Raw genomic sequence first — 57,671 nt, forward strand, 5'->3', positions numbered from 1 at the left:
GTCAATCTTAGATAAAATCGATACAATGTTTATAACCAATTCATCTAGTGAAATCAACGATGACCTATTCAATCGACTTTCGCAAACAAGTATTACGAAGCATTAAAGACGGCATGACCATTCGAGAAGCTGCTAACTTTTATCAGCTTAGCACAAGCTCGATTCACAGCTGGCAGCAGAGCTTAGTTCCTAAAACAACTAGAAATAAAGCACCGACTAAAATATCAAATGAAGCCTTATTGAAAGATGTTGAACAGCATCCAGACGATTATATGTACGAGAGAGCACAGCGTTTAGATTGCAGCAAGTCAGGCATTGAATCGGCTTTAAAACGTCTTAGCATCAGTCAAAAAAAAGACCTTAGAGCATCCAAAAGCGTGTCCAATAAAAAGAGCGATATATCAAGATAAGATTGATAGCTTTACGCAGCAAGGCTATCCCATTATTTATATGGATGAGAGCGGCTTTGAGGCTGAAACTATGAGACCTTACGGCTATGCACCGATAGGCAAACCCTGTATCGACAGCTACAACTGGCAAGCAAAAAAGCGAACCAACATCATCGGTGCTCTGTATGAAAAGATGCTGTTTGCACTTTATTACTTTGATAAAAATATTAATGGCGATATATTCTATGGCTGGTGCAAGTACACATTAATTCCAAGCCTTAAGACTAAATGCGTGATTGTCTTGGATAATGCCAGCTTTCACAAACGCGTTCAAAGATTGCTTAATAGGCATGGTCACCGTCTGTTATTTCTACCACCCTATAGCCCTGATCTAAATCCTATCGAAAAGAAATGGGCTCAAGCAAAGTTTCTACGCCAAGGGTGGATGGAGAATAATCTACCTAAACTATTTTATAATATGGGCTGTTCCAGTTTTATTGTGGATTGACTATAGCCTAGCATTAGGCTATGAGCGCATTTTTTAATACAACAGATGCGCTACGGTAGTAATGACCACCAAACTGATGAGCGTACGCAGAATAAAAATCATAAACAGCTCTAACACATTAAGCTTAATGTTTGATTTTAAAATCAGCGCACCGACTTCAGACATATAGATAATCTGAGTGATAGAAGCAGCACCGACGATAAACCTTGTCATCTCACTCTCAATACTCTTACCAACCAGCGCTGGCAAATACATATCAGCAAAGCCCATAATCATCGCTGGAGCCGCTTCAGCAGCCTCTGGAATTTGTAGCAGTTCAAGCACTGGTACAAGCGGTGCCGATAACCAGTTAAATACCGGCGTGTATTCTGCTAAGCCAAGACCGATAGTACCAATAGCAAAAATCACCGGAATCAAGCCAAAATAGATATCAAATAGATTTTTTAGGCTATGCTTAAACACATTACCCAAACTTGGCATAGAATGTGCGCGCGTGATGGCACGGTTGACCGCCCATTGATAGGTGGTGTACTGAGTCGGAATCTCTTCATCAAGCATGCTCTTACCTGAATGATAGGTATCAGGCTTCAAAGACAATGGCGGTAGGCGCGGCATAATAATGGCAGCGATGAACCCTGTTAAAGCAACAGTCAGATAAAAATATACAAAGTTATTGTCCACACCGATGGTTTTGGCAACCACATAGGTAAAGGCGATGGAGGTGACCGAAAAAGTCGTTGCGATAATGGCTGCTTCACGCTGACTGTAGTAGCTTTTATCATACTCTTGCATGGTCACGAGCAAACCAATGGAGGCTGCACCAAACCAAGATGACATGGCATCGACCGCTGAGCGCCCCGGTAACCTGAACAGTTTGACAAATACCTTGCTGGATAACGTACCTAAAAATTCCATCAAACCAAAATCGGTCAAAAACGGCAATGATAAAATGGCAAAGAAGAACAAAGGAATCAAAATCGGTATCAAATCTTCAAAAATGACGCCGCCGGTATTACGGTTAATGATAAACTCAGGACCGATTTGTAGGTAAATCATCCAAACAAATAACGCGCCTAAAAAACGCGCAGCAAGCCAAAACCAATCGACATCAAACAGCTTGGCGCGCATAGAGTCAGCTGGTAGGTTAGGCTTCAAAACTTTGACCGCCAGCGCTCCGATAAAAGAAACCGTAACAATGGCTAATGCGGCGTAAACAACATAACCTCCAATCAACGCTTGCAAGGTATCGGTCAGCACGCCCAATAAAATAGTAACCTTGCCGTCCCATTGAAACGGAATAATAAACAACGCAATACCCAATGCTGAAAATAATAAGAACTTCCACATTGCGGCACGCCAATGCGCGCCTTGCGGGGTCTCTGACGCGTTAACATGATTGCCTAATATGGGCTGCTGCGATTGATCAATAACATTTGACATCTGATTCCTCCTTGATAGGCGACGATCGCCAATTTTTCCCTTTGGCGGTCTGACCAATACCCGAATTGAGCGAATTGGTCGGATCTAATTTTATTAATTATTTTTAATACAAATCAATATTCAGCTAAAGCAGCGAAAAGTTTTACCCATTTCAGTCAAGAACTCATCAGCTTCATCCACTTCATAAATAACTGGTTTAGTACCTATGATGTCTTCCTTTAATGCATCAAGCAGCTGCTGTTTGGCGGTTATTCTACGATAGCCTGCACCGAATCCTGCAGCTAATGGTTCAAAGTTCGGGGTCTTGATATTAACCCCTATTAACGGTAAGCCGCCCTCTTCCATATAGCGGCGAATCTCACCATAACCTTGGTTATTCCATAACAGCACAATCAATGGCAGCTCAAGCTCAGCAGCGCAGATTAACTCGGCAATGGTAAACTGAATGCCGCCATCACCAATCAAGCTAATGACCGGCGCTTTTGAGCCAATCATGGCACCAATAGCAGCGGGCAAACCATAACCCAAGGTGCCAAACCCTGTTGACGAGTTAAACCATCGACGCGTGGCCAACGCCTCAAAGCCAAGATTGCCGCTATAGACAGGCTGGGTCGAGTCACCAACGAAAATAACGCCTTCTACCTCATCTCGAATCAGCTGCAACAGTGCATTTTGACCAGCAAAGTCTGCTGTCATTTCTTCTATCAGCGCCTGTTTTGCAGTGGCGACACGTGCAAGTGCTTGATGGTTCAGCGGCTGACTCTCTAAGCGCTCGCACAGACCGCTGATCGCCATTTGCGCATCAGACAATAGCGCAATATCTGCTCTAAAAGGACGCTGCAATTGCTGAGCATCGCAGTCGATACGAATCAGCGTGCCATTGATTTTAAACTTACCATTAAAGAAGACATCGTAATCAGTTTCGCCAAGCTCAGTTCCTATCGCCAACACCACATCTGCCTCAGCAATCGCGGCGCGTGCTGCAGCTAATGACTGATTGCTACCCAAACTCAATGCATGAGCAGGCGGCAATAAACCTTTGGCATTAATGGTCAAAAAGGTCGGCGCGTCTATCAGCTCTGCCAGTTTTTGCGCGTCATGATTAACATCAACGCAGCCACCACCATAGAGCAATACTGGATTCTTTGCTGCTTTTAAAGTTTCAACAATCAAATCCAATTGCGCAGGATGAGGTAACGGTCTTGTTACTTTTGGTTGCACCAAACGATGATAATCAGCCTGATTATTTTTAGGATTACTTAGTTTAGGCGGCTTGCCGACATGGCTGGCATCAGCGGTAATCACATCAATAGGTAGCTGAATATGTACCGGTCCCGGACGCGCACCATTAAATAAAGCAAAAGCTTCAGCGATGACTTTGGGTAAAGACTCAGGCTGCCAGATGGTTTTGCTCATGAGCGCCACTTTACTGACCATCCCTTGCTGATCGTGTAATTCGTGCAAATGCCCTTCACCACTGCCGGTATGCTGTACTTTATTGACACTAGATATCACAAGCATCGGGATAGAATCTGCCAATGCTTGCGCCATTGAGGTCATGATATTGGTCATACCGGGACCGGTTATAATAAAACAAACCCCTACTTTGCCAGAGGCACGATAGTAGCCATCAGCCATAAAACCAGCGCCTTGCTCATGACGTGGCGTGACGTGGCGAATATCAGTATTCGGCAGACCACGGTATAGTTCGACCGTATGTACACCCGGAATACCAAAGACCGTCTCAACCCCATAATATTCTAACCATTGTACGAGCAGCTCGCCGCAGGTCAGCGATGAAGTAACTGGAGAGGTCATTGGCGAAGTATTTGTCAATAAGGAAGGCGTTTGTAGAGAGTACGTCATGAGTCATTCATCCTAAAAAATTCAATCGCAAGTAAATAAGTCGTTCAGTGTCAAATCTAAACTGCCCTTTAATTCCTTATAAAGAGCAGTTTTTTAGTATAAATTATGCTTAATAAATCGCTTTGACCTTATCGTCATAACGCACACCAGGTAAGATACATAGCATTTCAAACAGCAAGTTTGCCGCCAGTACTGAGGTGTTGCCAAATGGGTCATACGGCGGTGATACTTCTACCAAGTCGCCACCAACTACATCAAGTCCGCGCATACCGCGAATAATTTCAATCGCTTGCGTTGACGTCAAGCCACCGATTTCAGCCGTGCCCGTACCTGGTGCAAACGCAGGATCAATGCCATCGATATCAAAACTTAAATAAACTGGACCATCACCTAACTTTTCGCGCACTTCTGCCATCAGCGGCGTCAATGATTTATACCAACATTCTTCAGCAGGCACTACTCGAAAGCCTTGCTGGGTTGACCAATCAAACTCTTCAGCGCTATAACCTGTACCACGTAAGCCAATCTGTACCACACGATTACCATCGATAAGGTTTTCCTCTACTGCTCGGCGGAATGGCGTACCATGGGCGATTTTTTCACCAAACATCTCATCATTGATATCAGCATGCGCATCGATATGCACCATCCCAACAGGACCGTGTTTTTTGGCAAGTGCACGTAAGATAGGCAAAGCAATAGTATGGTCACCGCCCAACGTCAGTGGAATGGCACCATGTTTGACGATTTTTTCTGAATAGAATTTTTCGATGATATCAATGCTTTTTAACAGGTTAAAGGTATTAATAGGGACGTCGCCGATATCAGCAACTTGTAAGGATTCAAATGGGGCGGCGCGCGTGGCGACATTATAGGGGCGAATCATGCGTGATTCATCGCGAATCTGGCGTGGTCCTAGTCTAGCACCACTACGGTTAGAGGCACCGATATCTAAAGGTACACCAACGAATGCGACATCTAACCCTTCTGCATCTGATTGAGTTGGCAGGCGCATCATAGACGCAAAGCCGCCAAATCTTGGCATATCGTTGCCGCTTAATGGTTGATTGAATTCCATCATTCACATCCTTGTTTTATTGTTACATTTATCAAAGTAGACAAGTTTCCTATGCCTTTGACAATACCTAGATATGTCAGTGCAGACCATGGTAAAATTTAGAAGTAAACTTCTGGTTTTTCGTAGTAAGTGAGATTTATACAGAATTCTTAGAAGTTTAAAATTAAACTAAAACTTATATGCTCGATAAATACTTAGGTTTGATAAATACTTAAGCTTAATAAATACTTAGGCAGCACTCTTCATGCTAGATGAACTGATAAAAATAGACATTAAAACCTTGCGTAGTTTTATGGCGATTGTCGAGTGTCAAGGCGTGACGGCAGCGCAGTCACGCTTAAATGTGACCCCTTCCGTTATTAGTGGTCATCTGACCCATTTAGAAGACCGCTTGGGCATGACTTTATGTCATCGTGGCAGAGCAGGCTTTAGCCTTACAGAAGACGGTGCCGCGGTTTATGAGGCTTGTTTAAGCTTTAATGAAGCAGTAGCTAGCTTCCAGCATCAGTTACATTATATTCGTCAATTAGATTCGGTTCGCGGTGGTCATATTCGCCTATGTTTAACGGATCAGATGCCGACGTTTTTTTATGACGCTTTGCAGCAGTGCTTGGCTATCAGTTATCGTGATAATCCTCTTATCCATTTTTCAATCGATGTGCAAAGTCCTGAGAGCATGTTAGATAAGCTGCTTAGCAACGAAAGCGATATTGGCGTTGGTTATTTTGGTAGCTTTCCGCCGCTACTCAGCTTTAAACCTGCTTTTATTGAAAAGCAGGTGGTCTGCTGCGGGAGGGCGCATCCTTTATTCGATAGCTCAAAAGATTTAAGCTTTGAGGAGTTAGAACAACACTATCCTTGGATAAAGCGCGGCTATGTGGTCGATCATAATATTAACCATATTCGCCCCAAAGCCTTAAGCGCCACCACCTATCATATGGATGCAACCGCACAGCTGATTCTTGCTGGTCATCACGTCGGCTACTTGCCGAATGATTTTGCCAAGCGCTATGAAGAAACAGGTCTGATGAAAATTTTGTTACCTGAGACCGCAAGTTATGAGGTCAAACATCATTGGGCATATCGTGAAAACCTGCATAAGCATGTCGCTGAGTTTTTAAATCGAATGATGGACCTATTACGAAAAAACCCCTTTTAGAGAATAAATATTCTTTAAAAGGGGTTTTTCTTTATCAGTCACGATATTTAAAGGTTGCTATTAAAAACAATGATTAAAACAGATATAAGATACTGAGCAACGGTTTATATACGTTTACTGACAGCTAACAAAATTAATTTAACTATACCTTTAAGACTATGCTTTTAAGGTAGCTAGCTGTGCTTTATTATGCTGACGGACATTAGAGCCATCTTTACGCGTAATCGTTATCCCTGTGAAGCCAAATAAGATTGTCAGTAACAGTGATAAATAACAGAAGAAAGCATACGGAAGATAATCAAGCACGGGTACGCCTAACGCCTGACTGATAAATACGCCACACACACTCCACGGTACCAATGGATTGATAACGGTACCAGCATCTTCAATGGTGCGCGATAGGTTTTTTGGATGTAGGTTCAAGCGCTCAAAGGTCGGACGGAATGCCGTACCTGACAATAGAATACTTAAATACTGCTCACCGATTAGGACATTGATACTTAAGGCTGCCATAGCAGCAGCAAAGATGGCGCGACCTGAATTGGTCAGCATATCTCTGATACCTAGTAGTAGCGCTGGTAAAATACCCAGTGCGCGTAACAAACCGCCTAGACTTAAAGCCAATATCACAATGGTCTGCGTAAAGAACATACTTTGCATACCACCACGTGAAATCATACCGCCTACTTCGCCTAACTCCAAGTTTTCAGCAGGCGTATAACCAGCGAACATATAACTGCCTAATTGTTCAATGCTAGGTGTACTGTGCAAATAAGTAATGATTAAAGCGCTAGCAATCGTGTAAATGATGGTATAGATAGCATTCACTCGGCATAACGCTAACACGACCAACACGATAAAGGGTAGTACTGAATAACCATGTACTAAGCCGCTATCGACCAATTGCGACTGTAACAGGATAACTTGATCTAAATTGCCGCTACCTGCCTGCCCAGAGAAGAACCAAAACAGTCCTGCTGTAATAAGCCAAGCTGGCACAGTGGTATACATCATGTTGCGAATATGCTCGAATAAATCGATACCCACAACAGAAGAAGCAAGCGTACAAGTATCTGAGAGTGGCGACATTTTATCAGCAAAAAATGCGCCTGAAACTATGGCACCTGCAGCGATAGCCACGTTGGCATCAAAGGCATTACTCATCCCAATAAACGCCACGCCTATCGTCGCAGCCGTGGTCAAGCTACTGCCCAACGCAACCCCGATAATTGAAGTCAAAACAAAGGCAGAGATATAATAATACTGCGGTGAGATGAGGTCAAAACCATAATACATAATGGTAGGGATAGCGCCCGACATCATAAGAGCAGCAACTAACAACCCGATAAAGAATAATAAATAGATTGCACCGATACCACTGACGACGCCTGAAGACATCTGTTCCTGCATCTTCTCAAAGCTTAAGCCCTTAAACATCCCTAGGGCGAGCAAAATAGCAATAGCAAGCATTAATGAGAGGTGAGGCACCCAGCCAAAGCCGATCATGGTGACACCCATAATCGCGATGACCACGCTAGCAACAAAAAAAGCTACCTTAGGAGATAATTCTGTAAGTACTTGTGGCGGCATAACACATCCTTATGTTGCCTGTTTTTCTTAAATCTCTAAAATAGAGTTTTAAATAATTAAAAACGAATGGCTAAAGACTAATAGTAAATGAAATTTTTTAGATAAAAATTATTGGTGAACTAGCTTATTGATTTAGCAAAGCATCGGTCTTAGCAGCCATCACAAAGTCATTGTTATGTAGACCCTTGATGCTGTGTGACCACCAAGTAACAGTAACCTTGCCCCACTCAACCAGCATCCCAGGATGATGCCCTTCCGCTTCGGCAACCTCTGCAAGTTGATTTGCAAACTCCATCGCTTTCACAAAGTTTTTAAACTTATATTGGCGCTTTAATTGCTGAATATCATCCACTTCAATTAATGACCACTCAGGGATTTGCTTCATGAGTTCTTGAGCCTCTGACTCGGTAACTTTTGGCACGCCGATACGGCAGACTTCACAGCTGGCTTGTGTTAATGCGGACATAATAATCTCCTTTTTTTATTTTTGCTCTATTGATAATTTCTTTGAGGGTTAATTGTTTTCAAGCGTACTTTCTTTAATATCTATTGACGTTTATGGCTGAAACCTATAGTAATCACGACTACTTACAAACTATTTCTTAGCATAAGTCGGCGCAAATAAACCCAAACCCATCGCCTTTTTCACAGCGCCCATAATATCGCTATTCACGATATCAAATAACGTATCCAAATCGTCGATTGCGTAATAGATAGGCTGGATTTGGTCAATACGGTAAGGGGTGCGCAAGACGTCGATTAAATCAAACGCGCGACAATCTGGTTCATCGCTTAGAGCATAAACCGTTTCAGACGGTGAGCTTAAGATACCGCCGCCATAAATCTTGCGATTTTCTTTGGTCGCGCCCATTAGACCGAATTCAATAGTGAACCAATATAGGCGCGCTAAATAAAGACGCTCTTGCTTAGTTGCATTGAGACCAAGCTTGCCATAGGTTTCATTAAATGCCGCAAAGGCTGGATGGGTAAGCAAAGGACAATGGCCAACGATTTCATGGAAAATATCAGGCTCTTCGATATAGTCCATGTCATCAAAACGACGAATAAAGGTTGCGACTGGAAAGCGTTTATCCGCTAACAGTTTAAAGAATTTACCAAAGCTAATGAGCGCCGGTACTGCCGCAGTCTGCCAGCCAGTCGTCGCTTGCAATACGTCGTCGATATCTTGTAATTGCGGAATATACGTAGGCGATAGCTTGAGTTTCTCTAAACCCTCAAGATAAGCTGAACAGGCACGATTAGGTATTTGCTGAGCTTGACGTTCAAGCAACGCTTGCCACATCGCATTTTCATCGTCACTATAATGAATATGACCATGACTGTCTGGCTGACGCGATACGTAAGGTTGCTTCTTTTGATTTGAATGATGAGTAGACGCTTCAGTGCTTGTTAATTCAGCATTGAGTGCTTCATTGTTAAGCGAATTAACGCTGACAAGCTTTGTATGAGCAGTTATCTGTTGACGGCTTTCCATGCCTAGTTTCCTTATATTGCAATCAATCCGATACCTTAGTATCAGTCATTTGCTTTATTCACTTTGTCTGCCTAGTTTTTGGCTTTTTATGATTAAATAGCAGGATAACAAAGGTAATAAGGACAAGATAAAACCCTTTCATCTTGCCCTTTCAATACTTATTCTAAGAGTACTTTTGCTTACTGTTATGGCGCTTCAGTCTCTGTTTGACCAATGGCACCGCGGCGTACTTGATCGCGCTCTATTGATTCAAACAATGCTTTAAAGTTACCTTCACCAAAGCCTTCTTCGTAATCGCCTTTTCGTTGGATAAACTCGAAAAATACAGGGCTACCCAAAATGGTCTCAGAGAAAATTTGTAGCAGCAGACGCGGAACATCGCCTTCAGTCGTACCATCTAACAAGATACCGCGCATCTGTAGCTCAGAGATATTCTCGCCGTGCCCTGGTAAACGCTCATCAAGCATTTTATAATAAGTCTCATTTGGCGCTGTCATGAGCGGGATACCCATGTCTCTTAATTTATCGATACTAGATAGTAAGTCGTCACTCAATAGCGCAATATGCTGGATACCTTCGCCATTAAATTGCATCAAGTACTCTTCGATCTGACCACCACCCTGCTTTGACTCTTCGTTCAATGGGATGCGAATTTTGCCATCAGGAGCAGTCATCGCTTTACTGGTTAGGCCAGTGTACTCACCTTTGATATCGAAATAGCGAATTTCACGGAAGTTAAAGATACGCTCGTAGAAATCTGCCCAATATGACATACGACCACGGTAAACGTTATGCGTTAGATGGTCGATAACCTTAAAGCCAAAGCCTTTTGGATGCTTATCGACATCAGGTAAGTATTCAAAATCGATGTCATAAATAGAGTTGCCATCAGTAAAGCGGTCGATAAGATAAATGAGCGAGCCGCCGATGCCTTTAATAGCTGGCAGACGTAATTCCATTACCCCTGTTTTGACATCGACTGGCTCAGCACCGTTTTCGATAGCTAGCTCATAAGCTTGCTGAGCATTTTTTACACGGAAACCCATGCTACAAGCGCCAGCACCATGCTCACTTAAAAAGTAGCTGCCATGGCTTTTTGGCTCACGGTTTAATATGAGGTTGATGTCTCCTTGACGAAACAAGGCAACATCCTTTGAGCGGTGATTGGCGATATGGGTAAAGCCAAGGTTGCGGAATAATTCTTCGACAAGCTCAGGCTCTTGTGAGACAAACTCAACGAAGTCAAAACCTTGTAGTCCCATAGGGTTGTCAAATAAATCTGCCATTGTCATCATCCTTAATTGCAATTGGTGGTATAAAGCGCTAAAAATTAGCAAAAAATAAGTTTCATCAATCATTCCTATTGACGATTCAATTATATTAGATTAGCTTGATTTATAAGACTAATCGTATTTTTTGATTTATTTATCAGGTTTACTTATGAATATCAGCATTCGCCAACTCACCGCTTTTATCAAAGTCGCTGACAACGGCAGTTTTACTCGTGCCAGCGATCAGATGCATTTGACCCAATCTGCAGTCAGTGGATTGATTAAAGAATTAGAATCTAGCTTAGGTATCGTGTTATTTGATCGCACCACGCGCCAACTCTCTTTGTCAGTGGTAGGCCATCATTTGTTACCGCAAGCTCGGCGTATTTTGAACGAGATGCTATTGTTTGAAAATGAAGCAAGCAGTTTGACAAACTTAGCGCAAGGTCAGGTACGATTGGCAGTATCGCAGTTTGCTGCCTCCTCGATGCCGGCGGTCATTGCACAGTTTGCTAAAGAATATCCAGATATCAGCGTGTCGTTATTAGATTGCTCTGCTGAAAACTTACTTGAACATATTCAAAATATTGAAGTGGATTTGGGTGTCGGTACCGAACTTGGCTTTATGGAAACCGAAGATGAGATCAGTGCCGATTTACTCTATGAGCTGCCATTTTGCGTGGTGATGCCTGATAGCCATGCGCTAGCAAAAAAACGTGAAATTATCTGGAAGGATTTGATAGATATTCCACTCATTACTTTGCAAGGTCCTTTTTTGGAACAAGTCACCGCTGAGCTCGATGAGCGTATCGCAAACCATGTTCAGCAGGCTATTTACAAAGTGAACTTTATGTCGACGGCACTTGAGATGACGCGCCAAGGCTTTGGTATTACTTTGTGTCTGCCCTACATGCCAGAGGTGATAGACTGGGTGAGCGCCAATGGGCTACAGATGCGACCTCTGGCACAACCTGTTAAAATGCGCCGATTTTTTATTTACCAACGCTCCTCTCGAGCACTTTCACCAGCTAGCATTGCTTTTAAGCGTTTTTTACAGCGCTATTTTGCTAGCCATTTTGATGATTTACAGAGCTTTTAAAGTTTCTTAGCTCTCATCTTGATAATCACTTGATACTGATGAGCATAGTCACTATTAAATCGTGTTCACTATCAAATCGCAGTCACTATCAAGCTGAGAGACATTTCAAAAGTTTGTAGCTAAGAAAAAAATGTGTTAATTAATTAGCATTACGGAATCTAACGTTGAGTTAATCATAAAACTGGTTTATGCTTTTTAGCGCCTCAACTCATATCTCTTGTAAGGAAAACAAATGTTTGAACGTATCGATTATTATGCCGGTGACCCAATCTTAGGATTGGTAGAAAAATTTGCAGCAGATAACAATCCTGATAAAGTCAATCTAGGCATTGGCATTTATTATGATGAAAATGGCGTCATGCCTGTACTCGACTGTGTAAAAATAGCTGAGCAGCGTATTGCTGACCCTATTTCTCCGCGTCCGTATTTACCAATGGCAGGTCTTCCAGGACATCGTAAAGGCTGCCAAGCGTTGCTATTTGGTACAGACGCCCAGATTTTAAAAGACGGCTTGGTTGCGACCATCGCCACTATTGGTGGTTCTGGCGCGCTAAAAGTTGGTGCAGAATTTATCCATGAATGGTTCCCGCAGTCTAAGTGCTATGTGAGCGACCCGACGTGGGGCAATCATATTGCCATCTTTGAAGGCTCTGATGTCGGAGTAGGTAAATACCCGTACTATAATAAAGCCGATGGCAGCATCAGATTTGATGAGATGATTCAGTTTTTTGAAACTTTAAACAAGAATGATGTGATCTTGCTGCATCCTTGCTGCCACAATCCAACTGGTCTAGATTTGACCCGCGAACAGTGGGATCAAGTGCTTAACGTCATTCAAGCACGTGAGCTGATTCCATTTATGGATATCGCTTACCAAGGCTTTGGCGAAGATATGGACAGCGATGCTTACGCGATTCGTAAAGCGGTCGATATGGGTCTGCCATTATTTGTTAGCAACTCATTCTCTAAGAACTTATCACTATACGGTGAGCGTGTCGGTGGTCTATCGGTGGTTTGCCCGACAGTTGATGAGACTGAGCGCGTCTTCGGTCAGTTGAACTCGATCGTGCGCCGTATCTACTCAAGCCCGCCATCACATGGTGGTCGTGTGGTCGATATCGTCATGAACGATGAAGTATTACATACGCAATGGGTTGGCGAAGTTTATGCGATGCGTGACCGTATCAAATCCATGCGTACCAAGCTCAAGTCTGTGTTAGAGGCCAAAATCCCTAACCGTAACTTTGACTATATTACCCGTCAAAACGGCATGTTTAGCTTTACAGGTCTGACGCCTGAGCAAGTTGCACGCTTACAAAGTGATTTTGGTATTTACATGATCTCTGACTCGCGCATGTGTGTGGCCGGATTGAACAACAGTAATATCGATTACGTTGCCAATGCGATGGCAGACGTCTTAAAAGACTAAGCTAGCTTATTTTACTAAAACTATCTTAACAAAAAGGCTGAGCATAATTGCTCAGCCTTTTTTTATGCGTGGCGTTTTTGCAGTGATAGCCGTATTGAATAATAACAGCAATCAAATCGCCTTATTATCAACCAAGATCGGAATGCTTTCATAAAACGACCGCATAAAAAGCCTTGCAATCTATACTCCGATAAATTACATTATACGTAAGTAGTTAATTATATCGTAATTTATTCTATACTTTTAGCAAGGAGCAGCCCATGTCAACGATTGACAAAAACCTCACCTCTTTTATCAATATCGCAACCGATTCTGACTTTTCAATCCATAATCTGCCTTATGGCATTTTCAGCGAAAGCACTGATGGTAAGCGTCGCGCTGGTGTTGCCATTGGCGAGCACGTATTGGATTTGGCGGTTCTCGAAGCAGAGGGTTTACTGAGCTTGGATAACGGCTCATATTTCGACCAACCTACTTTAAATGCCTTTATCGATTCTGGTCGCGACAACTGGACCAAAGCACGTAAAATCATTCAAACACTACTATCAAGTGATAGCGATACCCTGCGTGACGATCAAGACTTGCAGAAAAAAGCATTCTTTAAGCAAGCAGATGTCACTATGCACCTGCCCGTTCAAGTACCAGGTTTTACCGATTTTTATTCCTCTAAAGAGCACGCAACCAACGTCGGTACTATGTTCCGTGATCCAAGCAATGCTCTACTACCTAACTGGACTGAGATGCCTGTTGGTTATAACGGACGCGCCAGCACCGTCATCGTCAGTGGCATGGATGTGATACGCCCATCTGGTCAGCTAAAACCCAATGCCGATGACCGTCCTATTTTCTCGCCTTGTAAGCGCCTTGATTTTGAACTTGAAACTGCGTTTGTCGTCGGTAAAGGTAATAGCATCGGTCAACCGATTGCGGTAGATAATGCTAACGACCATATCTTTGGCATGGTATTGCTCAACGACTGGTCAGCCCGCGACATCCAAAAATGGGAATACGTACCTTTAGGTCCATTTAATGCTAAAACGTTTGCTTCTGAGGTATCCCCTTGGATTGTAACCATGGACGCGTTAGCACCTTTTAAAATACCATGCCCGACTCAAGAGCCAAAACCACTGGCTTATCTAGCCGAAAAAGACAGCAACAATAGCTACGATATCACTCTATCAGTAGAGATACTTCCTGAAAATGCCGATAGTGCTACCGTCGTTTGCGAGACCAATTTTAAATATATGTACTGGTCAATTGCACAGCAGCTGACCCACCACACTATTACCGGCTGTAAAGTAGAAGTTGGCGACATGATGGGTTCAGGTACGATTTCAGGTTCTACGCCCGACTCTTATGGCTCAATGTTAGAAATTGCTTGGAATGCCACCAAACCAGTCACGCTAAAAGGTGGTGAAACGCGCAGTTTTATTGAAGATGGCGATACGGTCATTATGAAAGGTTATAGCGAAAAAAATGGCGTCCGTGTCGGCTTTGGTGAAGTACGCGGTAAAGTACTGCCTGCGCTCAGCTTTGATTTCGACGAATAGTCTGACTATATAAAGTATTAGCATATAAAACAGGCGTAACAATTAACTCAGGCTGTCAGATAATGACTCATAAACGAATTGCCTGACAGCCCATTAATGACACGCCTTATCAAAAGGAATTTGATATGACCTTTAAAATTGAAAAAATTCATCATGTGGCCTATCGCTGCAAAGATGCTAAAGAAACCGTCGAATGGTATAAAAAACATCTAAACATGGATTTCATCTTGGCATTTGCTGAAGATCATGTGCCTTCAACCAAAGCCTTTGACCCTTACATGCATGTTTTTTTAGATGCTGGTAATGGCAATGTGTTGGCCTTCTTTGAAGTGCCTAATCAACCCGAAATGGGCTTTGACCCGAATACCCCAAATTGGGTACAGCATCTAGCAATGAAGGTAAAAGACCGTGATGCGTTAATGGTGGCTAAAAAGCATTTGGAAGAAGGTGGTATTGATGTTATCGGCGTGACCAATCATGGTATCTTCCATTCTATTTATTTCTTTGATCCTAATGGTCATCGCATGGAACTTACCTACGATGATATTACCTCAGAAGAAAAAGTCTCGATGATTACGGAAGAGATGAAGTATGACATGCTAGAAGAATGGTCACGTACCAAACGTGCTCCAGCGCATACGCAATTTCTGCATGCAGAAGAGTTGGCTGAGGCAAGAGAAGTCGCCCCAGCAGGTGAGTAAAACTGACTTTATTAAGTGATTGAATTAAGCAACGACAAGTATAAATATGGTGCTAGCTAGGCGATTTTATAACGCTGCGCTATCGCCAATATTTTCTCAATCACATTATCCTGCTCGCTTATCGGTAGCTGCTCTGTAGTTCCTATAATAGTAATGGCATACTCTAATGACAACTTTTCAACAGATGAGTTGTCATTACTATTGGGCTGAGTAGCGGTAAGATCTGGCAATATAACAGGGATCGTAATGGCATTAATGCCCATCAACATATCACCAGTCACTGTCGCATAACCTTGGGTACGAATTTTGGTTTGTAGCTGTTTAAAGTGCTGCCATTTTTCCACTATTAATGCCTTTTCTTTTGTATCCCATTCAGCAATGACTAACGGCTTAATAAAAGCATCAGGCTGATAACTGGCAAATAACTGACCTGTTGCCGACGTTGTCAGAGGCATACGTGAACCCATGCGAGTAATAATGCTAATGGCACTGTCTGGTTCCACAGATTGGATAATGATAGGACCCTCATTAAACCACTTAGCGATTTGCACGGTACAACTTAGCGTATCTTTAATCTCATTAGCAGCGTGCGTCAGCCGTTCTACGATATTGTTTTGATTGAACCCAGTATGTCCGATCGCATTGACCCTGTCGCCTAATCCATAACGCCCATCGTTAAGTTGCTGTGCATAATTTTTACGAATAAGACTGACTAAGTAACGATGACACTTTGCTGGATGCATTTGCATTGCTTGAGCAATATCTTTTAGCATCATAGGAGAGCTACGATCGATAAGGATATCTAATATCGACAATCCAATCTCAAGTGACTGCACACCATTTTTATTGGCTTTGGTGACATTCTCTACAAGGTTTTCATCTGCTGGCATATTTTGCTCAATTAAATTTAATATCAATATGGCTTAATAGTATTTATCTTTGATTATATAACATAAAAATAGTACCACTAATTATAACCATTTATCTCACACACCACATACCATAATAAAAGGAATTGATAATGATGACACTTTATGGCTACTTTCGTAGTAGTACCTCTTATCGTACGCGGATCGCCATGAATCTAAAAGGTCTAGATTATGACTATATCGCCGTCAATTTGGCACAAGATGAGCAGTTAGAAAGCGTATTTAAAGCTATCAACCCACAAGGATTGGTACCTGTCGTAAAAGCCGATGATTTATTGTTGTATCAAAGCGCCGCTATTTTAGAATGGTTAGAGGAAGTCTATCCTGAGCATGCTTTATTGCCCAAAGACGCTGCTGGGCGCATGCAGGTACGCGCCATTAGCGCCATGATTGGCTGTGACATCCACCCAATTAATAACCGACGTATCTTACAGTATTTACGTAATGAGTTAGCGGTAGATGAAACTGAAGTCATGGCGTGGTGCAATCGCTGGATGAGTGAAGGTTTTGCCGCTTTAGAAAAGCGCTTAGCTCAAGATAAAAATCGTGGGAAATTCTGCTACGGAGACAGTCCTACTTTTGCAGATTGTTATTTGATTCCGCAGGTTTCTTCTGCTCGCCGCTTTAAAGTAGATCTAAGTCTTTACCCCAATATCGTCGAGATTGATACACACTGCCGCACATTAAAAGCATTTGCTGATGCCGATCCTATGCTGCAGCCTGACGCACCTAGCTTTTAGTTTTATCAGCAGTAAAAATTAAAGCCTCCAAATTTAGGAGGCTTTATTATATTGGTAATTATATATTTGTATACTATCTTTAGTACTCAAAGCTTAGCTTCGTGCTGAGTAACAGCGACTATCTTTATCGGCACGGCAAATGACCATTCTGAACCACCACTACAATAAAAACAGCCATTTTTAAATGAGACGATACAAGCCGTGAAATCATTACCACAGTGATCCATCATTGCTTGCTCATCGCTATCATCATCGACTGCACACCATATTTGTTTATCACCGCGTGCGAGCATCGCACGTGTTAAATCGCTTCCTTTTAATTCGTTACTCATACCCAGCTCCTTAACTGCTTTTAAATAGTTTGAGCTACTTCTCATTAAATATAGGCTGGTTGATAATCTTGTAATCACTACTTAATCAATGAACTCAAATAAGTCATGCAAATCCATTTGCCGCCAATCTGCGCTAGTAAGCAATTACCCATATACCTAACAGTGACTTACTACATTTTAACCACTGTCTACCTTGTTACTCTTTTATATATCTATATTGTATCTTAGATGTTCAATTGTAAAGATATATAAGCAAAACCTGGCAGGTATTTATAGCATTTCCGATAAATGGTCAATATAGGAATGTGAACGGTCAGTACAACTGCAAATGCTATTAAAGAATATACAAATTCTCAGTATTAGTATTTATAAGACAAAATTATCTTATAAATACTAGCGGTTGCTGATTGCTGATTGCTATTGCTATTGCTATTGCTATTGCTATTGCTATTGCTATTGCTATTGATCTTAAATCTATTTGTGTGAGTGACCAACACTAAAATAGAGGTATAAAATCAGGTAAAATAGTGTCTATGACAACACACTTGACAACCGTAAGCACAACTATCATCAGCCAACCAAACTTGCGTAAAATTATTCATATCGATATGGATGCTTTTTATGCCAGCGTAGAACAGCGCGACTTTCCAGAGCTACGCGGCAAGCCATTAGTGGTTGGCGGCGATCCCAATGGTCGCGGCGTGGTAGCAGCTGCAAGTTATGAGGTGCGTAAATTTGGCGTACGCTCTGCCATGTCATGCTATGAAGCCAGAAAACGCTGTCCTAATGTGATATTTGTACCACCACGTTTTGATGTTTACCGTGCTGTCAGTACTGAGATACGTCGTATCATGTACAGCTTAACGCCACACGTTGAGCCATTATCCTTAGATGAAGCTTATCTTGATGTTACCGGATTAGCAGTTCATCAAGGCTCAGCGACGCTAATGGCAAATTGGTTACGAGCACAGATTTTAGAACAAACAAGTCTGAACGCCTCTGCCGGTGTGTCTTTCAACAAAATGCTGGCAAAAATCGCCTCTGATATCAATAAGCCCAATGGCACAGCGGTTATCACACCAGCGGATGCCGAAGCCTTTATTAGTACCCTACCTATCGAGCGCTTTCATGGTATCGGCAAGGCAACCGCCAAACGTCTGCATGCGATGGGTATCAGTCATGGTGCTGACCTTCGTCGCATGCCAGCTGCCATATTGATCAATGAGTTTGGTAAGCGTGGACAGTTTTATCATGATATCGCTCACGGTTGCGACGAGCGTGCAGTCAAGTCTGAGCGTATTCACAAGTCCGTTGGTTCTGAGACTACTTTTAGAGACAATCTAACGGATAATAACAAACTGCGCCTACAGATTTATGAGCAAAATGCGGACGCCTTTAGTCAGCTGCATAATAAGCAGCTGCTCGCCTACACTATTACGCTAAAAGTAAAATACGCAGATTTCACTCAAGTAACGCGCTCTCATACTTTATCAACGGCATTTGACAGTGCAAAATCTGCTCATTTTTGGCTAGATAAGTTGTTTTTGGACATTCCGCGAGCCCTCCCTATTCGGCTGGTCGGTGTGACGTTTTCCTCATTGATACCTGCCACAGAGGTCACGCTACAATTGAGTTTGTTTGAGTAAATTTTTAGATCAACTTTATATTTTTTACTTAGGCTATTTTATTTATATTTAGTATTAGATAAATAATTGCCACTTACGAAAACGTTCTTTCATATCCTCATTTCTGCTATAATTGCGCCAAAATTTCTCTCTATTAAAAGATGCTTTATGACTGCTTCTCAACCTCAAAATTTAGATAGCCACTCCCATGATAATGCCAATGAGAACGACGATGTTTTAGATTACCTGAGCGTTGATGATTATGATTATGAGCTGCCGGATGAGCTGATCGCCCGTTATCCATTGGCGCAGCGCTCCGCATCCAAGCTGCTTTATGTACCAACTAACAATGAAGACAAAAACAATGTCAGTCAGATTGAAGATAAGTTATTTTCAGAGTTGCCTGAGCTGCTAAATACAGGTGACTTAATTGTCTTTAATGATACTAAGGTGATGAAAGCGCGTTTATTTGGTCAAAAAGATACGGGCGGAAAAATTGAAGTCTTGATTGAACGCTTGGTCACGCTTGAAGACCTAAATGCCGCGACATCGAATTTGAGTGATATAGATAAAACGCTGATAGCAAAAAAGCATCTCGCGCTTTGTCATATTAAAGCCAGTAAAGCACTAAAGCTTGGGCAAGCGTTTGTACTTGCTGATGGTCAGATGAATGGCGTGATGATTGGGCGTCAAGAGAATTTGTTTATCGTAGCGTTTGATGCCCCCATCTTGCCTGATTTAGAGCGTTATGGTGAACTGCCTATTCCGCCATACTTTGAGCGTCATGCCGATGCTACTGATAATACGCGCTATCAGACTGTCTTTCATGACCCTGCCAAGCTTGCTAGTGTCGCAGCGCCAACAGCAAGTTTGCATTTTGACGAACTTGTATTAGAGAAGCTGGCTGCAAAAGGCATTCAGACTGCCTTTGTGACTCTGCATGTTGGTGCAGGTACTTTTGCTCCTGTAAAAACCGACAATCTGCTTAATCATACGATGCACAGCGAATATGCGCACTTACCTCAGACTACCGCAGATCTTATCAATCAAACCCATGCTAACGGCAAGCAAGTGATTGCTATTGGCACTACTGTCACACGAGTTCTTGAGAGTGCCTATCAGCAAACAGCCGTCAATGGACAAGTACTGTCTGGTTGGTCGGGTGATACCGATATCTTTATCTACCCAGGTTTCAAGTTCGGCGTCGTGGATAAACTACTGACCAATTTTCACTTACCAAAATCTACTTTGCTAATGCTGGTCTCCGCTTTTTCTACTAAAAAAGCCATCGAGCAAGCTTACCAACATGCTATTAGATCAGAATATCGATTTTTCAGTTACGGTGATGCCATGCTACTTGATAGACAAATTGACTGATGCGCTTCAACATTAAGCAAACAATTCAGCTATTGGTGACAACAGCAGTGAAATAAACTGGTAAACTAAACGCTATTTTGTTATAACAACATAGATAACTTTTACTCCAAAGGGCTGCATATGTCTGGTCATTTATCTCATCGCTTGACTCGCATACATCGTGCGGTATCGATGGCTTTACTTTATTCAGTGAGTTATGCAGCCCTAGTATCTAGTGCACAAGCAGCAACGATAGGCAAGACGGTTGTTACCTCAGCTCAGCACGAACCTCTCGCTGCTACTATTTTGGTCACTGACATCAAAACTGCTGATTTTTCAGCGGGACTAGCGAACTCTGCCATTTATCAGCAAATGGGCTTAACTCCTACTGATTCAATGACAGTACGCTTTCAGCCAACATCTGCTACTAGCGGTCAGGTTTTTATTACCACCACCAAACCGGTATCTAAACCTTTTGCGGATGTGGTGTTAGCGATTAATGATGGCAATCAGCGCAATGTGATTCCAAAGACATTACTAATGCCGCTCAGTGACAGCGTACCGCTTGCTAGCTCTAAAAATATCGTTTCAGCTGAAAAGAAGCCCAACTTACCCATGGTTTCTAGCACTAACGCACAGCCCCTGACTGTTAGAAAAGGCGCACCGCCACCTTTGTTACTATCATATAATGCATCAAAACCTGCGTTAAACGCCACAAAGCTATCTGAGAGCACTATTCAAACGCCGAGTATTCAAGCACCTATTACTCAAATACCAAGCATGCAAGCTTCAAGTGCTCAAACAACGAATGCATCTTCTGACTTACCGACAGCAGTGGCGACGAATCAAAGCAATACCACAACCTATGCACCTAGTCGCTTAGAAAATGGACGCTTAAATAGTCCTGTCGATGTTAATAACAGCGTTCTAATGACGAATGCAAATAATAACAATGCAGGTGTAAGCGCCTCAGCAAATAGTATGCCTTCTGCTGCTGACGCCAATGACAAACAGTTTGATATCTTAAACATCCAAGTCACTCGTCAGATACAACCTAAAGACAAAACTATTAACTCAAACAATAGCAATAACACGGCGTTAAATGACATTGCTGTTAATAGCATGCCTTCTAATCCAGCCGCTTTACAACAAGAGGCAACACGCAAACTTTCTAGTTCTAGTGCAGACTCAACTAAGTTAGCCAGTACTGAGATAAACTATACAGTACAGCGTAACGACAACTTATGGGTTATTGCTCAGCAAATAGCAGATAAAAACAATATCGATGTGCAAACTGTGATGAAAGAGATTCAGACACAAAACCCTGATGCCTTTATCAATAAAAATGCCAATCAATTAAAAAAAGATGCACAGTTAAGCTTGCCCAATTATGACGTGTTGCCATCACAGCAGAAGCTTGAAGCTGCCATCAACGCACAAAGACAATATAGAGCAGCCAATACGCCTGCTGCAAAAAAACCAGTTACGCCAAAAGCAACACCTAAATCTGAGTCTGTACAAACCGCTAAGCGCGCTGCAAAACCGGTGACAACTAAGACCCAAGCGTTACCAAAAGCGCAGTTCTCTGTTCTTGCTCCCGGTCATGAAGGTAGCGCAGATGGCACTAAAACTAAAGCGGGCGTGACAGCAGGTAATGGACTGAGTACCGACGTATTAACCCTGCTTAAATCATCTAGGAAAAGCACGGCTTCACAGGCTCAGCAGTTATCAAAAACCAGCGGCACGCTTGATAGCTATACTCGTAAATTACAATTACAAAACCAAAAACTGGCTGAGCTGCAAGCTCGTCTCAAAAAATTACGCAATCAATAATTGCCTAACCGATCTATGCAAGCAGCTGTGATCGCAGGCGTGGAGTAACTATGGACAATATGCTATATATCATCGCCGGATTGGTGGTCATTTTACTCATCGTGGTTTTGGTCATGCGCAAAAACAAAGCGCAAAAGCCATCAGAGCAGTCAGGTCTACAAAGCCGTAAAACCGAGACTTTATCGACACAATCTGGCTCTAAAAGCACGCCTACTCAAACAGCGACCAATCATGAGAAGAAGTTTGATCACATCGATATCGCTCAGCGTTTTATGGATCAGCAGCGCTATGACAAAGCGATTGAAACCCTCAATCGCGGTCTTATTGAAAAACCAAATGACAGCCAAATGTCGCTTAAGCTACTTGCTGTCTATGCGACAATAGATGAGTCTGACAGTTTTAATAAAGTCTATAATGCCATCAAAGCAAATAACGATGAGCAAAGTATCGCACAAGCTGACGAGCTAAAAGCCTTACTGACGGCCGAGCAAAAACAAGTTGCTAAGCATACCTTACCACCAGATAACAGCCAAAGCACTGAATTTGAAAGTCTGGACTTCGACTTACCAACTGATAAAGCGGCGTATAATAATAGTCCTGTTGTTGATACGGCTGCCGAAAAGGCGCTATATCAAAATGACTTATTAGAATCTACTTATCAGCCTAACGCTGCTTCTGATACTTTTGATAACAGTCAGCGTGATAGTAATAACTTTGAGGATATTGAGCAAGCATTTGATCTTAGCTTAAGTGATTTAGAAGATAGCGCTAATGAGTCTGCTTATATGGCTGATGTTAGCGCAGCACCGCTCACCACGATTAATTTATCAAATAATAATAATATCTTAGTATCTGCAGCTTCAGTGATAGAAAACGACATTGTTATTGATAGTAATAATATCGATGCCGACTTTGACTTTGATTGGGCTGAGAAAAGTTCTGTTTCTACCGAATCTTCAGTTCAGGTTACTTCTACTCAGGATAACGTTAACAATCCGTCGAATGAGCTAAGCTTAGATGATGAGTTCGTTTTAGATTTAGATGACTCACATATTGATACTGATAGCACTATCAATAATGAAGTTAACTCAGCAGACATAGCCTATGACAGTCTGTCCTTATCTTTAGACAATAATGATGTGTCAGATGAAACGTCAAATCAAACAGAGATTCAGCAGTCTTCTGCTGTAGATAATTTCGATGATTTTAGTTTTGAAGACATCAGTATTGAAGACGCGAATATCAAAGATTTGAGCATTGAAGAAACGGGCATCATAAAAAATAAGTCTGAAGCTCCTAGCATTGCCCCTACTACTTTGATGTTCGATGACAATACTGTCATAGACGATGATTTCGATTTTGATAATATAGCAGAGCTTGCCACGACTAGCATGCCAGTTGCAAGCGAGCCATTTGGTCATATTGATAATGCTATTGCACCTGTAGCTGAGATTACTAGTGCTGAGGACTTCTCGGCTCAGTTTGCAGCAGATTTTGACTTTGTCAAAACGTTGGATAGCAATCAAGTCACATTAGATTTAGCGGGTCAATACCTACAACTTGGCGAATACGATAGTGCCAAGCGCTTACTTAATGAAGTCATCGCTCAAGGTAATAGTGAACAGCAGCAGCAAGCACAACAATTACTTGAGCGCACCACTTAAATCATTCTTAAACAATTAAGCTGAATAATTAAGACAACAACGAGTATTCTATCCCTTTAGAATACTCGCTTAATTTCATTACGCTCTACTTCTTATTATTTCTATTATTCCTCTGCAAATCATTTCTTTCCCTCATCATTCTGCTTTATAGTATGTCTAATCAAAAATAATACAGCGCTCTTCTCTATGACAAATATAATACCTGCACCTGTTCAACTTATCTATGCTGGTGGTACTTTTGGTAGCTATGGTCGTCCGTTAGCACCCTTGTCAGCAGAGGTGTTTTTACCGACCCTACAGCAACTACTGTCTGAACAAGACAATACAAGTAACCTACCTCAGATATCATGGCTTGATAACGCCTTGATTAAAGACAGCAGTCAGTTTACACCTAGTGATTTTGTGCATTTTTATCAGCTGCTGCTGTGCGCTTATCAGCAAGGCGGTAGACGTTTTGTATTAATCACAGGCACGGATACCCTCAGCTATTTGGGCGCATTTTTAGCAGAAGCTTTTGCGGGTAGTGATATTTGCGTGGTTGTCACCGGTAGTATGCGTCCGTTGCTAGATAGTGAAGAGCTACATACTTATAAAGTCGATGCCCAAAGCGATGCTTGGAATAACCTTACTGATGCGTTAAAACTGGCGGCCGCCGGTGAATCAGGCGTAAAGACTGCCTTTGGCGGCGAGTCGTGGCCAGCGCAAACGGTACAAAAAATACACAGCCATGATTTTATGGCGTTTACTGGTCACTCTAGAGCGGCATACCCTGCCAACAGTTATATCAAAACCTTGCCAGAAACACGTCGTCAGCATTGGCTTGATGACCAACAGGATCTTAGCGCTGATATTGTAGTTCGTGCTGAACATGCTGGCCTCCATGCTTTATACTGTATGCCCAATGATACTGATGTACTAAACCAACAGCTAAGAGCGTTATTAACACAGCCGCCTTGTGGCATTATTTTATTAGGCTACGGTGCTGGCAATGTCCCTTATTCAGAAGAGTTAGCAGAAGCACTACAACTCGCTTATGAAAAAGGTCATATGGTCGTATGTGCCAGCCAATCACCGTTTGGCGGCGTGAGCGACACCTATGCGGCAGGCAGTTGGCAATACGATTATCAAGTGATTGCCGGTGGGCGCTTGACCATTCCGGCTATTTATGCACGCCTACTTTGGTTATTGCTGCGCTATGATAGTCCAGCACGGCGGCGTCAACGCTGGTTAAATAACGTCCAGCAAACGGCCACCAGTATTAAAAAACGCTAAGCCTTTATCTATAAATTCTGTATAAGCTTTAACATGACCATACCTATGACTGTAAACATCGAAGCAAACCGCCCAACTTATACCTTAGCGATTGCTATTGAATTCTTGGGTACCAATTATCATGGATGGCAACGCCAAAGAGAAGTACTGGGCGTACAGCAAGCGTTAGAGAACGCTATTAGCACTGTCGCTAATGAGGCAGTAGAAGTGATTGCCGCAGGACGCACCGATTCAAGCGTTCATGCCAGCAATATGATTGCCCATTTTGTCACTCATGCTTATAGGCCTACGCACAATTGGCTGCGCGGTGTGAATAGCCTGCTGCCTGATGATATCGCCTTGCGCTGGGTTCAGCCAATGCCTGCTGACTTTCATGCGCGTTTTGCCGCTATTGCCCGTCGTTATCGTTACGTTACCCTCAATCAAACCCAGCGTCCTGCCATTCTGAACCATCAAGTAACGCATATTCATGAGCCGCTTGATCTAAAAGCCATGCAGCTCGCAGCAGCTGATATCGTCGGTACACACGATTTTAGTAGCTACCGTGCTGCTGCCTGTCAATCCAATCAGCCTGTACGCAACATTAGCCATGCCAATCTTTTTGCTCATGGTCAATTTATCGTATTCGATATTCAAGCTGATGGATTTTTGCATCATATGGTGCGAAACTTGATGGGTACGCTCTACGCTATCGGTAGACACGAATTAGAGCCAGCGGACTTTTTAAATATTTTGGCTAAAAAGGATCGCACGATAGCACCGCCTACCGCTTCGGGTGATGGACTATATTTTATTAACGCCTATTATCCTGAGCATTTTCAAACCTTGTTACCCAATGCGCCGCTCACCCCTATTTGGCTAAACCTTCCCGACTAGATTAGTATGAACTGATATACATATCACTTACAGGCTGTCAAGTAAAAATCAGGTTCTGTATTGCTTTAACCTGCTAACTTACGTATAATATGGGCTTATTTTAAATTGATTGATGACACAAATTATGGCAAAAGACGAGATTATTGAATTTGAAGGCGAAGTTATTGATACCCTTCCGAACACTTTGTTTAAAGTTCGTTTAGAAAACGGACACGAAATCATTGCGCATATTTCAGGTAAGATGCGTAAGCATTACATTCGCATTTTAACTGGTGATAAAGTTAAGGTTGAGATGACACCTTACGACTTGTCTAAAGGTCGCATCACTTATCGTGGTAAGAACTAAGTCTTTATCTACTAAAATGGTTATAAGAGCATGATTATAATGCTTGAGTGGTTTAACTGATAATAATAATGATACTGCTAACCTACTCATTATTGCCTATCATATTTTAGTAAGTTAATATTAATATTGACATCGATTTTGCTTTTATCATAAAAATACCGCTACCTATCAGCGGTATTTTTTTTGTCTAAAATTTATTGATTATTTAAATTCAACGGTTGCCCCATTTTGTATCACGCCTAATAGAGCTAGTGAATCCCAGTTGGTTAAACGTATACAACCTGCCGATGCTTGACGGCTGATACGAGCAGGGTCAGGTGAGCCATGAATGCCGTATGATGGCTTACTGAGACCTATCCATACTAATCCTACTGGATTATTGGGACCCGGCGGCAAAATAGACTTGCTGCCATTTTCTGCTGTATAAGTATAATTAGGCTCGTGTACCTTTACTTCGACTTTATGTATGCCAGTCGGTGATGGCGTAGCCGTACTCCCTACTGTGGTCGGATAGCTAGCGACCAAGCTGCCCTCATCATCATAAGCATATAATGTCTCGGTGGTCTTGTCAGCAACCACTCGACTAACGGGCTTGGTGTTAGGATTACCAGGATTATAAACCGTAATGGTTTCGCCTACCGCGAATTTAGCGTTTGGATTAAGTGTTTTAAGATAGTTTTCACTGATATGAAACTTTTCTGCCAAACCTTCAATGACAGTTTCATAATACATCCCTTCAAGTTTAGATTTGGCTTCTGCACCTGCTGGAATCGTTGTGGTTTTGATATTAACATCTGCATCAGTAAGCTGATAGCTCACTAACACTGGTTGCTGCATCAATTTATCGTTTTTGGTTAATGCCTGCCAGGTCTCAGTATTTAATGTATCAGTCACTGCCAACCCATTTGCCATTTGAAAAGCTTGCATCGCTTTACGAGAATTCTTTCCCCAAGACCCATCAACTGCACCAACGCCGTTTTGCTGCCAGTTTAGTAGCGCTTGCAGCTTGGTAGTAGTATCACGATCTCTCTTCATACCTTGTTTCCAAGTAGCACTATTTACCTTTTGCGCCACCGCTGGCAAATTGTCGGTTGTATATTTAATAGTCGGTAAAAACTTATTTAAAGACACAGCTGTTTTGCTTTTACCAGCAACCTGTTGACTCACACCATTAGTTACTGGACTTACATCAGTGGTACTGCTAGCTGTAGTTTTATTGGCGACATTTGGGTTGTTAGTCGCAGCAATACTTTGATTCATAAACAAAACTGTTGATAAACCAATCGCTGCTATTGCCGCACTGATTTTCGTTAATCGATACATGTAACACTCCTAATTTCTAAATGATATTTTTATTACTCTTAAATTTTTATAATTTTCGAAAACCTTATTTACTCAAATGACTACTTTTACAGGTCGATATTTAGATGAATATAAATGCCTATCTATCTTTAATTTAGCTAGGTTATTCATCTCAATTACAAGTGACCTATGTTGCCACACGCTTTTGTAGGCTTATAACGGCATTGTGTTAATAAGCGTCTTAGAATGCAGCATCTGTGTTAAAACAAAGGTCTTTATACAGCTTTATAGTGAAATGCGTTAACACTGGCAAACAATAATTTTGTATAACAGCAATATGCATAATAAAGAGCGCATAAAGAACCCATAAATTGCTTGGCAACTTATGGGTTTTTAACGGTAGGTTTACTATTGTCAATATTTAATAAGGCAGCTCATATTAAGGCGATATCAATTAAATCAATTTTGCCAATACAGCTTGTCCCATTTCTTGACAGCCAACTTGTTTAAGTCCGGCTTCGCTACGATCTAAGATATCAACCGTACGTAAGCCATCGTCGAGCACTTCACTGACTGCTTGCTCAATCGCTTGTGCAGCCTCTTCTTGCTTAAAAGTATAACGCAGCATCATCGCGACAGATAAGATAGTCGCTAGCGGATTGGCTTTGTCTTGTCCAGCGATATCAGGGGCTGAGCCATGACAAGGCTCGTACATACCCTTGCCAGCCTCATCAAGGCTTGCTGATGGCAGCATCCCGATAGAGCCTGTCAGCATTGCTGCTTCATCAGATAAGATATCACCAAACAGATTGCCGGTTACCATGACATCAAACTGTTTTGGGTCTTTAATCAGCTGCATACAGGCATTGTCAGCATACATATGCGATAACGCGACATCGCCATAGTCCACTTGCTGCAGCTCAATCATCGTCTGCTTCCAAAGCTCAGTCACTTCTAAAACATTGGCTTTGTCTATTGAGCAAACTTTGGCTGCTGTGCCAGCGGCTTGTGCTCGGGTTTTCGCTAATTCAAAAGCAACCTTGCCAATACGAGTGATTTCGCTCGTGCTATATACCATAGTATTGTAGCCTTGCTGCTCGCCATTCTCTAACGTGCGAATGCCGCGCGGCTCACCAAAATAAATACCGCCTGTTAGCTCACGCACGATTAGCAAATCTAAGCCCGAAATAATCTCAGGTTTGATACTTGATGCATTTACCAGCTGCGGATAAAGTTTTGCGACGCGTAGATTGGCAAACAAGCCAAGCTCACTACGAATTTTAAGCAGACCACGCTCAGGACGCTTGCTACGCTCAATACTATCCCATTTAGGACCACCAACCGCACCTAATAACACTGCATCTGCTGCACGCGCGCGCTGTAACGTTTCTTCTGGCAAAGGCTCACCCGTTGCATCAAATGCTACGCCGCCGATCAATCCAGACTCAAGGGTCAAACCTAGCGCAAACTTATTATTGACAGCATTGAGCACATCAATAGCTTGGGTCATGATTTCAGGACCGATGCCATCGCCTGCTAGTGTTAAAATCGTTGCCATACTGATCCTTGTGGGTAAGTAAGTGTTGTTTATAATCTTGCTCTCATGTAGTGAGAGGATTTTAAAAAATGACTTCTTGTACAATTAATTGTGCAAGAAGTCGTATATTTTATTGTTTTTTTAAAAATTTAATTTTAAACGATAAAAATCCATATTTAAAAATAAGCTGGCTTGCCTGTCAAACTTTGACTATTAAAATTTGGCTCTTAAATTCTGATTATCACACCTTGGTCTTTACTTTCACTTTTGATTGTACTGGTGTCGCTTTCACAACGCGAGCTTCTACAAACTCCCCTTGATGCTCACCTATCTCTTTACAGAAACGGCGCTCTACTGTCTTTCCTTGATATAGCTCAACGCATAACGGCTCAGGCGATGCGGTATCTAACAAGCTACCCGAGCTTTGAGTGGATTTCTTTTGATAAGCACGCAGCTGATAAGTTCCAGGAGTCGCAAAATCATGAATCATGGCAAAACGCTCGACATAACCTAAGTTATTTTCTGGATAGAAATTGACTTGCACTTCACGTTTGGCAGGTTTTAATCGGGCATAATAATTGGTGAGCCCAGCGATACCAGACGCCGACAAAGGTACAATCTTCACCTCGTTTTTGTGAACGAGCGGTGTCATATCCATAGTCATTGAAGCCTTACTATGTCTATTGTTAATGCGATTTTTACTGTTTGCATTCACGTTTTTCATCGCGACCAACATAGCAGGACTAATAGGTTCATGCGTATCACTACCTATAATGCGGTTATTATCAATGCTAGCAATCTCACAGTGATAAGTACCGACACAGGCAATATTTACTTCACCAGCGATAGGCTTGATATTACCCGTCCAAGTTTTTGCGTTTTCTGCTTGCTCTATCTGTTGATAGCCTGTCAACGATTGACAGCCAGATAACCCTAAGCTTGCGGCAATCACCGCGCTTGTCCAGATAGCAAAACATATTTTATTCATAATGGCGGCTACTATTTATAAAGTGAGAAATATAATAAAGGAAAAATAGATTACCTGTCATTTTAGCCACTTACTCACCATAACTCAACGCTGTATTAGCGCTGGGCTATTTTTTATGATGACTTATCATTTGCTTGATTTAGTTACGTTTGCTGTTTGATTTTTGCCATTACTAATTTTTCAATTTATAACATTGCCAGTATGAATGACTATGCTTTAACGTCATTAAATATCCACGGCGTTTTTTGCAGCATTTTTTGCTCATAGTCTTTGATCCCATCGCTTTGCTGTAAGGTCAGTCCAATATCATCAAGACCATTTAGCAGACAGTGTTTACGAAAGTCATCAACCTCAAACGCATATTCTTCGCCCGTTGGGGTAACGACTACCTGACGCTCAAGATCAGCCGTCAATTCATAACCTTCGTTGGCAAACGTCGCTTTCATTAAGCTATCAACGATTTCTTCATCTAATACTATTGGTAGCATGCCATTTTTAAAGCAGTTGTTATAAAAGATATCAGCAAAGCTTGGTGCGATGACCGTACGAAAGCCATATTCTGAAAGCGCCCAAGGGGCATGTTCACGGCTAGAGCCACAGCCAAAGTTACGGCGCGCTAACAAAATACTAGCGCCTTGATAACGCGGCTGATTTAAAATAAAGTCAGGGTTGATAACGCGAGTGCTATTGTCTTGACCCGGATAGCCTTCGTCAAGATAACGCCAATCATCAAATAGATTGACGCCAAAACCGGTACGTTTAATAGACTTTAAAAACTGTTTGGCAATAATCTGGTCGGTATCGACGTTTGCGCGATCCAGTGGGCAAACGATACCGGTTTGAGTGTTATAAGCTTGCATAGTATTTCCTATCGATATTGTGCTTATTATTAAATAGCGCGTAATAACTAAAACGTCCGCACATCCACAAAGTGACCTGCTAATGCTGCTGCTGCTGCCATCGCTGGACTGACTAAATGAGTGCGACCACCATTACCTTGACGACCTTCAAAGTTACGGTTAGAAGTTGAAGCACAATGCTCTTGTGGCTCAAGTTTATCAGCGTTCATCGCTAAACACATAGAACAGCCCGGCTCACGCCATTCAAAACCAGCATCAGTAAACAAGATATCCAAACCTTCTGCTTCTGCTTGTAACTTCACTTGCCCAGAGCCCGCTACCACGATGGCTTCTTTGATAGTATCAGCCACTTTACGACCTTTAATTACCGCGGCGGCATCACGCAAATCTTCGATACGTGAGTTGGTACACGAACCGATAAAGATACGGTCAAGCTGGATGTCGGTAATTTTTTGACCGGCTTCTAAACCCATATAGGTATAAGCGCGTAACCAACCCTCCTCTTGCGCTTCATCAATCGCTTGATCTGGCGTTGGCACAGACTGGGTGATATCAACAACCATCTCAGGTGAGGTGCCCCAAGATACTTGTGGCGCAATTTGACTACCATCAATCTCAATCACGCTATCAAATACGGCATCATCATCTGAATAAAAGGTGCGCCAATACGTTTCTGCTTGTTGCCACTGCTCAGCGGTTGGCGCATAAGGACGACCTTTTACGTAATTAATTGTCGTATCATCGACGGCAACCATGCCTACGCGCGCACCTGCTTCAATCGCCATGTTACAGACAGTCATACGACCTTCCATCGTCATGTCTTCAAAGACTTGACCGGCAAACTCAATAGCATATCCTGTGCCGCCAGCGGTACCGATTTTTGCAATGATAGCCAGCACGATGTCTTTTGAGGTCACGCCAGCGCCAAGCTCACCGCTGACACGAATTTGCATATTTTTTGATTTCTTTTGAATCAAGCATTGGGTTGCCAACACGTGCTCAACTTCAGAGGTACCAATACCATGTGCTAAGCAACCAAGTGCGCCGTGCGTGGCAGTATGCGAATCACCACAAACGACGGTCATACCTGGCAACACCAAGCCTTGCTCAGGACCGACAACATGCAAAATACCTTGACGGGCGTCGTTAATGGTAAATTCAGCGATATCAAACTTGGCACAGTTTTCATCCAATGTCAGGACTTGTAAGCGTGATACTTTATCTTTAATACCTGCCACGCCTTCTGAGCGCTCTTTGGTGACTGTAGGCACGTTATGATCCGGACTGGCGATATTGGCTGACAAACGCCAAGGCGCTCTATTCGCCAACTCCAAACCCTCAAATGCTTGCGGACTAGTGACTTCATGCAGCAAATGGCGGTCAATATAAATCAGGCTCGAACCATCATCACGCTTGGTGACTTCGTGAGCATTCCAAAGTTTGTCATATAACGTTTGACCGGCCATGTTGCTATCCTTTTTAGTGGCTAATGACTTCATTTTTCGTTTACCTAGCGTTTGCCCAGATTAAGGCGAGCCAGGTTTTTATTTAAAATAAAAGAGTGACTGCTATAATTGGCACCTAAAATAAGAGTTATGGCGCCAATTATCAAGTAAATACAATAAATATGTCAGAATACGTCTTGATGTCTTGTGATTATAGCAGGCTAATCCTATAATAATAATTGATGATTTTTGTATGGTTGCAAACTTTTATTTCTAATACATTATGATTGGGTTAGCCAACTTTTATTTATAGCTTAATATTTAGCTAAGGAATTCGGTGTGAATACTACGAACTTAACGACATTCGTGACTGTGATGAATACAGGCAGTATTTCAGGTGCAGCAGAAAAGCTGTTTATTACTCAGCCTGCGGTCAGTAAACGCATCAAAAACTTGGAAGATGAGTTCAATATTACCTTATTTGACACAGTAGGTCGCGGCATCGTGCCGACTCAAGCCGCTAGTGAGATGCTGCCACACGCCAAACGCTGGCTTGAAGACTATGAAAACTTCAAAATTAACTTGCAGCATTCTAAGCATATTGTCTCTGGCAAGCTTGTTATTGGTACCAGTCATCACATAGGCTTGCATCATTTAGCGCCTGTGCTGAAACACTTTATCCAAGCCTATCCTGCCGTACAGTTAGAGGTGCATTTTGTCGATTCAGAGACCGCTCATAAAGCAGTCCTTGATGGTGATTTGTCTTTAGCCTTTCTGACGCTGCCGCCTGTTTATGATAAACGCCTGACCTATCATACTTTATGGTCAGATCCACTCTACTTTATGACTGGCACCTTATCACCGTTAGCCACAAAATCTAACGTCACGCTTGAGCAATTAGCACGCTACCCTGCTATTTTGCCCTCTGCCAATACCTTTACCACTCAGATTACCTTGGCTGAATTTGCTAAACACAACCTAAAGCCTTATGCCACTATGAGTACCAATCCACTTGAATCTATTCGAATGTTGGTGTCTGTGGGACTTGGTTGGTCGGTATTGCCGCAAACCATGATTAGCCAAGACTTAGAGCGTATTGATATGGCAGACAATATCGAGTTGCAGCGTTATTTGGGCGTGGTTATTAATCCAAAACTGACCCAATCGAGCAGCGTGACGGCATTATTAGATTTACTAGCGCCTATTGAGTAAAGAGTAAGAAAAATCTTTAAAAAACTGAACTAAGAAAGGCGCCTTATTGAGAGAAGTAGCCCATTCGCATTTGTAGCATTCATACGTTATAATACGTCTGACGTTGTTTAGATAACATAAATTTACCTCAATCGTACTGATAGTCATATATTGAAGCGTTCTAGTAATATATGATGGTAAGCAGTAGGTTTAATGGTTTTAAATGATTGGTTATATAAACGATTGATACTTATATATAATGAGCTAATGCGAGCAATGAGAATGTAAAGCGATCGATAAATTTGCCGTTTTAGATCAACCAGGATGCTATAAATATCAGTCTTAGAACAGCATCAATCATATAAAACTAACAGAAGATTGTGAATAAAAGCCATTATGTCCTACTTAATGGCTTTTTTCGTCTTTAGATTTTTCTCTCAAGGTATTGTTTTTGAGCAGCGTCTTGTAAGACTTAATTTTTCTTGTTAAAAATAATAACCGCCAACCTTGTTGGTTAAGGATAGTTTATATGAACGGAGTTTCTAGTGGCGTGCTGATATCACTTGGCGCCTATTTCTTAGTGATGATCGGTATTGGGGTCTACGCTTATTTTAAGCAAGCTAATGACACTGAAGGGTACATGCTTGGCGGCCGGAGTTTAGGTCCCGCTGTTACTGCACTGTCAGCAGGTGCTTCAGACATGTCCGGTTGGTTACTACTTGGTCTACCAGGTTATATGTATGCCGATGGTGTTGTGAGTATTTGGATTGCGCTTGGTTTAACGATGGGTGCCTTCTTAAACTATATTATCGTCGCACCACGTTTACGGGTTTATACCGAGATTGCAGACAACGCAATCACGCTACCCGATTACTTTGCTAACCGCTTTGAAGATAAATCACATATGCTGCGCGTGTTCTCAGCAGTGGTTATTATCTTATTCTTTACTGTCTATACCGCAGCCAGCTTAGTTGGTGGTGGTAAACTTTTCGAAAGCTCACTTAACCTACCTTACAGCACTGGTCTTTGGGTCACAGCTGGTGTGGTCGTCGCTTATACTTTGTTCGGCGGTTTCTTAGCGGTATCAATGACTGACTTCGTACAGGGCGTTATCATGCTATTTGCGATGGTCATCGTACCAGTCGTCGCCTTTACTGACTTAGGCGGTATATCAGCCACAACTGAAGCAGTTCGAAACATTGATCCAAACCTGCTTAATATTACCAGTGGTATGACCATCATGGGTATTATTTCCTTATTAGCCTGGGGCTTGGGGTACTTTGGTCAGCCACATATTATCGTACGCTTTATGGCAATTCGCTCAGTTAAAGATATACCAACGGCACGTAACATTGGTATGAGCTGGATGATTGTGAGTTTAGTTGGTGCATTGATGACTGGTTTCGCTGGTCGCGCTTATGTACAAAAAACAGCGATGACGTTAGAAGATCCTGAAACGATATTTTTAGTCTTCACTCAATTCTTATTTACACCATTAGTTTCTGGTTTCTTATTAGCTGCTATTTTAGCTGCGATCATGAGTACGATCTCATCACAACTATTGGTCGTATCAAGCTCATTAACCAAAGATGTCTATAAGCTGTTTTTCGATAGAGATGCCCCAGAAGCACGCCAAGTAATGGTTGGTCGTCTTTCGGTTATTGTGGTTGCAGTCATTGCCATCTTACTAGCTTCTAATCCTGAAAGCTCTGTACTAAGCTTGGTCTCTAACGCTTGGGCAGGATTTGGCGCCGCATTTGGTCCGCTAGTTATCTTTAGTCTTATTTGGCGTGGTATGAATAGAAATGGTGCGGTTGCTGGTATGGTCGTTGGTGCATTAACCGTTATCTTATGGATCTATGGTCCTTTCCAGATGAACGGTATGGCGCTTAACAGCTGGTTATATGCGATTGTTCCAGGCTTTGTATTAAGCACTATCGCTATCTTTGCTGTTAGTATCATGACGGGCGGTCCACAAGCGTCCATCACAGCGAAATTTAAAGAGATGGAAATGAACTTAGATAAATAAGCATCTTTCAACTGCTATTGTTAAATTAGAAAACCTCGCTATGATGGCGAGGTTTTTTATTGTCTTATTAAATATTATCAGGTTTTCTCAATATTAACTTACGCTAGCTAACCTTATATCATCAATTAACGTAAGAAAGTATGAAAGTAAGTGCCTCTCTACAGCTTACAATCTGGCAGTGACTATCTACTAATTTTAAAGTACCTGCAGTGTTATTATGGTTATATTTGCAGCTTCTATCTGGATGACATACTGCAAGCAGCATTTGAACATCAAAGTATCGATGTTATTGAGTTTAATCCATACCCTTTAGATTTATATCGATGAAGACAATAAAAAAGCGACCCATAATTAATGTATCGCTTTTTTATTTATAATTTAGTCATTTAAAATAAAGTTTTACTTTCCTTGATAAGACAGTTTCATACCTAGGATATAGCCGTCATTGTCTTGGAAATCACCAACGATTTGTTTGGTTGGTAATTGACCTTTAGCATCACCGAACCATAAGTATTTACCCCCAGCTGATACTGCCCATTCAGGAGTAACGTTGTATTTAGCACCTAAGCCAACACTGTAGTAGCCATCGATAGGACCTAGTGAAGTCGTTGGATCGCCAGCACCGCTATCCCAACCAACCGTACCACTAACTGCTAATGCTGGGGCTAGACGCTTGGCAACACCAAGTTCTACCTGCCACTGATCATCGCCATATTCAACCAGTGCTAGGCCATCAGGACCGTATGCAGGGTTATTCTTACTAACTGCATTATATAATGGTGGCGTAATATTAAAGTCACCCCATGGTACCCAACGTACTTTTGCAGTTGCTAAAGTTGTAGGATTAACACCTGTCTGGAAATCAAAGTTTACGGATTTTGGTGTTGTAATTTCCATAGCATTATTTTGAGTCGCGGCTGCTGGATTGCCTGCTAGAAGACCTGCCAATGGATATGTTTCATTAATGTTCATGCTGTGGTCAATCTCTGAACGATAGGTCAGTGCCGCTTTCAAAGCAATTTCAGGTTTACTATAAGAAGCGCCTAATATATAACCATAGTCCTGATCTGGGCTAATATGCGAGGTGTAACCTGTGGCAGGGCCATACGCACTACCGCGCAATTTTACATCAGCCTGAACGCGCTGAGCGACTGGACCACCATAAATTTGGAAGTTTTTATCCGCGCCAAGCTTCATACCCATAATAGCAGTAATGCTTTCAGTACGTACTTCAACGTTGGTACCCTCAGTATTAGCAAGCTGGCCAGCAGCGTAACCATTTAGCCCTACCAGAGGAGCCAATTGCGCTTCACCAGCTGCAATTTGTGCTTTACCGCCAACGATCTGAGGGCGTAAAACAGATTCAAGCGTAGGATTTGCTGCAAGGGCTGCTTCCGCTTGTCTGACTTGCTGTCTACCTGCTTCTAATTGTTGCTGAGCACCTTTAACGTATGCATTTAAGCCTTGAGCACTCGTAATATTTTGCCCTGGAACTTTTCCATTTAATTGTTGAGCAATAAGCCCATCAATTGCTGCAGTTGGAGCACCTGTAAAGTTGCTATCTCCAGTGTAAGCGGCAGCAGCGCCGAATGGCTCGTCATACAGGATACCAATGCTAAAAGTGTCGTTAATATCTGTTTTTACGCCATAGCGAAAGAAGTCGTAAGACTCGGCAATATCACCTGTACTCTTACCTTGAACATAGCCTGCGTCATCAGTAGCAACACGTGCGTTATCAAAACCACTAACGTCGGCATCGATATAAGTATATACCGCTTCAGCGTAAGTGCCATCTTGTAAGAATGCAGTGATATCTTGACCTGAACGATCAAGACCTGCAGCATTGGTCATACTGGCTACAGAAAGAGTAGCTATCGCTACAGCAAGAGTTTTTAAATGAAAAGTAGCGCGCATTGGGTATCTCCAAACATCCTCATTGTTTAACCGCCTGCATAATTAATATTCAGTATTGTTACTTGAAATATAAGATTATGTAAACGACGTCCTAAATGAATAGTAATCACTTTTTGACACTAAAACAACACTTAAAACACTTTATTTCTCAATAATGACTCTTCAGTACAGTTATTAAAGTTCGCAATGAACGAACAACAGTTTATTAAAGATACTTTAAATGCCTTATGAACTCAAATTTTAACAAACTTAAATCTAATAACTATTAATTCTAGAATTTTAATATATAAAAAAACGACCCATTAAGGATCGTTTTTGAAGTTATTGAGAGTGTCTGATCTAGATTTAAGCCACAAGCGCTTAGTTAAAATTTTGCTTCGCTTGGTAAGACAGTTTCACACCAAGAGCAAAACCATCGTTGTCTTCAAAGTTACTAACAACATTCTTTGTTGGTATTTGACCTTTTGCATCACCAAACCATAGGTATTTACCACCAGCAGAAATAGCCCAGTTGTCAGTCAAATTATACTTTGCACCAAGACCTGCACTGTAATAACCTTCGATAGGACCTAAAGAAGTGACTGGATTACCAGCACCACTATCCCAGCCGATATTACCAGTAACAGCTAAGGCAGGCGTTAAACGTTTTGCCAAGCCTAGCTCTACCTGCCATTGATCCTCGTCATAGCTCACTAAAGATAAACCTTCAGGGTACTGTGCTTTACTTACCTCTGTATAAACAGGAGGTACAATCGCAAAATCACTCCATGGTACCCAGCGTACTTTTGCTGTGGCTAAAGTCGTTGGATTGATACCTGTTTGAAAATCAAAGTTTACAGATTTTGGAGTAGTGATATCTATTTCACCAGCTTTTTCAATACTAGCGACAGGATAGCTTTCAAATATTGGTAGGGTATGATCGATTTCTGAGCGATAAGTCAGTGCAGCCTGCAGAGCAATTTCAGGCTTACTATAAGATACACCTGCTAGCCATCCATAATCCTGATCTGAGCTGATATGAGCTGTATAACCAGTCGCAGCGCTATATGCTAGTCCGCGTAGTTTTACGTCTGCTTGCACTTGTTGAGCAACCGGACCGCCATAAACTTGGAAGTTTTTATTTTCGCCAAATTTCATACCAAGAATTGCTGTGATATTTTCAGTACGAACTTCAACGTTAGTTCCTTCGCCTTTAGTATTAAACTCTGCTTGTGCAGCAGCCACAGCTGGTCCAAATGCTTTGTACTGTGCTTGCTCTGTAGGCGTTAATTCGATTTTATTATCAATTTTATACTTAATTTCACCTACTGTTTTAGCCGCAGATGCAAAATCTTTAATTTTACCACCCGATATAGCATTGATAGTAGCATTACGATCACCTTGAGCGACAAAGTTGTTGTCACCACTATAGTCAGCCGCTGCGCCAAAAGGCTCATCATATAAAATACCAACACTGAATGTGTCATTGATATCTGCTTTTACCCCATAACGGAAAAAATCATAAGACTCCGCGATGTCACCAATTTTGTTACCTTGCTGGTAAGCATTTTTATCATCACCAACATAAGCGTTGTCATAACCACTAACATCAGCATCTAGATAAGTATAAACCGCTTCAGCATATACACCGTCTTGCAAAAATGCGGTGATATCTTGACCTGAACGATCAAGACCCGCTGCGCTTGCAACGCTAGCAACAGAAAAAGCAGCGATAGCCACTGTAAGAGTTTTAAGGTTAAAGTTTGCGCCCATTGTGTGTCTCCAAACATCCACATTGTTTTACCACGATACCGACCTTGGTCAGGTAGACGGTACATAAGGGAAAGGATACTAATGTTTTTTTTACACTAAAACAATAATATTTCCCTAATATGACTGGATAGTCACTGGAGAGTATATTTATTCAAAAACAAACATGTAATTCATCAAATAATAATTTTATTTGTTTGCTGATTAGAAATAGTAATTAATAAGACTAATAATGAGGCGGTCTATCAGCTATTACATCAAATGGCGCTATTCCACTATCACTATCTTGGCTCTCAACTTGCTTATATATAAATTGCAATTGCCGTTGTAGGGTTTGGATATGTTTATCTTGGCGAGTAATCACCTCATCCAATCTCTCTACGGTAAGCTCAAGATGAGACATATTCATCTGCAATTCAACTAACTGTGATTCTACATTAGCTTGTGTAGATAGATGATGAGTTTGAATATTGGATACATTTTTACTTTCTGGATTTGTCTCATTCATATTTTTCTCGATTCGATATTAAAATAATAAAGCGATGTCTAAAGGGTCGGTAAAATACTTACGCGGTTACATGACGTTTTAACGATTAAATTGTGCTGATAATTCGCTTTACGCGCACTACAGTTAGCTGGCAGCATGTTATACTGCTGCAAATTTTGCAACAACCCCTACCTCACTATTATATAAGCTTAAGATATTCTATGGCACTGATACATTTAAAAGATATTCACCTTGCCTTTGGCGTCGCTCCTGTCCTTGATGGCATTGACTTTGCTATCGATGCAGGCGAGCGCGTGTGTTTAATTGGTCGCAATGGCGAAGGCAAATCCACCTTATTTAAGCTAATCAATGGCACCTTGTTGCCTGATAGCGGCGAAGTGATCATTAATAATAGCGTACGCGTCGCGATGCTTGAGCAGGATGTGCCCGAGACTAGCGGTAAAATTTTAGATATCGTCATGGGCGGCAGCAAACGCACTGCTGAGCTACTGATCAACTATAATGCGCAAACTGATTTATGTGCCAATGGTGACATGGATGCCTGCGAGCGTATGGCAGACTTGCAGCATGATATTGATGCGGTGCATGGTTGGGATTTAGAGCGTGAAGCGACGCGCCTGATTACGACGATGGGTCTTGATCCTGAAGACGACTTATCTTCTTTATCAGGTGGTCGTAAGCGTCGTGTTTTATTAGCGCGCTCTTTAGTGACCAAGCCTGATGTATTACTACTAGATGAGCCAACCAACCATTTAGACGTTGATAGTATTGAGTGGTTAGAGCGTTTCTTATTAGACTGGCAAGGTCTGACATTGCTGTTCGTCACCCATGATAGAGCATTCGTGAATAAATTATCGACTCGTATCATTGAGCTTGACCGTGGTCAATTGACCAGTTATGACGTGACTCAAGGTGAAGGTGGCTATGCCCGCTATCAAGAGCTAAAAGAGCTACAGTTATTGGCAGAAGAAAAGAACAATGCCAACTTTGATAAAAAGTTAGCACAAGAAGAAGTTTGGATTCGCCAAGGTATCAAAGCGCGCCGTACCCGTAATGAAGGCCGTGTCCGTGACTTAAAAGCATTGCGTGAAGAACGTGGCGAGCGCCGTGAGCAAGTAGGTAATGTCAACATTACCATGGGTCAAGGCGAGAAAAGCGGCAAGCTGGTCTGTAAAGTTAAAAATTTACATCTGCAATATGATGACCATGTACTGGTTGATAACTTTAGCACCACTATCATGCGCGGTGACAAAATCGGTATTGTCGGTCCTAATGGTGCGGGGAAAACCACGCTTATTAAAGCTCTACTCGACATGTCTGATGATGATGTCATCAAAACCGGCAGCGTTGAATTAGGGACTAACCTAAAAATAGCTTTCTTTGATCAGCTGCGTGACCAATTAGATCTTGAAGCCAGTGTGGCACAAAACGTTTCAGAAGGTTCAGACTTCGTTGAAGTCGGTGGTCGTAAGACACACATTATGAGCTATTTGCAAGACTTCTTATTTGCCCCAGAGCGTGCACGTACGCCAGTGAAAGCCTTATCAGGTGGTGAGCGTAATCGCGTGCTGCTTGCCAAGCAACTATTAAAACCTGCCAACATCCTTGTACTCGATGAGCCTACCAACGATTTGGATATGGCAACCCTTGAGCTACTAGAAGAATCAGTCGCAAGCTTTGGCGGCACGATTTTGCTTATTAGCCATGACCGCTCATTTATGGACAACGTCGTCACCTCGACTTGGGTATTTGATACCGATGAAGACGGTAAAGGAACAGTCAGCGAATATGTTGGCGGCTATCAAGAGTACCTAGTACAAAAAAATCGCGTAGAAGCTTCTAAGGCAGCTAAATCTGCTAGTAATAATACCACTACTAGCAAAGCAGGTAATAAATCAGCCACAGTAGCAAAACCAAATAACGGCGCTAAAAAGCTCAACTTTAACGACCAGCGTGAGCTTGATGCATTGCCACAAGAGATTGCTGCTTTAGAGGCGGAACAAACTCAGCTGGAAGAAAAGCTGGCTGATGGCTCATGGTTCAATCAAGACTTTGATGCGGCAACCGCTGCTAGTGAGCGTTTACATGCCATTGAAGATGAGATGATGAATAAGCTTGAACGCTGGAACACATTGGAGAGCTAATTAAGTCTTTACGCACACGATAATTGCCATTTTATAAGATAAAGTAGCAATTATCATGTCACAGCGACTTACAAAGTAGTGATGTACTGAAAGTTAGTGAACATTGTCTTAATTTCAAGTATCATTCCCTATTGCTGAATACCCTTATCATTTATAAGGTCATTAACCATAACATTTTTGTTAAAATAAAGCAGGCGTTAAACATTGATAATCAAGACGTTATGTTCAGATTGCCTTGTTTAACACTGTAGCGTGCCCTATTGCGGTTGCTTTATTTTTAACACAATAATTTATTTTATGACCAAAATAGCTTAGAATAGTAACAATTAGCAAAATTAGGCACAGCTAACGTGGCTTGATAATTGTCATTTTCTAAGCCACAAACCCAGTGTGGGATAATCCCATTTCATTCACCTGGAGGAAGTATTAATGAGCCATGCCGAAGGCGTTAACGTACAACGCCGTAGAGTTCTTATTGCCTCGACTGCCGTAATTGGTGCAGCTGGGGTAGCTGCTGTGGCAACACCTTTTGTCCGCTCTTGGACCCCAAGCGCTAAAGCTGAGGCTGCCGGTGCGGCAGTGACCCAAGATATTGGTTCTATCGAAGCAGGACAAATGGTTGTCATCAAATATCGTGGCAAACCTATCTTTGTAGTTAAGCGTACTGAAGAGATGCTGAAGTTGCTTGACTCAGTAAAGCCATTGTTGTCTGACCCTGATTCTGATGCCTCTTTACAACCTGAGTACTGTAAAAATACTGGACGTTCTATCTCACCAGAAATATTAGTGGTAGAAGGCGTCTGTACGCATTTAGGCTGTGCGCCTAACTACCGTCCTGATGTTGGTGCGGCCGACTTAGGTGGTAATGACTGGTTCGGTGGATTTTTCTGCCCCTGTCACGGCTCTAAATACGATTTAGCCGGTCGTGTTTATAGTGGTGTCCCTGCGCCGCTTAACTTACCCATCCCAGATTACAACATGGATGGTACCATCTTGACGATTGGGGAGGCTTAATATGAGCATGGGTAAAAAATTAATGCATTGGGTGGACGCGCGTTTTCCAGCGACCGAAACCTATGAATACCATATGTCAAAGTACTATGCTCCAAAGAACTTTAACTTTTGGTACTTCTTTGGCGTGTTATCAATGGTCGTACTGGTCAATCAGTTAGTTACTGGTATTTGGCTGACGATGATGTACAACCCAAGTGCCGAAGGGGCGTTTGCCTCTGTTGAATACATCATGCGTGATGTCAAAGGCGGCTGGCTCATTCGTTATATGCACTCAACTGGCGCATCCGCGTTTTTCGTCGTTGTCTACTTGCATATGTTTAGAGCCTTACTATATGGTTCATACCAAAAACCACGTGAGCTGATTTGGCTCATCGGTATGGGTATTTACCTAGCATTGATGGCGGAAGGTTTCTTCGGTTATCTACTACCTTGGGGCAACATGTCATTCTGGGGTGCTCAGGTTATCTTAAACTTACCTGCTGCATTGCCTGTGATTGGCGATGGTCTTGCTGAATGGGTTCGTGGTGATTACATTATTTCAGGTATCACACTAAACCGCTTCTTTGCTCTACACGTTGTGGCAATTCCTTTAGTACTTGTCGGCTTAGTCTTTATGCATTTAGTGGCACTGCATCATGTGGGTTCAAATAACCCTGATGGTATTGACATTAAAAAGCTAAAAGATAAAAACGGTGTGCCATTAGATGGTATCGAATTCCATCCGTACTACACTGTGCATGATATGGTTGGTATTGTTGTCTTCTTTATCTTGTTCTTTGCAGTGGTATTCTTCTTCCCAGAAGGCGGCGGTTTCTTCCTTGAGCCACCAAACTTTGAGACAGCGAACTCGCTGAAAACGCCAGCACATATTGCCCCTGTCTGGTATTACACGCCTTTCTATGCCATCTTACGTGCGGTTCCTGATAAGCTTGGTGGTGTGATTGCAATGGGTGGCGCGATTGCCGTACTATTCTTGATCCCCTGGCTCGACAGATCGCCGGTACGCTCGATGCGTTATAAAGGTATTTTATCTAAAATTGCCTTAACGGTGTTTGCGATTAGCTTCTTAGTATTGGGTTATTTAGGTGCGACGCCAACAACGCCAACAGCAACAGTGATGGCTCGTATCTTTACTGTGTTGTATTTCTTGTTTTTCTTACTGATGCCAATTTACACCTCTATTGAAAAGTGTAAACAGCCACCAGAACGCGTTACCGGAGGTCACTAATGAGCACGCTAATTAAATCCCTAGCAGGTTTAGGCTTAGGCGCGGCATTAACCTTGACTGCTGGTACGGCACTAGCATCAGGTAGTGGCTGCGGTACGTTCACCAATGCTGACGGTGTTGAAGAACATTTAGCTTGTAGTACAGCCCCTATTGATTTTACCAATAAAGGCTCGTTACAAAACGGTGCGAAAAACTTTATGAACTACTGCGCTGGGTGTCACTCAGCACAGTATGTCCGTCACTCGCGCATTGCTAAAGATTTAGAGATACCACCTGAGTTGGTTGAAAAGTACTTGATGGTGACCACCGATCAAATCGGTGACCACATCAATGCTGAGATTGACCCTGAAGTACAAGCATCATGGTTTGGCGCTGCACCACCGGACTTATCGCTTGAGACCAGATTGCGCGGTGATGACTGGGTTTATACCTATCTACTATCGTTCTATGAAGATCCAAGCCGTCCTTGGGGTGCTAATAACTTAGTACTTGCCAATGCTGCTATGCCTCATGTATTGCATAATATGCAAGAAGAGCTCAGTCAAGAAGAGTTTGAATCTGAAGTCGGTGATTTAGTTAACTTTATGGCATGGATGGCAGAACCTGTCCGTCATGACCGTCAAGTAATTGGCTTCTTTGTAATCTTATTCTTGTTAGTGTTATTGATTCCAGTTTACTTATTGAATAAAGAATTCTGGAAAGACGTAAAATAATACGAATAAGCATTGTATAAGCGAAATAAAAAGCACTACTTCGGTAGTGCTTTTTTTTGCATTCAAACTCTATAAATAAGCCACTAAAAATACGCTAAACGGCAAAATTTTAAGCGCTATGTTTTCAGCACCAGATTTTTAATAAACAGTGTTTACGTACGCTATCTTGATAAATAGAACGACATTGTTTACGATGACAGGCTTTACTATTAACATTAGGCTTTCATGATTGATGCGAATGACATTCCAAGTAGTCAGCTAATCTTATACGCTGATGACGGCTACGACAGTCATGTAGTGCGCCTATTGCTTGAAGAAAAAAAGCTCGCCTATTATTTATCACGTCTGCATTCTGAACGCCCTGAAGATTTGACTGAGCTAAATCCTTATCATACTTTACCTGTCTTGCAGCAGCGTGAGATTGCGCTATATGAGATAAACGTCATCTTTGAGTATCTTGAAGAGCGTTACCATGCCAATAAACTCCTGCCTGAGACGCCGCAAGAGCGGGCAAAATTTCGCCAGTTAGCATGGCGTATTCAGCGTGACTGGCTAGCACTCGGTAAGCGATTGCTTATGCACCCAGATAGCTTCAATAAAGCTCAAGCTGCCATGGCTAGAAAGCAGCTGAGCGATTCGCTCATCACTATATCGCCGTTATTTGCGCATAAATCTTACTTTATGGCAGATGACTTTGGCTGGTGTGACGTGCTGCTAGCGCCTCTATTATGGCGATTAGAAGAGATGCAGATTGAGTTGCCGCGTGCTATTAGTCGTCCTTTATTTGACTATCAAAAACGTGTCTTTGAACGTGAAAGCTTTCAAAAAAGTGTGCGTTAATTAGACAATAGCCAATCGCTGCCTTAAAATAATAAATGATTGAGCGTAAATGAATGTCTATCAATAACATTCTGCTATTAATACCTTTTAACCCTTATTTAATACCGTCAATGTAGGAAGCCAAAAATGAGCGAAGAAACCACCTCTATTACCCCAACACGTCCTTATATGGTACGTGCCCTATATCAATGGATAGAAGATAATGCACTTACACCTTATCTGATGGTCGACGCCACTGCTGACAATGTGCAGATTCCAAAAGAACATGTACAAGATGGTCGTATCGTCCTTAATATTGCTAGCCGTGCTACGGGTAATATGAGTATGGGAAATGATTATATTAATTTTAGCGCGCGCTTTGGTGGAGTGTCACAAGAGATTTGGGTACCGCTGACGGCAGTACTCGGTATCTACGCAAAAGAGAACTCTCAAGGGATGTTTTTTGATCCTGATGAATATGATAATTATGTGCCTGACGAAGACGCTGTTGCGAGTAGCAGCTCTAAAACGAATGTTGCCGCTCCTAAGCCTAAACGCGATAATAAAGCCGGCTTAAAAGTCTTAAAATAATAAAATCTGCTACACAAAAAAGAGCCAGTCATATCAAGTATGACTGGCTCTTTTATTATCGACATGAAAGGGTTGCAACCTCAACAACGATTAAGTTCTTGGTAATGTCACACCGCGTTGACCTTGGTATTTACCACCGCGATCTTTATAACTGGTCTCGCAGACATCATCCGCATCGCTTTGGAAAAATAGCATTTGTGCAACCCCTTCGCCCGCATAAATACGTGCCGGTAGATTGGTAGTATTACTAAATTCTAAAGTAACATGCCCTTCCCACTCAGGCTCAAGTGGCGTAACATTGACGATGATACCACAGCGAGCGTAAGTTGATTTACCTAGGCAAATAGTCAATACGTCACGTGGAATACGGAAATACTCCATCGTGCGTGCTAATGCGAATGAATTCGGTGGAATAATACATTCGTCGCCTACGATATCAATAAAGCTTTTTTCATCGAAATTTTTAGGATCAACGACTACCGAATGGACATTGGTAAAAACTTTAAACTCAGGCGCACAGCGTACATCATAACCATAGCTTGAAGTGCCATAGCTGACTAAACGCTCGCCGGCATCATTAAAGCGTACTTGACCCGCTTCAAACGGCTCAATCATGCCATGTTCTTCGGCCATTTTACGAATCCAGCGGTCAGACTTAATAGACATTGTTGTTCCTTAGCAGATATAAAATAAGAGTGATGATATGAATGGTATTTTGATAGCGACGATTATACGGAATTGATGGCGTGATTTATAGGCTTGCCTGCGTTTAAAATAAATTTCTGGTCAACCTTACACTCACCTACCATTTTGCAAAATGATCTTCTGCCAGTCCTATCACCTTATCAAACTTAATCACCTCATCTTTAATACGAATTTCACCACTATAAAAACCAAGCCATTGCTCAAAAATACTGGCAACGATACCAAAGTTATCTGTCTTCTTATAAACCGTTGCCGGCGTAAAGGTCAAATCAATATCGACATTGCTCCAGCCAAGATTTTGATGATAGATGCGCCAAGGCTGCGGCATACTATCTAAGCTTGCTACGATTTTAGCACCCTTATCTTGCTCATTGGTCCGCAGATTTAAACCATCACGAACGAACATTACTGGCGGCAGATAAACTATCTGTCCATCAAGCCAGCACGCATTTTCACTAGCACCCGTCTCATTAACGCCCATCGCTAAATTTAAAGCAAAATGGCGACCGTCTGGTAAGTAGCTATTGATACAGCTCCAAAACCAATTGGTTTCATGACGCATATAACCGAGCGTCCAATCGAGATTGGCAATGCTGCTATCGCAAAATACTATTTTCCGAGCTTGTTGTTCGTCATTAAACGTTAAATTGGCTTTAATAGCTAAGTGACCTACGACTTTAGTAAGCGGCTCTTTTTGCGTAAAAGTCCAGCCGCGCCTACCTGTTGGAGTACAAACTGCCAATGGTTGTGCTTGTCGCTGTAGCGCAGCATCAAGAGCGATGAATTGGCTGTCTAGTACCACATTGACTTGTGACGGGGTAAAATCTAACGTCAATGTCAGATGCTTATGGGTAAACGCCATTTGCCCTTGATAGCAGTCACCTTCTAATTGCGTTTGATGCGTCAAAGGTTGCAAGGCTTCGCAAACTTCTAGCTGCTCAGTCTCATTATTGTAAAGATATACGAATGCACTAGTCGCAAGTTTAATCGTCGCCAGTGCCAAACAGACTCGATAAGGCGAGTGCACAATTTGGATAAAGCAGAATTGGTTGGCTTTTAAGTGTTTACGCCAATTGGGTAAGGGTTTTTGCGAAATAAGGTGACTATGATAATCCAGATAATTAATACTTTTGACTTGAAAGAAAACGCCAAAAGTGGGTTGACCATTTTGAATAAGTTGCTCAAGCACCTCTGGTTCCAATTTATTAGAGAGGTCAGAGAAAGATTGCTGAGTATTATATTGAGTCATAATGGCGGCATCCTAGCCAAATTTATACCAAGATATTAGCGGCTTTTTATACGGTAGATGTCGTTTGCTACTACTTCCTTATCATAGCAAACGACAATTCATTGGTTATTCAAACGCTCCAACTTTCAGCAGTAAGACTTTGTTATTAAAAAATACGCTTATCATCGACTGGTTTGGCGAATTTATTGATGTTGGTTTCAATATTTTTAGCAATACTTAGATAGTAGAACGCAAACTCATCATCGACCAAGACGCTTGGTTGACCTTTATCCACCTGTGCACGAATGCCACTGGCAAGTGGCAACTGCCCCAATAGTGGTACACGATATTGCTCAGCGATTTTTTCGCCACCGCCCTCACCAAAGATGGCTTCGGTATGATTACAGTTACTACAAGTATGCAGCGCCATGTTTTCAACCACGCCAAGCACAGGAATATTGGTTTTGTTGAACATCTCAATGCCTTTTTGCGCATCAAGTAACGCAATATGCTGCGGCGTCGTCACAATGACAGCACCCGTCACCGGAATACGCTGGGCAAGGGTAAGCTGAATATCCCCCGTACCTGGTGGCATGTCAATGACTAAGTAATCTAACTGTGGCCAATTGGTTTGATTGTATAACTGCATCAAGGCACCAGTGGCTTTAGGACCGCGCCATGCAACGGGCGTATTATCACCATCTAGTAAGCTGCCAATCGATAACATCGCCAGTCCATGGGCATTGATAGGCACAAACTGCTCGTTCTCTAACTCAGGTTTAACACCATCCACACCTAGCATCGCTGGCATACTGGGTCCATAAATATCAGCATCTAATATCCCAACACGGTTGCCAAGCTTTTGTAGTGCCAAAGCGATATTGACAGTGGTGGTTGATTTTCCCACACCGCCCTTACCAGATGCAACGACAATGATATGACGAATGCGCGGATGCGCGGACAAAGATGCTTGAGTTGGCGCAGCCTTAGTAATAGGTGGTTCAATATTAGCCGTACTATTACCAGCACTTACTGCTGACTTACCATGAGTGTCCATCGCATTGATGGTTTTTGGTATTGCTTTTGGCAAACTTGAGCCTTCACCTTTCATCGGCGCTGGTATCCTTACGTTCATATGAATGGTATGAATACCATGCGGTTGTAATAGTTGCCCAAGTGCTTGCTGAATCGCCTCAGGATCGCTTTCATGCGGCAGGCGTAAGTCTAAGGTGAGCTGATCACCATCGCGCTCAAGTCCTGTGACCATGGTAGCAATACTGGTAGCACCAACCTGATAGCCTAACAGTACCTTATCAATGGCGCTATCAAGAGCTACTTTCTGCTGCGGTGTCTCGGATTTTGAAGATCCTATTTTTTTTATGAAGTTAAACATAGCTACCTCTATAGATGGTTAAGTCTGGTAAGTTTCAATAACGCTTTTCCAAAAAATGTTTTAACAAAAAAATATATTCCGAAACGGTTTAGCCAGACGATTTTATGTACACAGTGTAGCTCAATGAGAGGTATAAAAAAACCACACTGTCAGTAGGTCTGAGATGGCAAGACGTCACTGAACTTTTATTTCAGTGGCATTTAATTAAGTCTAGTAAAAATAAAAACTAACCTAAGGGTAGAAATTGTGAGGCAATAAATAAATAAATCAGGACGCCTGACGCATCACAAACAGAGGTAATTAAAGGGGCACTGGCAGTGGCAGGGTCAAAACCTAATTTGTTTAATATAAAAGGCAGACTCATACCAATCACACAACCAATCATGACCACCGACACCATGCTCAGTGCTAAGACCATCGACACTACAGCGCCGCCGCGAATATAACCGATGATTGAGATAGCGACCGCCATGGTAGCGCCTAGCAGTAATGCAACCATTGCTTCTCGACCTACTAGCGAAAACCAGTCACGCATCACCACATCGCCAGTCGCTAGCGCACGTACCATCAAAGTAGCTGACTGCGAGCCGGCGTTACCACCACTATCTACCAGTAAGGGTAAGAAAAACACCAACACTAAGTTCGCCGCTATTACATCTTCAAAGTTTGCAATGCTCAGCCCTGAGAGTAAGTTCCCAAATACTAAAAATACCAGCCAAAAAACCCGTTTACGATATAAAACACGAATACTAACATCTTTTAAACGACCTACCATCGTAGAGACACCACCTGACTTATGAAAGTCATCGGTAGCTTCATCACTGGCAACATCCATTGCATCATCGTGGGTGACGATACCGACCAAAGCACCGCTGGCATCAGTAATTGGTAAAGAGATTAAGTCATAACGAGCCACAGTCTTCGCAACATCTTCTTGATCGTCGTTGACATCACAAGATATGACGGAGCTGACCATAATGTCATGAATTAACTGCTCTGGCGCTGCTAAAATGAGTACTCTTAACGACACCACACCTAGCAATTTGCGCTTAGCATCAATCACATAAGCGTGATAAATGGTTTCTGCATCTGGCGCTTCTAATCGCAGTGCTGCCAATGCCTCAGTGACGTTCATCTGAGCACCTAACGTCGCATAGCCAGAGCTCATTAAAGCCCCTGCAGTACGCTCTGCATAGGAAGCCAATCTGCGAATATCTTCACGCTTTGCTTGAGCTAAAGCTGGTAATAAGACATCACGTTGGTCTTGACTAAGGCACTTATATAAATCAACACGTTCATCAGACGGCATCTCTCCTACTATCTCTGCTAACACCGCTCGAGGAAACACATAGGCTAGCGCAACTTGAATATCCGCCTCTAAATAGGCAAATATTGTAGAACGATTGGGCAGCTGCTCTAATAGTTGCCAGGCGAGTTTGGGCTCAATAAGTGCCATTATATCGGCTATATCAATGGGACGTAATGCCTGCACTGCATCAGTCGCTTGCTCAAACTGCTGTTGCTCAATGGCAGCGCTTAGCTTCATTGCCATATTTTTATTATTCATCACCTTACCTCTACGCCCAAAATCATGCAGCAGGCGCTCATAAAAAAGAGCCAATATGATTGGCTCTGGTTAATATAAAGTTAAACCCTAATCTATTGGTCTTTTTTTAGCAAGCTCATGGCTATTAAGCTAAGAGACCAAACCATCTATTAATTCATAAACCAACCGTGGCTCGCGACAATGGATTGTCCGGTAAAAACATTGCTTGGGAATGCGGCTAAAAACAAAGCCAGTTGGGCGATGTCATCAACCGTGGTAAATTCTTTATCAACTGTATTGACCAGCATTATGTCGTTCACTACTGACTCTTCGCTGATGCCTTTTTCAGCCGCTTGCTGCGGGATTTGTTTTTCGACCAAAGGTGTTTTGACAAAACCTGGACAAATCACATGCGCGCGTACATTATGCTCAGCGCCTTCTTTTGCTAACACACGACACAGGCCAAGTAGACCATGCTTGGCGGTAACGTAAGGCGCCTTAAACATTGATGCTTCATGCGAGTGCACAGAACCCATATAGATGACAGTACCGCCTTTATCACCTTGATACATATGCTGTACGGCAGCTTTGGTGGTTAAAAACGCACCGTCCAAATGAATAGCAAGCATTTTTTTCCAGTCTTCAAACGCCATTTTATTAATGGGATCAATGATCTGAATACCAGCATTAGAGACGAGAATATCAATACCGCCAAAGGTATTGACTAACTTTTGTACGCCATCATTAACCGCAGCTTCAGATGTCACATCCATGGCAATTGCAAGAGCCCGCCCGCCTGCTGCTTTAATAGCATCAACGGTTTTCTGAGCCGCCTCAAGGTTGATATCTGCAATACCAACCGCAGCGCCTGCTTTGGCGTAAGTTTCAGCAATATCACGTCCGATACCGCTGGCAGCGCCTGTGACCAATGCCACTTTGCCGGTTAAATCCTGTTGTAATTGGGTCGCCATATATTGTCCTTAATAATAGGTAGTGATACGTAGTGATAAAATCAACCAGTAAATAAGCCACTAGAATATAGTGGCTATTAAACAACGTATTAATCAGCCTTTACACTGTCATTATGGTGCATTAAAGCTATTGAGCAATACTCACTGGTGTTTTTTCTTGTAGCTCTTCGAAGCTAACACCTTCTGCTAGCTCGACCAATTTCAGTCCATTGTCAGTCACATCGAGTACCGCAAGTTCAGTGATAATACGATCCACAACCCCTTTACCCGTCAATGGCAGCTCACAATTGGCTAGGATTTTTGGCTCGCCGTGTTTATTAACTTGCTCCATCAATACAATCACGCGTTGTACACCAGCGACCAAATCCATCGCGCCGCCCATGCCTTTGACCATCTTTTTGGGAATCATCCAGTTCGCCAAATCGCCCTGTTCTGAAACTTCCATCGCGCCCAATATCGCAAGATTAACGTGACCGCCGCGAATCATTGCAAATGACTCTGAGCTACTAAAATAACTCGCGCCTGGCTCTGCGGTCACCGTTTGTTTACCCGCATTAATTAAGTCAGCATCGACGTTTTCCGCTGTCGGAAACTCGCCAATACCTAATAAACCATTCTCTGACTGTAACCAAACATCCACGTCTTCAGGGATATAATTGGCTACTAGAGTTGGTAGACCGATGCCTAAGTTGACATAATAGCCGTCTTGCAGCTCTTTTGCGGCCCGCTGTGCCATCTGCTCTCTTGTCCATGCCATGATAACTTCCTTATTTTTTGCAATATTCTATTATTATTAATCTAAAAGCTTAGTAAATATTGTTATAAATGCTTTGACTAAGTTTTTAAGCTCAAGCGTTTAAGCGCCTTCGACTGCTTTGGTCGTAGTTTTTTCGATACGCTTTTCAGGGTTGCTATTTAATACAATACGCTGCACAAAAATACCTGGTAGGTGAATTTCATCAGGATTAAGTGTGCCCGTCTCGACGATTTCCTCTACCTCAACAATGGTAATTTTGCCAGCCATGGCACAGTCAGGATTGAAGTTACGAGCCGTCTTATTAAAGATTAGGTTACCTGCTTTGTCCGCTTTTTGTGCTTTGATAAGTGACACATCAGCGCGTAATGAGTGCTCAAGTACATAAGTACGACCGTCAAATTCGCGGGTTTCTTTACCTTCAGCGACTTGTGTGCCGACCCCAGTTGCCGTGTAAAACGCCGGAATACCAGCACCACCTGAACGTAGCTTTTCAGCCAATGTGCCTTGTGGGGTCAGCTCAACCTCTAACTCGCCTGCCAAGTATTGACGCTCAAATTCTTTATTTTCACCAACATAAGAGGAGATCATTTTCTTGATTTGGCGAGTTTGTAATAGCAACCCTAAGCCAAATCCATCAACACCAGCGTTATTACTAATACAGGTCAAATCTTTGACACCACTATCCCGTAATGCTTCGATTAACGCTTCTGGAATACCACACAAACCGAAACCACCAATTGCTAGTGTTTGTCCATCAGACACAATACCATTCAGCGCCGCTTCAGCGCTGTCATATACCTTTGATTGACTCATGCTTATCTCCTTGCAAGTCTCATTTTTATTATCTAAATTAATTTTTTCATTCGAATAAGTATTAGATTATCGACCGTTATTAAACTTATAGTAATACACTTTATATCAGTATAATATACAGAGTACAGCTGTAATAACTTAACATATAATTCTAGCAGCGACTAGACAATAATATGCAGCAAGTATAAAGCCGTGTCTTTTCTATAAACGTATGAATAGCAATTGCGGACGATGCCAAATAGATACGGTTTAATTTATAATATAAGACTATGTTTTACAAAATTTTTGGTTTGCTCTATTACTATTAATTTTATTGAAATTTTTTATTGACCAATGTTGCTATGAGCGGCATGCTAATGGTCTTCACGTGCCAAGGAGAGGCAATTATGTTTAGCACATTTGCTATTGTCATTACTTTATTATTATTGATGTTCTTTGCTTATCGCGGTTATTCCGTATTGATTTTAGCGCCGATTATGGCTGCTTTAGCTGTCTTACTTTCAGGTGATTTTTTAAGCAGTATTCCTGCCTATACTGATGTATTTATGAGCGCATTGAGTGGCTTCCTACTCAAATTCTTTCCTATCTTTTTATTGGGCGCCTTATTTGGGCGTTTGATGGCAGACTCTGGGGCAGCAACAGCGATTGCCAAAACGGTGGTCGAAAAGCTTGGTGCTAGTAAAGCGATTTTGGCGGTTATCTTAGTTTGTGGTATTTTGACTTACGGTGGTGTATCGCTGTTTGTCGTGGCATTTGCCATTTATCCAATCGCCAAAGATTTATTTAGAGCCGCTGATATTCCTAAGCGTTTGATTCCAGCAGCGATTGCGTTAGGTTCATTCACCTTTACGATGACAGCGTTACCGGGTACCCCTGCCATTCAGAATGCCATTCCTATTCCTTATTACAATACCAACGTCTTTGCCGCGCCTATTTTAGGTCTTATTGGCGGTACGGTGATGTTTGTCTGTGGTTGGTTATGGCTACAGTCGCGTGCCAGAAAAGCCAGCGCTGCGGGCGAAGGTTATGGTCTGCATGATGAAAGCGATGTAGGCGGCGTTGGTGGAGGAGTGGCAGAGACCAATTTGCTTAGTACTCATCACACTTCATTTACTGTTGCGATGATTCCATTATTTTTGGTCATCGGTTTGAACGCTTTATTGACTTACGTTGTCTTCCCATCAATGGATTTTAGTGGTTTACAAACTAAGTTTCCAGACTTGAATATTGCAGGCTCGTTGGGACTATGGTCAATTATCATCTCATTGGTGGTGGCCTGCGTTGCCCTAATCCTCATGCGTATCGGTCATTGGACGAACCTGCAAAAAACCATCAACCGTGGTACTTATGATTCTATGTTGCCAATTTTTAATACGGCATCGGAAGTAGGCTATGGTGCCGTTATCGCTTCATTAGCAGGTTTTCTTATCATTCGCGACAGCATTTTAAATCTAACGCCAGGTAACCCACTTATCTCAGAAGCGGTCGCTATGACTACGCTGGCTGGTATTACCGGTTCATCATCGGGTGGTTTGAGTATTGCGCTATCGACCTTGGGTGAAGATTATCTAAGAATGGCAGTCGCTGCGGGTATTGATCCAGAGCTGATGCACCGAGTAGCAGTGATGGCAGCAGGCGGCTTGGATACTTTGCCGCATAGTGGCGCGGTTATTACTTTACTGGCGATTTGTGGTTTGACACATAAGCAGTCTTATCTCAACATTGCTATGGTTACCATGGTCATTCCATTGATTGCGGTCGTCGTAGTTATTACTTTGGGCACGCTATTTGGTTCTTTCTAATTGGATTGAGTCAATGAAATATGTAATAGAGTCAGCTTAACAACGGTAAAATACTACTGTTTTACATTAACCATAAAAAGACCCACTAAGCAAACGCTTGGTGGGTCTTTTTATGAGTGCTTTATAAGGATTTACTATGTTTAATCTGTATCATAAATAGTAATGAATAGATGGTATTTTATAGGCTATATGGCGCTTATTAGCATATTAATTCAGAAGGAATATCACAAATTTAGCCGAATTACGGTATCATAGGCACACTTTTTTAATTTCTATTGATAATCAATCCGTTTATATAAAATATAGGTGATGCAAGTGCGTGAGATTCTAGTAACCAGTGCCCTGCCCTACGCCAATGGCGACATCCATTTGGGGCATCTTGTAGAATACATCCAAACTGATATTTGGGTGCGTTCAATGAAAGCGCAAGGTCATAAGGTGACTTATGTCTGCGCGGATGATGCTCATGGTACTGCCATCATGCTCAAAGCCGAAGACAATGGCATCACGCCAGAACAGCAAATCGCCAATGTACAAGCTGCTCATGAAGCGGATTTTGCTAAGTTCTTGATTGATTTTGATAATTATCATTCAACGCACTCTGCCGAAAATAAAGAATGCTCTGAGCTAATCTATCGTCGTCTAAGAGACGCCGGTCATATCTCTACCCGTGATGTTGAACAGTTATTTGACCCTGAAAAACAGCTTTTTTTAGCGGATCGTTTTGTCAAAGGTACTTGCCCTGAATGCGACGCAGCCGACCAATATGGTGATAACTGTGAAGTGTGCGGTACTACCTATGATGCAACTGACCTAAAAGACCCGCATTCTACCTTATCTAATGCTACACCTGTGCTTAAAACCTCCAAGCATTATTTCTTTGACTTGCCAGAGTTTGAGCAATTCTTAAAAGATTGGACGCGCAGTGACAATCGCTTGCAGGTATCGGTTGCTAATAAGCTGCAAGAATGGTTTGATGCCGGTTTGACCAGTTGGGACATTTCACGCGATGCGCCCTACTTTGGTTTTCAAATCCCTGATACGCCAAGTGATGAGCCAGAAAAATACTTTTATGTCTGGCTAGATGCACCTGTCGGCTACATGGCAAGCTTTAAAAACTTGTGTGAGAAACGTGCTGGTACCAATGAGGCGCTTGATTTTGATCATTACTGGATGCAAGAAAACGAGCATAAAACTGAGGTTTATCACTTCATCGGTAAAGATATCGTTTACTTCCATGCGCTATTTTGGCCAGCGATGCTTGCTGGTAGTGAGTTCCGCACCCCAACCGGCGTCTTTGCTCATGGCTTCTTGATGGTCAATGGCGAAAAAATGAGTAAGTCACGCGGCACTTTTATTAAAGCGGACACTTATGCCCAATATTTGCATCCTGAATATCTGCGCTATTATTTCGCCAGCAAACTGTCTGACAAAGTCGAAGATATTAACCTAGATTTAGAAGACTTTATGCAAAAGGTCAACTCAGACTTGGTCGGAAAAGTGGTCAATATTGCCAGCCGTAGTGCGGGATTCTTAGTGAAGAAATACGACGGTATGCTCACAGATGTTTGTGCTGAGCCGCGCTTGCTAGAAGATATAACTAAGACTGGCGATGAGATTGCTGCCGCTTACGAGAACCGTGAATTCTCGCGTGCCATGCGTTTGATTATGCAGTGTGCGGATAAAGCTAACGAATATATTGACGAGAAAAAACCATGGGCGCTTGCCAAGGTTGAAGGTGCAGAACAAGAAGTCCAAGACGTCTGCTCGGTTGCAATCAATATCTTCCGTCAATTGATGGTATATCTGGCTCCTATTTTGCCTGAGCTGACTGAAAATGCTAGAGAGTTTCTGAATATTGAGAGCTTAAGCTTTG

General features: G+C 42.3%; 49 protein-coding genes (1 of these 49 running past the window's edge). 25 read left to right on the forward strand and 24 right to left on the reverse strand.

Translation table 11 applies throughout. The features are described 5' to 3' along the window. The first annotated feature begins 59 nt into the window (after nt 1-59). Nucleotides 60-410 (forward strand): IS630 transposase-related protein, encoded by a 351-nt coding sequence (locus ACMHKH_RS07855; RefSeq protein WP_413520089.1) that lies wholly within the window; start codon nt 60-62, stop codon nt 408-410. Then, nucleotides 397-897, forward strand: coding sequence for an IS630 family transposase (locus ACMHKH_RS07860; RefSeq protein WP_413520146.1), 501 nt, complete (start codon nt 397-399; stop codon nt 895-897). The genes ACMHKH_RS07855 and ACMHKH_RS07860 overlap by 14 nt, the downstream gene beginning before the upstream one ends. A gap of 33 nt (nt 898-930) precedes the next feature. Here ACMHKH_RS07860 and ACMHKH_RS07865 read toward each other — a convergent pair whose 3' ends face one another. The 3 genes from ACMHKH_RS07865 to speB form a co-directional block, all read right to left on the reverse strand. Continuing rightward, complete coding sequence (locus tag ACMHKH_RS07865) at nt 931-2,337, reverse strand: YjiH family protein (RefSeq protein ID WP_413520090.1); 1,407 nt, start codon at nt 2,335-2,337, stop codon at nt 931-933. Between the two features lie 120 nt (nt 2,338-2,457). Next, a complete protein-coding gene (locus tag ACMHKH_RS07870; protein WP_413520091.1) occupies nt 2,458-4,203 on the reverse strand; it encodes a 5-guanidino-2-oxopentanoate decarboxylase in 1,746 nt (581 codons plus the stop codon). A 109-nt stretch (nt 4,204-4,312) separates the two neighbouring features. Continuing rightward, on the reverse strand, nt 4,313-5,281 hold the full coding sequence (gene speB / locus ACMHKH_RS07875; RefSeq protein ID WP_413520092.1) for an agmatinase: 969 nt from the start codon (nt 5,279-5,281) through the stop codon (nt 4,313-4,315). A 244-nt stretch (nt 5,282-5,525) separates the two neighbouring features. Between speB and ACMHKH_RS07880 the strand changes: the two genes are divergently transcribed. Further along, nucleotides 5,526-6,440, forward strand: coding sequence for a LysR family transcriptional regulator (locus ACMHKH_RS07880; protein WP_413520093.1), 915 nt, complete (start codon nt 5,526-5,528; stop codon nt 6,438-6,440). A 156-nt stretch (nt 6,441-6,596) separates the two neighbouring features. On the opposite strand, the gene nhaC is transcribed toward ACMHKH_RS07880, so the two are convergent. The 4 genes from nhaC to hppD form a co-directional block, all read right to left on the reverse strand. After that, nucleotides 6,597-8,030: a Na+/H+ antiporter NhaC gene (gene nhaC / locus ACMHKH_RS07885; protein ID WP_413520094.1), complete on the reverse strand. Its 1,434-nt coding sequence runs from the start codon at nt 8,028-8,030 to the stop codon at nt 6,597-6,599. 124 nt (nt 8,031-8,154) lie between these two features. Next, nucleotides 8,155-8,496: a 4a-hydroxytetrahydrobiopterin dehydratase gene (locus ACMHKH_RS07890; protein WP_413520095.1), complete on the reverse strand. Its 342-nt coding sequence runs from the start codon at nt 8,494-8,496 to the stop codon at nt 8,155-8,157. Between the two features lie 129 nt (nt 8,497-8,625). Beyond that, on the reverse strand, nt 8,626-9,525 hold the full coding sequence (gene phhA, locus ACMHKH_RS07895) for a phenylalanine 4-monooxygenase (protein ID WP_413520096.1): 900 nt from the start codon (nt 9,523-9,525) through the stop codon (nt 8,626-8,628). A 185-nt stretch (nt 9,526-9,710) separates the two neighbouring features. After that, a complete protein-coding gene (gene hppD / locus ACMHKH_RS07900) occupies nt 9,711-10,811 on the reverse strand; it encodes a 4-hydroxyphenylpyruvate dioxygenase (RefSeq protein ID WP_413520097.1) in 1,101 nt (366 codons plus the stop codon). Between the two features lie 154 nt (nt 10,812-10,965). Between hppD and ACMHKH_RS07905 the strand changes: the two genes are divergently transcribed. The 4 genes from ACMHKH_RS07905 (at nt 10,966) to ACMHKH_RS07920 (ending at nt 15,575) form a co-directional block, all read left to right on the forward strand. Further along, on the forward strand, nt 10,966-11,895 hold the full coding sequence (locus ACMHKH_RS07905; RefSeq protein WP_413520098.1) for a LysR substrate-binding domain-containing protein: 930 nt from the start codon (nt 10,966-10,968) through the stop codon (nt 11,893-11,895). Between the two features lie 232 nt (nt 11,896-12,127). Then, nucleotides 12,128-13,324: an aromatic amino acid transaminase gene (locus ACMHKH_RS07910; protein ID WP_413520099.1), complete on the forward strand. Its 1,197-nt coding sequence runs from the start codon at nt 12,128-12,130 to the stop codon at nt 13,322-13,324. A gap of 260 nt (nt 13,325-13,584) precedes the next feature. After that, on the forward strand, nt 13,585-14,874 hold the full coding sequence (gene fahA, locus ACMHKH_RS07915) for a fumarylacetoacetase (RefSeq protein ID WP_413520100.1): 1,290 nt from the start codon (nt 13,585-13,587) through the stop codon (nt 14,872-14,874). A gap of 125 nt (nt 14,875-14,999) precedes the next feature. Then, on the forward strand, nt 15,000-15,575 hold the full coding sequence (locus ACMHKH_RS07920; RefSeq protein WP_413520101.1) for a VOC family protein: 576 nt from the start codon (nt 15,000-15,002) through the stop codon (nt 15,573-15,575). Between the two features lie 56 nt (nt 15,576-15,631). Here ACMHKH_RS07920 and ACMHKH_RS07925 read toward each other — a convergent pair whose 3' ends face one another. Then, on the reverse strand, nt 15,632-16,465 hold the full coding sequence (locus ACMHKH_RS07925; protein ID WP_413520102.1) for an IclR family transcriptional regulator: 834 nt from the start codon (nt 16,463-16,465) through the stop codon (nt 15,632-15,634). A gap of 134 nt (nt 16,466-16,599) precedes the next feature. On the opposite strand from ACMHKH_RS07925, the gene maiA reads away from it, so the two are divergent. Further along, complete coding sequence (gene maiA, locus ACMHKH_RS07930) at nt 16,600-17,244, forward strand: maleylacetoacetate isomerase (protein WP_413520147.1); 645 nt, start codon at nt 16,600-16,602, stop codon at nt 17,242-17,244. Between the two features lie 86 nt (nt 17,245-17,330). Here the strand turns inward: maiA and ACMHKH_RS07935 are convergent, their stop codons facing one another. Then, on the reverse strand, nt 17,331-17,576 hold the full coding sequence (locus ACMHKH_RS07935; RefSeq protein ID WP_413520103.1) for a hypothetical protein: 246 nt from the start codon (nt 17,574-17,576) through the stop codon (nt 17,331-17,333). Between the two features lie 533 nt (nt 17,577-18,109). Between ACMHKH_RS07935 and dinB the strand changes: the two genes are divergently transcribed. From dinB to infA, 7 genes are all read left to right on the forward strand, one after another. Continuing rightward, nucleotides 18,110-19,222: a DNA polymerase IV gene (gene dinB / locus ACMHKH_RS07940; RefSeq protein WP_413520104.1), complete on the forward strand. Its 1,113-nt coding sequence runs from the start codon at nt 18,110-18,112 to the stop codon at nt 19,220-19,222. Nucleotides 19,223-19,369: 147 nt separating this feature from the next. Beyond that, complete coding sequence (gene queA / locus ACMHKH_RS07945) at nt 19,370-20,578, forward strand: tRNA preQ1(34) S-adenosylmethionine ribosyltransferase-isomerase QueA (protein ID WP_413520105.1); 1,209 nt, start codon at nt 19,370-19,372, stop codon at nt 20,576-20,578. A gap of 120 nt (nt 20,579-20,698) precedes the next feature. Then, nucleotides 20,699-22,390 carry a FimV family protein gene (locus ACMHKH_RS07950; protein WP_413520106.1) on the forward strand — a complete coding sequence of 564 codons (1,692 nt, stop codon included), beginning with the start codon at nt 20,699-20,701 and terminating at the stop codon, nt 22,388-22,390. 50 nt (nt 22,391-22,440) lie between these two features. Then, nucleotides 22,441-24,054, forward strand: a complete 1,614-nt coding sequence (locus ACMHKH_RS07955; RefSeq protein WP_413520107.1) for a FimV/HubP family polar landmark protein — start codon at nt 22,441-22,443, stop codon at nt 24,052-24,054. A 186-nt stretch (nt 24,055-24,240) separates the two neighbouring features. Next, complete coding sequence (locus tag ACMHKH_RS07960) at nt 24,241-25,326, forward strand: asparaginase (protein ID WP_413520108.1); 1,086 nt, start codon at nt 24,241-24,243, stop codon at nt 25,324-25,326. A 45-nt stretch (nt 25,327-25,371) separates the two neighbouring features. Continuing rightward, a complete protein-coding gene (gene truA, locus ACMHKH_RS07965) occupies nt 25,372-26,202 on the forward strand; it encodes a tRNA pseudouridine(38-40) synthase TruA (RefSeq protein ID WP_413520109.1) in 831 nt (276 codons plus the stop codon). A gap of 124 nt (nt 26,203-26,326) precedes the next feature. Continuing rightward, a complete protein-coding gene (gene infA / locus ACMHKH_RS07970) occupies nt 26,327-26,548 on the forward strand; it encodes a translation initiation factor IF-1 (protein ID WP_010199824.1) in 222 nt (73 codons plus the stop codon). 201 nt (nt 26,549-26,749) lie between these two features. On the opposite strand, the gene ACMHKH_RS07975 is transcribed toward infA, so the two are convergent. From ACMHKH_RS07975 to leuC, 5 genes are all read right to left on the reverse strand, one after another. Next, nucleotides 26,750-27,871, reverse strand: coding sequence for a L,D-transpeptidase family protein (locus ACMHKH_RS07975; RefSeq protein WP_413520110.1), 1,122 nt, complete (start codon nt 27,869-27,871; stop codon nt 26,750-26,752). Nucleotides 27,872-28,304: 433 nt separating this feature from the next. Next, on the reverse strand, nt 28,305-29,408 hold the full coding sequence (gene leuB, locus ACMHKH_RS07980; RefSeq protein ID WP_413520111.1) for a 3-isopropylmalate dehydrogenase: 1,104 nt from the start codon (nt 29,406-29,408) through the stop codon (nt 28,305-28,307). A 220-nt stretch (nt 29,409-29,628) separates the two neighbouring features. Then, on the reverse strand, nt 29,629-30,375 hold the full coding sequence (locus ACMHKH_RS07985; protein WP_413520112.1) for a hypothetical protein: 747 nt from the start codon (nt 30,373-30,375) through the stop codon (nt 29,629-29,631). 209 nt (nt 30,376-30,584) lie between these two features. Next, on the reverse strand, nt 30,585-31,235 hold the full coding sequence (gene leuD / locus ACMHKH_RS07990) for a 3-isopropylmalate dehydratase small subunit (protein WP_413520113.1): 651 nt from the start codon (nt 31,233-31,235) through the stop codon (nt 30,585-30,587). Nucleotides 31,236-31,282: 47 nt separating this feature from the next. Then, nucleotides 31,283-32,701, reverse strand: a complete 1,419-nt coding sequence (leuC, locus tag ACMHKH_RS07995; RefSeq protein ID WP_413520114.1) for a 3-isopropylmalate dehydratase large subunit — start codon at nt 32,699-32,701, stop codon at nt 31,283-31,285. A 318-nt stretch (nt 32,702-33,019) separates the two neighbouring features. Here leuC and ACMHKH_RS08000 point away from each other — a divergent pair, with 318 nt between their 5' ends. Next, complete coding sequence (locus ACMHKH_RS08000; RefSeq protein ID WP_413520115.1) at nt 33,020-33,892, forward strand: LysR family transcriptional regulator; 873 nt, start codon at nt 33,020-33,022, stop codon at nt 33,890-33,892. Between the two features lie 508 nt (nt 33,893-34,400). After that, a complete protein-coding gene (gene putP / locus ACMHKH_RS08005; RefSeq protein ID WP_413520116.1) occupies nt 34,401-35,900 on the forward strand; it encodes a sodium/proline symporter PutP in 1,500 nt (499 codons plus the stop codon). A gap of 399 nt (nt 35,901-36,299) precedes the next feature. Here putP and ACMHKH_RS08010 read toward each other — a convergent pair whose 3' ends face one another. From ACMHKH_RS08010 to ACMHKH_RS08020, 3 genes are all read right to left on the reverse strand, one after another. Further along, nucleotides 36,300-37,814, reverse strand: coding sequence for an outer membrane protein transport protein (locus ACMHKH_RS08010; RefSeq protein WP_413520117.1), 1,515 nt, complete (start codon nt 37,812-37,814; stop codon nt 36,300-36,302). 360 nt (nt 37,815-38,174) lie between these two features. Then, nucleotides 38,175-39,566 (reverse strand): outer membrane protein transport protein, encoded by a 1,392-nt coding sequence (locus ACMHKH_RS08015; RefSeq protein ID WP_413520118.1) that lies wholly within the window; start codon nt 39,564-39,566, stop codon nt 38,175-38,177. Between the two features lie 223 nt (nt 39,567-39,789). Then, the gene (locus tag ACMHKH_RS08020; RefSeq protein WP_413520119.1) at nt 39,790-40,071 is read right to left on the reverse strand and encodes a SlyX family protein; all 282 of its coding nucleotides are present in this window, start codon (nt 40,069-40,071) and stop codon (nt 39,790-39,792) included. Between the two features lie 200 nt (nt 40,072-40,271). Here ACMHKH_RS08020 and ACMHKH_RS08025 point away from each other — a divergent pair, with 200 nt between their 5' ends. The 6 genes from ACMHKH_RS08025 (at nt 40,272) to ACMHKH_RS08050 (ending at nt 46,580) form a co-directional block, all read left to right on the forward strand. After that, nucleotides 40,272-42,215 carry an ATP-binding cassette domain-containing protein gene (locus tag ACMHKH_RS08025; RefSeq protein WP_413520120.1) on the forward strand — a complete coding sequence of 648 codons (1,944 nt, stop codon included), beginning with the start codon at nt 40,272-40,274 and terminating at the stop codon, nt 42,213-42,215. 429 nt (nt 42,216-42,644) lie between these two features. Further along, the gene (gene petA, locus ACMHKH_RS08030) at nt 42,645-43,229 is read left to right on the forward strand and encodes a ubiquinol-cytochrome c reductase iron-sulfur subunit (protein ID WP_413520121.1); all 585 of its coding nucleotides are present in this window, start codon (nt 42,645-42,647) and stop codon (nt 43,227-43,229) included. 7 nt (nt 43,230-43,236) lie between these two features. After that, entirely contained in the window at nt 43,237-44,457 is a 1,221-nt protein-coding gene (locus ACMHKH_RS08035) for a cytochrome b (RefSeq protein WP_413520148.1), read from the forward strand. Then, a complete protein-coding gene (locus ACMHKH_RS08040; protein ID WP_413520122.1) occupies nt 44,457-45,170 on the forward strand; it encodes a cytochrome c1 in 714 nt (237 codons plus the stop codon). Before ACMHKH_RS08035 ends, ACMHKH_RS08040 begins: the two co-directional genes overlap by 1 nt. 225 nt (nt 45,171-45,395) lie before the next feature. Beyond that, nucleotides 45,396-46,010 (forward strand): glutathione S-transferase N-terminal domain-containing protein, encoded by a 615-nt coding sequence (locus tag ACMHKH_RS08045; protein ID WP_413520123.1) that lies wholly within the window; start codon nt 45,396-45,398, stop codon nt 46,008-46,010. A 126-nt stretch (nt 46,011-46,136) separates the two neighbouring features. Then, nucleotides 46,137-46,580, forward strand: a complete 444-nt coding sequence (locus tag ACMHKH_RS08050; RefSeq protein ID WP_413520124.1) for a ClpXP protease specificity-enhancing factor — start codon at nt 46,137-46,139, stop codon at nt 46,578-46,580. Between the two features lie 90 nt (nt 46,581-46,670). On the opposite strand, the gene dcd is transcribed toward ACMHKH_RS08050, so the two are convergent. The 7 genes from dcd to ACMHKH_RS08085 all read right to left on the reverse strand — a co-directional run bounded on the left by dcd (nt 46,671) and on the right by ACMHKH_RS08085 (nt 53,993). Continuing rightward, nucleotides 46,671-47,246: a dCTP deaminase gene (gene dcd / locus ACMHKH_RS08055; protein WP_010199897.1), complete on the reverse strand. Its 576-nt coding sequence runs from the start codon at nt 47,244-47,246 to the stop codon at nt 46,671-46,673. A gap of 136 nt (nt 47,247-47,382) precedes the next feature. Beyond that, nucleotides 47,383-48,534 carry a DUF2804 domain-containing protein gene (locus ACMHKH_RS08060; protein WP_413520125.1) on the reverse strand — a complete coding sequence of 384 codons (1,152 nt, stop codon included), beginning with the start codon at nt 48,532-48,534 and terminating at the stop codon, nt 47,383-47,385. Between the two features lie 145 nt (nt 48,535-48,679). After that, on the reverse strand, nt 48,680-49,906 hold the full coding sequence (gene apbC, locus ACMHKH_RS08065; RefSeq protein ID WP_413520126.1) for an iron-sulfur cluster carrier protein ApbC: 1,227 nt from the start codon (nt 49,904-49,906) through the stop codon (nt 48,680-48,682). A gap of 226 nt (nt 49,907-50,132) precedes the next feature. Further along, entirely contained in the window at nt 50,133-51,473 is a 1,341-nt protein-coding gene (gene mgtE, locus ACMHKH_RS08070; RefSeq protein ID WP_413520127.1) for a magnesium transporter, read from the reverse strand. Between the two features lie 149 nt (nt 51,474-51,622). Next, nucleotides 51,623-52,423 (reverse strand): 3-hydroxybutyrate dehydrogenase, encoded by an 801-nt coding sequence (locus tag ACMHKH_RS08075; protein WP_413520128.1) that lies wholly within the window; start codon nt 52,421-52,423, stop codon nt 51,623-51,625. A gap of 127 nt (nt 52,424-52,550) precedes the next feature. After that, nucleotides 52,551-53,180: a CoA transferase subunit B gene (locus tag ACMHKH_RS08080; protein ID WP_413520129.1), complete on the reverse strand. Its 630-nt coding sequence runs from the start codon at nt 53,178-53,180 to the stop codon at nt 52,551-52,553. Nucleotides 53,181-53,279: 99 nt separating this feature from the next. After that, nucleotides 53,280-53,993: a CoA transferase subunit A gene (locus ACMHKH_RS08085; protein ID WP_413520130.1), complete on the reverse strand. Its 714-nt coding sequence runs from the start codon at nt 53,991-53,993 to the stop codon at nt 53,280-53,282. A gap of 386 nt (nt 53,994-54,379) precedes the next feature. On the opposite strand from ACMHKH_RS08085, the gene ACMHKH_RS08090 reads away from it, so the two are divergent. Both ACMHKH_RS08090 and metG read left to right on the forward strand, forming a co-directional pair. Beyond that, nucleotides 54,380-55,795 (forward strand): GntP family permease, encoded by a 1,416-nt coding sequence (locus ACMHKH_RS08090; protein ID WP_413520131.1) that lies wholly within the window; start codon nt 54,380-54,382, stop codon nt 55,793-55,795. Nucleotides 55,796-56,104: 309 nt separating this feature from the next. Continuing rightward, nucleotides 56,105-57,671, forward strand: the 5' portion of a protein-coding gene (gene metG, locus ACMHKH_RS08095) for a methionine--tRNA ligase (RefSeq protein WP_413520149.1). 521 nt of this gene lie beyond the right edge of the window; 1,567 of the gene's 2,088 nt are visible here — the first part of the coding sequence; the start codon lies at nt 56,105-56,107; its stop codon lies beyond the right edge, outside the window.

This window comes from Psychrobacter glacincola, assembly GCF_965118485.1.
Classification (GTDB): Bacteria; Pseudomonadota; Gammaproteobacteria; order Pseudomonadales; family Moraxellaceae; genus Psychrobacter; species Psychrobacter glacincola_D.

Bases quoted from the DNA above. Each gene is read 5' to 3' on its own strand.
- ACMHKH_RS07855 (WP_413520089.1), top strand. From the start codon at position 60: ATGACCTATTCAATCGACTTTCGCAAACAAGTATTACGAAGCATTAAA.
- ACMHKH_RS07865 (WP_413520090.1), bottom strand. From the start codon at position 2,337: ATGTCAAATGTTATTGATCAATCGCAGCAGCCCATATTAGGCAATCAT.
- ACMHKH_RS07870 (WP_413520091.1), bottom strand. From the start codon at position 4,203: ATGACGTACTCTCTACAAACGCCTTCCTTATTGACAAATACTTCGCCA.
- speB (WP_413520092.1), bottom strand. From the start codon at position 5,281: ATGGAATTCAATCAACCATTAAGCGGCAACGATATGCCAAGATTTGGC.
- ACMHKH_RS07880 (WP_413520093.1), top strand. From the start codon at position 5,526: ATGCTAGATGAACTGATAAAAATAGACATTAAAACCTTGCGTAGTTTT.
- nhaC (WP_413520094.1), bottom strand. From the start codon at position 8,030: ATGCCGCCACAAGTACTTACAGAATTATCTCCTAAGGTAGCTTTTTTT.
- ACMHKH_RS07890 (WP_413520095.1), bottom strand. From the start codon at position 8,496: ATGTCCGCATTAACACAAGCCAGCTGTGAAGTCTGCCGTATCGGCGTG.
- phhA (WP_413520096.1), bottom strand. From the start codon at position 9,525: ATGGAAAGCCGTCAACAGATAACTGCTCATACAAAGCTTGTCAGCGTT.
- hppD (WP_413520097.1), bottom strand. From the start codon at position 10,811: ATGGCAGATTTATTTGACAACCCTATGGGACTACAAGGTTTTGACTTC.
- ACMHKH_RS07905 (WP_413520098.1), top strand. From the start codon at position 10,966: ATGAATATCAGCATTCGCCAACTCACCGCTTTTATCAAAGTCGCTGAC.
- ACMHKH_RS07910 (WP_413520099.1), top strand. From the start codon at position 12,128: ATGTTTGAACGTATCGATTATTATGCCGGTGACCCAATCTTAGGATTG.
- fahA (WP_413520100.1), top strand. From the start codon at position 13,585: ATGTCAACGATTGACAAAAACCTCACCTCTTTTATCAATATCGCAACC.
- ACMHKH_RS07920 (WP_413520101.1), top strand. From the start codon at position 15,000: ATGACCTTTAAAATTGAAAAAATTCATCATGTGGCCTATCGCTGCAAA.
- ACMHKH_RS07925 (WP_413520102.1), bottom strand. From the start codon at position 16,465: ATGCCAGCAGATGAAAACCTTGTAGAGAATGTCACCAAAGCCAATAAA.
- maiA (WP_413520147.1), top strand. From the start codon at position 16,600: ATGACACTTTATGGCTACTTTCGTAGTAGTACCTCTTATCGTACGCGG.
- ACMHKH_RS07935 (WP_413520103.1), bottom strand. From the start codon at position 17,576: ATGAGTAACGAATTAAAAGGAAGCGATTTAACACGTGCGATGCTCGCA.
- dinB (WP_413520104.1), top strand. From the start codon at position 18,110: ATGACAACACACTTGACAACCGTAAGCACAACTATCATCAGCCAACCA.
- queA (WP_413520105.1), top strand. From the start codon at position 19,370: ATGACTGCTTCTCAACCTCAAAATTTAGATAGCCACTCCCATGATAAT.
- ACMHKH_RS07950 (WP_413520106.1), top strand. From the start codon at position 20,699: ATGTCTGGTCATTTATCTCATCGCTTGACTCGCATACATCGTGCGGTA.
- ACMHKH_RS07955 (WP_413520107.1), top strand. From the start codon at position 22,441: ATGGACAATATGCTATATATCATCGCCGGATTGGTGGTCATTTTACTC.
- ACMHKH_RS07960 (WP_413520108.1), top strand. From the start codon at position 24,241: ATGACAAATATAATACCTGCACCTGTTCAACTTATCTATGCTGGTGGT.
- truA (WP_413520109.1), top strand. From the start codon at position 25,372: ATGACTGTAAACATCGAAGCAAACCGCCCAACTTATACCTTAGCGATT.
- infA (WP_010199824.1), top strand. From the start codon at position 26,327: ATGGCAAAAGACGAGATTATTGAATTTGAAGGCGAAGTTATTGATACC.
- ACMHKH_RS07975 (WP_413520110.1), bottom strand. From the start codon at position 27,871: ATGTATCGATTAACGAAAATCAGTGCGGCAATAGCAGCGATTGGTTTA.
- leuB (WP_413520111.1), bottom strand. From the start codon at position 29,408: ATGGCAACGATTTTAACACTAGCAGGCGATGGCATCGGTCCTGAAATC.
- ACMHKH_RS07985 (WP_413520112.1), bottom strand. From the start codon at position 30,375: ATGAATAAAATATGTTTTGCTATCTGGACAAGCGCGGTGATTGCCGCA.
- leuD (WP_413520113.1), bottom strand. From the start codon at position 31,235: ATGCAAGCTTATAACACTCAAACCGGTATCGTTTGCCCACTGGATCGC.
- leuC (WP_413520114.1), bottom strand. From the start codon at position 32,701: ATGGCCGGTCAAACGTTATATGACAAACTTTGGAATGCTCACGAAGTC.
- putP (WP_413520116.1), top strand. From the start codon at position 34,401: ATGAACGGAGTTTCTAGTGGCGTGCTGATATCACTTGGCGCCTATTTC.
- ACMHKH_RS08010 (WP_413520117.1), bottom strand. From the start codon at position 37,814: ATGCGCGCTACTTTTCATTTAAAAACTCTTGCTGTAGCGATAGCTACT.
- ACMHKH_RS08015 (WP_413520118.1), bottom strand. From the start codon at position 39,566: ATGGGCGCAAACTTTAACCTTAAAACTCTTACAGTGGCTATCGCTGCT.
- ACMHKH_RS08020 (WP_413520119.1), bottom strand. From the start codon at position 40,071: ATGAATGAGACAAATCCAGAAAGTAAAAATGTATCCAATATTCAAACT.
- ACMHKH_RS08025 (WP_413520120.1), top strand. From the start codon at position 40,272: ATGGCACTGATACATTTAAAAGATATTCACCTTGCCTTTGGCGTCGCT.
- petA (WP_413520121.1), top strand. From the start codon at position 42,645: ATGAGCCATGCCGAAGGCGTTAACGTACAACGCCGTAGAGTTCTTATT.
- ACMHKH_RS08035 (WP_413520148.1), top strand. From the start codon at position 43,237: ATGGGTAAAAAATTAATGCATTGGGTGGACGCGCGTTTTCCAGCGACC.
- ACMHKH_RS08040 (WP_413520122.1), top strand. From the start codon at position 44,457: ATGAGCACGCTAATTAAATCCCTAGCAGGTTTAGGCTTAGGCGCGGCA.
- ACMHKH_RS08045 (WP_413520123.1), top strand. From the start codon at position 45,396: ATGATTGATGCGAATGACATTCCAAGTAGTCAGCTAATCTTATACGCT.
- ACMHKH_RS08050 (WP_413520124.1), top strand. From the start codon at position 46,137: ATGAGCGAAGAAACCACCTCTATTACCCCAACACGTCCTTATATGGTA.
- dcd (WP_010199897.1), bottom strand. From the start codon at position 47,246: ATGTCTATTAAGTCTGACCGCTGGATTCGTAAAATGGCCGAAGAACAT.
- ACMHKH_RS08060 (WP_413520125.1), bottom strand. From the start codon at position 48,534: ATGACTCAATATAATACTCAGCAATCTTTCTCTGACCTCTCTAATAAA.
- apbC (WP_413520126.1), bottom strand. From the start codon at position 49,906: ATGTTTAACTTCATAAAAAAAATAGGATCTTCAAAATCCGAGACACCG.
- mgtE (WP_413520127.1), bottom strand. From the start codon at position 51,473: ATGAATAATAAAAATATGGCAATGAAGCTAAGCGCTGCCATTGAGCAA.
- ACMHKH_RS08075 (WP_413520128.1), bottom strand. From the start codon at position 52,423: ATGGCGACCCAATTACAACAGGATTTAACCGGCAAAGTGGCATTGGTC.
- ACMHKH_RS08080 (WP_413520129.1), bottom strand. From the start codon at position 53,180: ATGGCATGGACAAGAGAGCAGATGGCACAGCGGGCCGCAAAAGAGCTG.
- ACMHKH_RS08085 (WP_413520130.1), bottom strand. From the start codon at position 53,993: ATGAGTCAATCAAAGGTATATGACAGCGCTGAAGCGGCGCTGAATGGT.
- ACMHKH_RS08090 (WP_413520131.1), top strand. From the start codon at position 54,380: ATGTTTAGCACATTTGCTATTGTCATTACTTTATTATTATTGATGTTC.